This is a genomic window from Telluria sp. RT2P19 (genome assembly GCF_059685725.1).
Window position 1 is genome coordinate 1 of record NZ_JCASIL010000026.1, and the last position, 55,071, is coordinate 55,071.

Consider the following 55,071-nt stretch of genomic DNA (forward strand, 5'->3'; position numbering starts at 1 on the left):
CGCCTGCCGAATTACCTGGGTTGGCTGTGGGCCCTCGATGGTGGGCGAGTTACTTCTGTCGAGCAATTGCTACGCATCGCGATCGGATTCATCCATAGGTAACGGTGACATCGCCAAGAAAAAAGGGCGGCGCCCACCGCCGCGTGGCAAGCCGTTGCATTATCATCTCGCCCATGTCGTCCGCATCCCATCCCGATCCCCTGCTGCCCACCGACGCGCCGCCCCAGCGCGTGCTGCGCCAGTTCCGCATCGTCTTCAATGCCGTCAAGACCCATTTCCGCCAGCTCGAGCGCGAATCGGGTCTGGGCGGCGCCCAGGTCTGGGCCCTGTCGGTGATCGACAGCCAGCCCGGCATCGGCGCCACCAGCCTGGGGCGCGCCATGGATATCCACCAGTCCACCGCCAGCAACCTGGTGCGCGGCCTGGTCGAGCGCGGCTATGTGGCGGCGGCGCGCGAGGGAGCGGACCGGCGCAACGTTGCTCTGCGAATCTTGCCGGCCGGCCAGGAAGTATTGCGACGTGCGCCCGCGCCCCTGGCGGGGGTCTTGCCGAACGCGCTCGCGACGCTGGATGAGGCTACCTTGCTACGTCTGGAAAAAGATCTCGCGACGCTGATCGCCCGCCTCGATGCGGACGAGGACGCGGGCAAGATCCCGTTGGGCCAATCCTCAGCGTCAGACCTCTCCGCGGAATTTCCCCAAGGCTAAATTTACCATCGCCTCGACGCTGCCTTCGTGCTCATGCACGATGCGCAGTTGCTGGGCGTCGCCGACCGCCTTCGTCACCTGGGCCAGGTGGCTCAGGGCGGCGCTGGAACCGAGCTGCTCGGCATGCGGCGCGATGCGCGCCAGGGTGGCCAGGATGTCGTCGCGCAGCAGTACAGGCTGGTGTGCCTGTGGCAGCACGATATTGCCGTCCAGGCCGAAACGGCATGCCTGGAAGCGATTGTAGTTATAGACCAGGTAATCGTCCTCGCGCGGCGCCGGCTCGTTTCCTTCCAACAAGTAGCTGCACAGCGCCTGCAGGTAGGCGGCCAGGGCTGCGGCATGTTCGACCGTCAGCGGTGTGTCGCACACGCGCAGCTCGATGGTGCCGTACTCGGGCTTGGGACGCAGGTCCCAGTAAAAGTCCTTCATGCTGCGCACGATGCCGGTGTCTTCCATGCGCTTGAAATAATCGCGTTCGAAATCATCCCACTTGAGCAGGAACGGCGCCCGCCCCGACAGCGGGAAGGCGAATACCGAATTCAGGCGCGAGGAATGGAACTGGGTGTCGCTGCCCTGCAGGAAGGGCGACGACGCCGACAGCGCGATGAAGTGCGGGATGTAGCGGTTGAGCGCATGCAGCAGGAACAACGCGTTGTCGCCGCTGCCGCAGCCGATGTGCACGTGCTGGCCGAACACGGTGAACTGCTTGGCCAGGTAGCCGTACAGCGCCGAGACTTCGCGAAAGCGCGGTTTTTCATAGATGCGGCGCTCGGTCCACTGCTGGAAGGGATGGGTGCCGCCGCCGGCGACGCCCACGTTCAGGCGGTCGCCCGCGCGCAGCAGGGTGTCGCGGATCAATGTCAACTCTTCGACCAGCGGCCCGTGGCCCGTGTGGATGCTGCTGTTAATTTCGATCATGCTCTCGGTGATCTCGGGCGTCACGGCGCCGGGGAACGGCGCGCGCGCCAGCAGGTCGAGCATGTCCGGCGAGGCCGGTGCGAGGTCGAAATCCGACAGGTTCACGAGCTGCAGCTCCAGCTCGACCCCCATGGTCAGCGGGTCCGAACGGCAAAATTCAGGTAGCGGCATCCTGGTCCTCCTTCTTGTCGATGTTCTTGTATCTGGCAAAACCCGACTCGCGTGCGCCGGTCAGCGCGATCTGGGTCAGGATGGGCGCCAGCACTTCGAGGATCATGGCCATCGCCGCCAATGGCGCCAGCGGGGTCAAGGTATCGAACAGGTCGACGCCCTGGCGCCGGGTCTGCTCGATCAGGATGATGGCGAACACGGTCAAGGGCATGATCGCCACGCCGGTCAGGGCGCCCTTGCGCGCCGAGATGCCCGAGACGTGTGCGGTGGCGGTGCACACCGCGACCTTGACCAGCGCCCGCACCAGCAACAGCAGCAGGCCGAGCATCAGGCCCTCGGCGGTTGGCTGCCAGGCGATGGTGGTGGCGACGAAGAAAAACAGCAGCACCGTCAGCAGGTCGCCCAGCGCGCCGAAATTGCGCTGTGCCGGGCTCAGGGTGACGCGGCGATGACGGGCCACCAGGCCGAAGGTGAGCGCCGCCAGCACCGGCGACAGTTTCAGCACGTGGGTGATCGCCACCAGCAGGAAGACGAACACGGCGAAGGTCAGCGTCGAATTGGCGCGCGCATGGCCGGCGACGCGCTGCCACAGCGGCAACAGGTAGCCGAGCGCCGCGCCCAGGCCGCTCGATGCGGCCAGCACCACCAGCCCGGTCCAGCTGGCGTGGACCACGTCGCCCGAGGTCTGGAATACGCCGAAGCCGACCGTTACGTTGAACACGAACACGGCCAGCACGCAGTTCAGCGCCGTCAGGTGCATGGCGCGCTCGGTGACCTGGCCGCCGCCGCCCTGCTCGTTGACGATGCGCAGCAGGCCGGCCGGGGAGCTGGCCATGGCCAGCGCCGCCAGCAGACAGGCCGGCAGCACGGCAATGCCACAGATGCGCGACACGTAGTACACCGCGGCCCAGGTCAGGCCGGCCTCGAGTAGCGAAGTGAGCAACAGCCATGGGTTGCTGCGCAGCCAGCGCAGGTTGATCCGGTAGCCTAGTTCGAACAGGATCAGGCCAAAGCCCAGGTTGGCCAGCATCATGAAGTTATCGGCCTGGGCCGGCGGCAGGTAGCCGCTCGACAGATTGCCGAAGACAAATCCGCACAGGCCATAGATCGCGATGCGCGGCACATTGGCCCAGCGGTACAGCAGCTCGCCGGCCATCCAGGCCAGTGTCAGCGCCAGCGGCCAGGCCAGCGCATGCGTGAGTGAAAGCAATTCGCTCATCCAGTTCTCCGGTGGGACGCGCCGATCGGCGGCAGGGAGCCGCGCAGGCACGATGATCCGATGTGGCGCGGGGAACGCCAGACGCGGCGGAGGTGGCAAGGCCAGGCCGCGCAGTCGAAAAAAGCCCCCCGACGGATGCGGGGGGAGAAAAGAAACGGGTTGAGCCGCCTCATCGCTGATCGGGCATCCGGATGCAACCGGTTGCCACGCAGCTATACTGCCCGAAAAATATAACCGAGGCAACCCTATTTGTGCGAATGTACAGACTGGCGATCGACTCCCCTACCCGCCTGTCGCGGTGGGAAGCCATGTTCTCAGCGCTTCCGTGCGCACACCGTGAAGTGGAAAATATTAACATGGTTGAAACAAGGGAGGGATAGTGGACGCATTGCCGGGATGGCTGCAGGCAGCATCGTGGGGAATGCTGGCGGGCGCCGCCCTGCTGCTGGGCGCCTTCGTCGGAGTGCGCGTCGATGTGCCGCAGCGGCTGGTGGCGGCCATCATGGCCTTCGGCAGCGGGGTCCTGATCTCGGCGTTGTCATTCGAGTTGATGGACGAAGCGCTCGAGACTGGCGGCTTTGCATCGACCGCTGCCGGCTTCCTGTGCGGGGCCATCGCCTATACGACTGCCAACTGGATGCTGGCACGCCGTGGCGCGCGTCATCGCAAACGCTCGCGCCGACCTGTCGACAAATCCGCGCAGGAAGGCGCCGAACAAGGTGGCGGTGGCGCGGCCATCGCCGTGGGCGCGCTGCTCGACGGGATTCCCGAATCGATCGTGATCGGGCTGTCGCTGCTCGGCGGCCAGGGTGTGAGCCTGGCGGTGGTGGTCGCCGTCTTCCTGTCCAATTTGCCGGAAGGCTTGTCGAGCGCGGCCGGCATGAAACATGGCGGGATCTCGAGTCACGCCATTTACGGCATCTGGGCCGGCATCGCCGTGTCTTCCGGCATGGCGGCCCTCGTCGGCTATACGGTATTTCACCGCTTGCCACCTGAAATCGTGGCGGCGACCACGGCGGTGGCGGCGGGCGGCGTGCTGGCGATGGTGGTCGACACCATGATTCCCGAGGCGTTCGACGAAACCCATGATTTTGCCGGACTGATCGTGGCATTGGGCTTCCTGGCTGCGTTTGCGCTGAGCAAGCTGGGAGCTTGAGTCATCGCTGTCCGCCCTGCCCCCGTTCTTGGTGGCTTGTCTATGTTGTCGACATGGGTCCGTAGTCCGAGGCCTCGGGAGATGCGGTTGGTTTGGCTTATCCGTTGGTTAGTTACGTTTTAAATACATGGAAGCTGGCCTTACGTCGAGGCCGGTCGTTTCAATCCGCAACCTGTCCGGCCCGCCTTGGCGGTTCCATCGTCGGTGCCCCCTGTGTCCCCAGATAGGCCACGATCTCCCTGGCCTGCTGCTCGCTCATGAAATTCAGGAAGCGCATCTTGTTGCCTGGGATAACCTTCTCTGAATCGCGGATGAAGGCGGCCAGGTTCGCCTCGTCCCATACCAGGGTCGACGCTTTCAACGCCGGCGAATAGCCATAGCCGGCCACGCTCCCCGCCTGGCGTCCAAGTACGCCATTGAGCTGTGGGCCGAAGATATGGCCGGCGTTCGGCCCCACTTCGTGGCAACCGGCACAGCGCGCAAACAGCTTGCGCCCCGCCTCGATCCGGGCCGCCGACGGTTCGGCGCCCCCTTCCGCGACGGCGCCGGACTCCATGCGGCCACAACCGCCAAGGCCGAGCAGCGAACCAAACACGATCCCGAGCGTGATTCCGAAACCCCGCATCTACTTCACCCGCTGCTTCTCGAGCTTGCGCGCCAGCGTGCGCCGGTGCATGCCCAGCCTTCGCGCCGCCTCCGAGATATTGAAATCGGTCTCGGCCAGCACGGCATGGATGCGCTCCCACTCCAGGGTCTTGATCGAGGTCGAGCGGTTGGTCACCTCGACCTCGGTGCTGCCGGCCACATGGCCGAAGGCGGTCTCGATGTCGTCGGCATCCGACGGCTTGGCCAGATATTGCACGGCGCCCAGCTTGATCGCCTCGACCGCGGTGGCGATACTGGCGAAGCCCGTCAGCACCACGATCAACATGTCCGGGTCATGCTCGTGCAGCAACTGGACACAGGCCAGGCCGGAGGTGTTGCCCTTCAGCTTGAGGTCGACCACGGCGTAGCCGGGATTGTGGTGCGCCAGCAGCGCCTGGGCCTCGTCCAGGCTGGCGGCCCCGAGCACCCGGTAGCCGCGCCGCTCGAACGAGCGGCTCAGCGTGCGCGCAAATGCTTCGTCGTCTTCGATGATGAGCAGCAGTGGCTCAGGATTCTGCATCGTCTGTGTCCTCTTCCAGTTGGATCGCCGCCAGCGGCAGGCGCACCGTCACTTCCGCCCCGCCGCCCTCGTCCTGGCGGCGGTTGCGGGCCGTCACCGTGCCACCGAGCTTGCGCACGACGTTCACCGCCAGGAACAGCCCGAGGCCGCCGCCGGGTTTGCCCTTGGTCGAATGATACGGCTTGCCGATATGGTCGAGCATGCCAGGCGCGAAGCCCGGCCCGCGGTCGAACACGGTCAGCACCAGGCTGCGCTCGTCGACATGGGCGTCCATATAGACCCAGTCCGGCGAGGCCTCGAGCGCGTTGTCGAGCAGGTTGTCGATGGTCTGGCGCAGCGCCGAGTCGCTCGCCACGGGCACGTCTTCGGCAATGCGGTTATTGTAGATGAAGGTGCGCACGTGACGGCTCGCGTCCCAGCCCTCGGCCAGCCGGTCGAGGAAGCTCCTGATCGTGGTGCGCTGGGCCGACTCGCCGCGCGCCTCGCCAGCCGACAGCAGGATGCCGCTGACGATCGCCTTGCAACGCTTGAGCTGGGTCTGCATCTCGGTCAGCTCTTCCAGCAGTTCCGGATCGTCGCGAAAGGCCGGCATGCGCTTCCAGTCACCCAGGATTACCGAGACCGTCGACAGCGGCGTGCCCAGTTCGTGGGCGGCGCCGCTGGCCAGCAAGCCCATGCGCACGATGTGTTCTTCCTCGGCGGCGCGCTGGCGCAGCGCCGCCAGCTGGGTCGCCTTGTCGCGCACATTGTCGGAGATGCGCGAGATGAACATCACCAGCAGCGCCGCATTGAGCGCAAAGCACACCAGCAGTCCCTGCACGTACAGGCTGCCGATGCCGCGCGCGTGATCGAACGGCAGCGCGAGCGGCTGGGCATAGATGGCGAGCCCGGCCATGCAGGCGATCGTGACCACCACGATGCTCCAGGTCCACAACACGTCGAGCAACACGGCCGAGACGATCACCTGCAGCAGATACAGGAAGGCGAACGGGTTGGTGGTGCCTCCCGACAGGTACAGCAGCACCGTCAGGCTCGACACGTCGACCAGGATCGCCAGGAACATCTCGCCATTCGACACCGGCCGCCGCTCGTGCCAGCGCAGGTGGCTGGCGACATTGAAGGCGATCAGGCAGGCCAGCACCTGCAGCATGTGCACCAGCGGCAGGTCGATCCGGAAGATCAGGATCGCCGAGGCGATGGTGGTGATCTGGCCGATCACGGCGATCCAGCGCAGCTCGATCAGCTGCAGCATGTTCTTGTGGCCGGCCGCGAACTCGACGTTCGCGGCGGCGGCGGACGGCGACGAGCGCGCCGCCCTGGCAAAGAAGTCCAGCGGTGATTGCATGGGAAACCGTTATATCCGGCAAGGCGGCCATCGCCGCTTTGCGCACCGTCTTAATCGTCGGTATCGCTGCCGCGCTTCGCCTCATGCCGGGCGATCCACCACACGGCGGCAGCCACCATGAGGGCGAGAGCATACCAAGTGAGCGCGTAGACGAGGTGATTATTTGGGAAAGAAATGACGGTCAGGCCGCCGACCGCGGTTTCAGGCGCATCCTTCGGGTCCTGGCCCGCGCCAGCGTCGACGAAGAACGGCGCGACCGTGGCGGCCTCGAAACCGCGCGCGGCGGCGATGGCGCCCACTTCGCGCGCATACCAGCGGTTGTTGACGGGATCGTTATCGCGCAGGAAGCCGCTCTTGGGTTCGGCAATGCGCAGCAAGCCGGTAAGCGCCACCTGCGGGCCCTGCGCCGCGGCGCAGGCGTCGGGGCCGGCCTTGCGGGCGGGAAAGCGGGTCGCGATATCGCCGCTCGAGGGGATGAAGCCGCGGTTGACCAGCACGACGTGGCCCTCTTGCGTGCACAAGGGCGTGAGCAGCCAGAAGCCGGCGCCGAGGTTCGACAGGGCCTGAACCGGCGTGGTGAATTCGTACAGATAGCGGCCCGACAGGCGTACGCGGCGGTACTCGTCGGATTCGCGGGAGACTTGCGGCCATTGCGCCACCGCGGGCGGCGCAACGGGATCCGCATGAACGCGCGCGTCGACGCGTTCGATCAGGTCCAGTTTCCATTGCAGGCGAACCACCTGCCAGGTCCCCAGACCCGCAAACAGCACGAACAGCAGCAGGGCCAGCACCGCCAGGAGGCGCCGCACGAAGGCGGAGCGCCGAGGCGATCGGGCGCTACTTTCCGGCCCTGCCGGCTGTTCGTCCACGACCGCCATTTAGGTCATGTCGTGGGTGTTGTTCGGACCCATGCCAGGCATCATATTGGTGTTCATATGATGCATGACCCAGATCGAACCGGCCAGGACAATGACCAGGATGACGACGGTCAGGATCATCGCCATCATGTTCCAGCCGCCTTCCGACTTCGAGTTCAAGTGCAGGAAATAGATCATCTGCACGATCAGCTGCACGCCGGCGAAGGCGAGGATGACCCACTTGGTCGTCTCAGGCGCCAGGACATTGCCCATCACCAGCCAGAACGGGATGATGGTCAGGATGGCCGCCAGCGCGAAGCCGACCAGGTAGTCCTTCTGGCTGTAGTGCGTCACGTAGACGTCGTGGCCATGATGGCCGTGGTCGTGGTGGTCGCTCATGGCAGGACTCCCATCAGGTAGACAAAGGTGAAGACGAAGATCCAGATCAGGTCCAGGAAGTGCCAGAACAGCGACAGGCACGACAGGCGACGGAAGTTTTCCGGGGTCAGGCCGTGTTTGCCCAACTGGAAGAACAGGGTCACCAGCCAGATGATGCCGAAGCTCACGTGCAGGCCGTGGGTGCCGACCAGCGCGAAGAATGCGGTCAGGAAGCCCGAACGCTGGGGCCCGGCGCCCAGGTGGATCAGGTGCTGGAACTCATAGATCTCGACGCACAGGAAGGCCAGGCCCAGGATGCCGGTCACGACCAGCCACATGCGGGTCTTGGCCAGGTTCTTGGCTTGCGCCGCGATCATGGCGAAGCCGAAGGTCAGCGACGACACCAGCAGGAACGCGGTGTTGAGCGCGATCAGCGGCAGCTCGAACAGCTCGGCGCCGGTCGGGCCGCCGGCGTAGCTGCGGCCCTGCACCGCATAGGTGGCGAACAGGGACGCGAAGATGAGGCAGTCGCTCATCAGGTAGAGCCAGAAGCCCAGCAGCGTGCCCTGCTCCGGGTGGTGTTCGCGGACGATGTAACGTCCGCTCACGTCGTCGGCGACGCTGCCGCCGGTTACAGATGCGTTAAGTTCAGACATGGCTTTCCAGCATACGGGTGCGCGCTTCTTCGGTCCGGGCCACTTCTTCGGCCGGGATGTAGTAGTCACGCTTGTAGTTGAAGGTATGGATGATGATCGCGGCCATCATGGCGATGAATGCCGCGATGGTGAACGCCCACATGTGCCAGATGATGCCGAAGCCGACCGCGCACGCGAGCGCGGAGATGATGATGCCGGCGCCGGTGTTCTTTGGCATGTGGATCGCCACGAAGTCCTTCAGCGGACGACGGTAGCCGTTCTTCTTCATGTCGGCGAAGGTGTCGTTGTCGAACACCACGGGCGTGAACGCGAAGTTGTAGTCTGGCGGTGGCGACGAGGTCGACCATTCCAGCGTACGGCCTTCCCATGGGTCGCCGGTGAAGTCGCGCAGGCGGGCGGTGTTGCGGTCGCGGTAGCTGACATAGATCTGCATCAGCAGCGCGCCGATACCGCCGGCGATCATCAGGGTGCCCAGGAACGAGATCTGGAACAGCCACTGCACCGAAGGATCGTCGAAATGGCTCACGCGACGGGTGTAGCCCATGAAACCCAGGATGTACGGCGGGGTGAACGCGACCCAGAAGCCGATCGACCACAGCCAGAACGAGACCAGGCCCCAGAAACGGTCCAGCTTGTAGCCGAAGGCTTTCGGGAACCAGTAGTTCAGGCCCGCGAAGATACCGAACACGACGCCACCGATGATCACGTTGTGGAAGTGGGCGATCAGGAACAGCGAGTTGTGCAGCACGAAGTCGGCCGCCGGGATCGCCAGCATGACGCCGGTCATGCCGCCGATCACGAAGGTCAGCATGAACGACACGGTCCACATCATCGGCAGCTCGAAGCGGATACGGCCACGGTACATGGTGAACAGCCAGTTGAAGATCTTGGCGCCGGTCGGGATCGAGATGATCATCGTCGTGATGCCGAAGAACGCATTGACACTCGCGCCCGAGCCCATGGTGAAGAAGTGGTGCAGCCAGACCAGGTACGACAGCACCATGATGACGCAGGTCGCGTACACCATCGAGGTGTAGCCGAACAGGCGCTTGCCGCAGAAGGTCGAAACGACTTCGGAGAAGATGCCGAAGGCCGGCAGGATCAGGATGTAGACCTCGGGGTGGCCCCAGATCCAGATCAGGTTGACGTACATCATCGGGTTGCCGCCACGGTCGCTCGTGAAGAACGCGGTGTCGAGCAGGCGGTCCATGCCCAGCATGGCCAGCACGGCGGTCAGGATCGGGAAGGTGACCACGATCAGGATGTTGGTGCACAGCGAGGTCCAGGTGAAGACTGGCATCTTCATCAGGTCCATGCCCGGCGCGCGCATCTTGATGATGGTGACGATCAGGTTGACGCCCGACAGGGTCGTGCCGACACCTGCCACCTGCAATGACCATATGTAATAGTCGACGCCGACGCCCGGACTTGCCAGGATGCCCGACAGCGGTGGATACGCCAGCCAGCCGGTACGGCCGAACTCACCCACGAACAGGGAAGCCATCACGAGCACGGCGCCCATGGCGGTCATCCAGAACGAGAAGTTGTTCAGGAACGGAAACGCCACGTCGCGCGCGCCGATCTGCAGCGGCACCACGTAGTTCATCAGGCCCGTCACGAACGGCATCGCCACGAAGAAGATCATGATCACGCCGTGGGCGGTGAAGACCTGGTCGTAGTGGTGCGGCGGCAGGAAGCCGGCGTTGTCGCCGAAGGCGATCGCCTGCTGGGCGCGCATCATGAGGGCATCGGCGAAGCCGCGCAGGAACATGATCAGACCCAGGATCATGTACATGATCCCGATTTTCTTGTGGTCGATACTGGTGATCCAGTCTCTCCACAGGGTGCCCCACACGCGGAAGTAGGAGATCAGGCCGATGAGGGCCAGACCGCCGACGATCACGCCTGCGAAGGTAGCGATCAGAATCGGCTCGTGGAACGGGATCGCGTCCCAGCCCAGCCGACCGAAGATGAACTTCGTCAAGTCGAATGATTCTTGCATGATTACTTCATCAAGGTATTAATAGGAGCCACGCACATTTCCAGCGCTTCCGCCAGCTGTGACTTGCCGCCCTGCGACTGCTGGCGGATAGCCGCGGCCATCTGGTTGCGCTTCATGTCTTCGTGCATCTGCTGGTTCATGCACATCGTACCCTCTGCAACGCAGCGGTTCAGGATGCGGTTGAACAGCGCCGGCTCGACCTGGCCGTAGTGGCGCACGGCCTCCTTGGCGGTCGGCTTTTCCAGCACCAGGTAATCGGCGCGGTCCAGAACGGCGGTATTGCCCTTCATTTCCTGCACCCAGGTGTTGAACTGTTCGTTGGTCACGCCCTTGTAGGCGAACTTCATGTGCGAGAAACCGTCGCCGCTGAAGTTGGCCGACAGGCCCTGGTAGTCGCCGACCTTGTTCAGCACCGCGTTCAGTTCGGTCTGCATGCCGGGCATCGTGTAGATCATGCCGGCCAGCGTCGGAATGTAGAACGTGTTCATCACGGTCGACGAAGTCATCTTGAAGCGGATCGGGGTGTCGATCGGGGTCACCAGCTGGTTGACCGAGGCAATGCCCTGCTCCGGATAGATGAACAGCCATTTCCAGTCGAGCGCCACGACCTGCACCTCGAGCGGCTTGGTCGACGCCGGGATCGGACGGTGTTCGTCCAGGCGGTCGAGCGGCCGGTACGGATCGAGCTTGTGGGTGCTGACCCAGGTGATCAGGCCCAGCACGATGATGATCAGGAGCGGCGCGCCCCAGATGATGAGCTCGAGCTTGGTCGAGTGGTCCCAGTCGGGTTCGTACTTCGCGTTGGCGTTCTTGCGATAGCGCCAGGCGAACAGGACAGTCAGAATCATCACCGGAACGATGATCAACAACATCAGCGCAACCGAAATGATGATCAGATCGGCCTGCTGCTTCGCAATATCGCCGGTGGGATTCATGACGACAGCGTTGCAGCCGGCCAGCGCTGCAAGCGGAAGTAATGGGAGTCCGCGGCGGACAATTTTAGGAATCATGCTAGGTATCTAACGTTACATGGAGGGAGAACATGCTACTGTAATGCCAACGGTCGCCAAAGAACATTGGACACATTGTCCCACCTTTGCCGAGGTGCAATTCTGCATTGCATTCCCAGAATTGCATTCCTATTAACAATGCCGGCGGCCGTCGACTTCTCTGGAGAACACAATATGCAAAGCACGACGACGTACGGCGGCGCAGGGGCCGCTCCAATCACCCACCCCAATAGCGGGGCCCGCAATATCAACGCCAGGGACGAACATGTCAGCCCCGGCGACATCGCCGTCGGCGTGGTCGTGGGCCGTTCGGCGGAATACTTCGAGTTCTTCACGTACGCAATCGCGTCGGCGCTCGTCTTCCCCGCGATCTTCTTCCCGTGGGCGGACCGGCTCGAGGCCACCCTGTATTCGTTCGCCATCTTCGCCCTCGCCTTCGTGGCACGTCCGATCGGCACGGTCGTGTTCATGGCGATCCAGAAGCGCTGGAGCCGCGACATGAAGCTCGGCATCTCGCTGCTCATGATGGGCACCAGCACCGTCGTCATCGCCATGCTCCCAAGTTACAGCGAGATCGGCGCCACTGCCATCATCCTGCTGGCGGGCTTGCGTATCGCACAGGGTTTCGCCCAGGGTGGCTCGTGGGACGGACTGCCTTCGCTGCTGGCCCTGTCCGCACCCGAGAACAAGCGCGGATGGTACGCCATGCTCGGACAATTGAGCGCACCGCTTGGCTTCCTGGTTGCGGCCGGCATCTTCGCCTTCCTGATCGCCTACACGGCCGAAGAAGACTTCTTGACCTGGGGCTGGCGCTTCCCGTTCTTCGTGGCCTTCGCCATCAACGTGGTCGGCACCTTCGCCCGCCTGCGTCTGGCCAGCACGCCCGAATATTCACGCCTGCTCGACTCGCACCACCTCGATCCGGCCCCGGTTGGCGAACTGGTGAGCAAGCAAGGCAGCAATATCGTCATCGGCGCCATGGCCGCCCTGGCCAGCTACGCCCTGTTCCACCTGGTGACCGTGTTCCCGCTGTCGTGGATCCAGCTCTACGACACCCGTCCAATGGATGAGTTCCTGCACATCCAGATGTGGGGCGCCGGCCTCGCCGCCATCGCCATGCTGATTTCTGGCAAGGTCGCCGACAAGCTTGGCCGTCGCACCACGCTCGGCACCGCCGCGGCGCTGATCGCCCTGTACTCGGCGTCGATCCCGTTCCTGATCAATAGCGGCACCGGCGGCCAGAACGCCTTCATCCTGATCGGCTTCACCCTGCTGGGCTTCTCGTATGGCCAGGCCGCGGGTGCAACCACCTCGAACTTCCAGAAGCACCTGCGCTACACCGGTGCTGCGCTGACGTCGGATCTGGCCTGGCTGGTTGGCGCGGCCTTCGCTCCGCTGGTCGCGCTGGGCCTGTCGGCGCACTTCGGCCTTGGCTATGTCAGCCTGTACCTGCTGTCGGGTGCGGTCGCCTCGCTGGCGGCGCTGAGCCTGAACCGCAAGCTGGAGATTCGCGACTGATGCCGGCTGCCTGAACTGAAAAAATGACAACGGCCCTTCGGGGCCGTTGTCCATTGGGGGGCAATGGTGTCAGGCGCACGCCGTGCGCCATTCCTGCGCATTGGCCGGCTGGGCGTGTTCGTGTCCACAGTTCATGATCCGCTGCTTGCCATGCTTGTCGACCATGTCGATGCTGGTGGCGGGCGAGCGCTCGGTGACGCACTAGATGCCGGCGGCGCCCACGATGCCAAAACGGCGCGCGCTGTCGCCGCCGTCGCCGCCGTCGCTTACCCGTTCGACGACCTCCGGCGCCTCGTACCAGCGCTTCGGTCCCAGCGCGGCGGCCTCCCCGATGCCATTGGCCATGCGGGCCTGCGCTGCCGTGCGCGGCGACGATGGCCGGCCTGCCGTCCTCGCGCAGCGCGGTCCGCGGCACCAACGTCTTGCGGTACGGAGACACGCCTGATCAGGAACTACCTCGACGCGCAGCCGGGAGTCGAAGAGGCGCTGACCAACAGCGTCCCGCTTGGGCGCCTGGGGGCACCGGGCGAGGTGGCACGAGCAGTCTTGTTCCTGGTATCGGGTGAGAGCAGCTTTGTCGCCGGACATGAGCGGTTCGTCGATGGCGGTGTCGCCGCGGTATGGGCCGCGGGTGTCTCGCCCTGCGTCATCAACCAGATGACGCAGGGTGCGGCCAAGGCATTTCGGGCTGACGAGGATCAGTCGACGGCGCCGTCTCAGCGGGCGTGGTTCAGGGTGTAGACCCCCGGCGCGGCCGACAACCCGGCCTTCACCGCCTGGGTCAGCTCATCGATCATGACCTCGTCCGCGCCGGCCTCGAGCGCCGCCAGGGCGCGTTCGACCACCATGGCCGGCGCCAGCTTGGGTGAGGCGATATCGCGCGTAAGGTCGGTGTCGATGAAGCCGACGTGCAGGCCCAGCACCTGGGTACCCTGCCCGCGCAAGGCGTTGCGCACCCCATTGGTCAGGCTCCAGGCGGCCGCCTTCGACACGCCATAAGCGGCCAGTGCCGGCGAACTGATCCAGCTCGCCACCGACAATACGTTCAGGAAGGCGCCGCCGCCGTTATGGCCCAGTACGGGCGCGAAGGCGCGGCTCATGGTCAGGATGCCGAACACATTGGTGTCGAGCATCGCCCGCAGCGAGTCTTCGACGCCATCGGCCAGCACTTGCTGGAAATGGGCGATGCCGGCATTGTTCACCACCAGGTCGACGTCGGCCAATGCGCGCGCAGCGGCGACGACGCTCGCCGCATCCGTCACATCCAGCCGCACCGGCGTCACCCCTGCCAACGCGACGCTGGCGGGATCGCGGGCTCCGGCATACACCTTTCCTGCGCCGCGCGCGAGCGCCTGGCGTGCGAATGCGAGACCCAGGCCGCGGTTGGCGCCGGTGACGAGGACAGTGGCGTTGTCGAGTTTCATGGCATATCCCATTGATCGCATCGCGAAATATGATGATCATCATATTTTAATCCGGAATGGCGGACCATGTGGCGACGCGCCCGATTCGGTCGTCAACCAGCGTACTGCGCCAGCAGGGCCTGCCGGCTTGCGGCCAGCACTGCGCTGCCTTCCTCGCCGGAACCGCAGGTCCGCGCGATCTGCAGCGCGCCGACCAGGGCGCCGGTGAGCGCCAGCGCCTGGCCATACGCCGCCTCACCGCCCCGACCCGCCTCTTCCAGGGCCGCCTGGACGCTGTGCACGAGGCGCTCGATGCGGCCGCGCGCGACCTCGCGCAGCGGCGCGCTCTGGCGCGGCATTTCAGAGCCGAGAGCGCCGACCACGCAGCCCAGGCCCGACTGGTAGGCAGCCAGGTGTTCTTCGCACAGGTAGGCCGTGATCAAGGCGCCCACCGGGCTCGCGCCTTCGGCGCGCAGCATGGACGCGCGGCGGTCCAGATTGGAGCCGGACGCCCCATCTGCATGCTCGAGCGCCTCGGCCAGCAAGGCTTCGCGGGAGTCAAAATGGGCGTAGAAGCCGCCATGGGTCAGGCCGGCACCCTTCATGACGTCGGCCACCCCGACGCCGGTGAAACCGTCGCGGCGCAGGGTCCGCGCAGCGACGTCAACGATGCGTGCGTGGGTTTGTTCGCGTTTCGAGGGGACACTCATGCCATACCTGCCAAGGTGGAGATGGGCTTCATGCTACGGCCATCCCCGGGCGTGGTCAACCGCGAGGTCAACCACCAGCTCGACCTCGGCATCGGCGGAATCAGGAAAGCGCCGTGTCGAGCACCGTCATCAGGATGAAACCGAACACCAGCGCGATGCTGGCCTGGGTGCCGTTGCCCGACTGGCGCGACTCGGGGATCACGTCGTTGACGATCACCAGCAGCATGGCGCCGGCGGCGGCGGCCAGCGCATACGGCAACAGGCCGGCCGAGATGCCGATCAGCGCGACGCCGAACACGGCCGCGATCGGCTCGATCAGGCCCGAGGCCACGCCCATGGCGACGGCGGTCAGGCGGCTGTAGCCGACGGCATGCAGCGCCAGCGCCACCACCAGGCCTTCGGGCACATCCTGGATGGAGACGCCGGTGGCGAGCGAGGTGGCTTTCTCGACATCGATGCCGGCGAAAGCCACGCCGATAGCCAGGCCTTCGGGCAGGTTGTGCAGGGCGACGGCCCACACGAACAGCCAGGCGCGGCGCAGCGACACCTGGTCTGGTTCGTTGGGCAGGATGCCCTCGGTGCGCACTGCGCGCCCGAGCAGCAGGATCGCGCCGGCGCCGAACATGATGCCGGCGCCGACCATGAGGCTCGATTCCCAGTTGCCGCTGCCTGCCGCCCTCGCCGCCGACAACGCCGGGATCACGAGCGAGAATGCAGTGGCGCCCAGCATGACGCCGGCCCCGAAGCCGAGGAAGCAGTCATAGGTACGCTTGGTGAAATTCTGTGCGAACAGGACCGGCAGGGTGCCGAGCGCGGTCGCCGCCGCCGCGGTGCCGCCGCCCGCGAGGGCCGCCAGCATCTTGGGGTTGGCGTTCATGATCTGCTCGATCATGCTGCCGAGCAGGACCAGAAAGCCGATGGCGCAGATGCCGAAACCGATGGCGCGGCGTGGGGTCAGCCAGCGCGGAAGTCCACGTGGGTGGGGGCTTTTGTCGGTTTGGATATCCATGCATCTTCCTGTAAAAGGCCGCGCCGGACCGCGCAAGCGCGCACTGCGCCCGCCCGGCTACCGGCGCGGCAAGGGGGTCTTACTTCAGCGGCTTGCCGCTGCCCATCGGATTGCCCACGCCGGTATCGTCGAGTGGACCGCCCTTGGAGCCGACATTGGCGTCGCCCATCGCGTTGCCACCCGATCCACCCATCGTACCACCAGTTGCCGATTGCATCATGCCCAATTCGGACCCGGTCCGCGGCGTAGCCGACGGGTCGGACATGGTGCGCATCGCCATCTGCTTGAGCACGTCGATATCGGCGGTCGGCAGGGCCACTTCGGCCTCGCCCGAGCCGCCGTCGACCGCCATCTGCTTCTCGCGGTCGCTGATGAAGTCCCAGTCGGCGCCCTGGTTCCAGGCGCCGCGCACCTCGCCCGGGCCCTGCGACATATTGTAGTAAACGCTGGCAAAGGCCGGCACCACCGGCATCTTGCCGGGTGGGAAGTTCGGCTCCATCGCGTACAGCGCCTTCTCGAACGACTTCATGTGCGCCACTTCGCGTGTCATCAGGAAGCCCAGCGCCTCTTTCACGCCCGGGTCGTCGGTCAGCGCGATCAGGCGCTCATAGACGATCTTGGCGCGCGCCTCGGCGGCGATGTTCGAGCGCAGGTCGGCGGTCGGCTCGGTGATCGAGTCGATATAGGCGGCCGTCCATGGCACGCCGGCCGAGTTGGTCAGCGGCGCGCCGGCGCCATACAGCACCTGCGTGATGTGGCTGTCGTTGCCGGGGCCGGTGATGGCGCGGTACATGTCGGCCTCGCTGTCGACGGCTTCGGCCAGGCGGCCCTTGGCGCCCTTGTTCAGCATCGCGACGATGTGGCCGATGACCTCCAGGTGGCTCAGCTCCTCGGTCGCGATATCGAACAGCATGTCCTTGCGGCCTGGATCGTCTTCGGCAACGGCCTGGGTGAAGTAGCGCATGGCGGCAGCGAGCTCGCCCTGCGGGCCGCCGAACTGCTCGAGCATGAGGTTCGCCAGCGCCGGATTCGGCTCGTTGACGCGGACTGTATATTGCAAGCGCTTGTTGTGTGCAAACATGACAGGTATCTCCAATTGAAGTGGAAGGTTCGTCATACGCAACAGCGACGCAAGCTGCGTGCGCTGTCATGAACAGGCTACCGCCGGGATCGGTAGCTCGATGTCATCATCATCTCAGGTCGACAGTGGAAAAATCGTCAGGTGCACTCCCGTGCTCTTGTAGGACAAAAGTGACAATCTGTTATTCCAAATAAACAATCTTAGGCGCAAGTATGGTCTTGTTCTGTGTGCCATCTCATGCGTTCGCCGCGCTGCGCGGATGACTGACACCCGACCGGCGCGCGCTCCTACAGCAATGCCCTGCCAGACCGGACTACCATATTGATCAAACAATCACGAACGGGGGTATTACCATGAATCTTAAACAACTGAGCCCAAGCATCACCGACATGATCCGCTTCGATCACTCGCACGTGATGGTCACCTTCCACCAGTATTCCAAGGACAAGAGCCCGACCGTCAAGAAGGCCTTGGCCGATACGATCTGCGACGGCCTCGAAATCCATGCCACGCTCGAGGAAGAGATCTTCTATCCGGTCATGCGCCTGCGCGACGGCAAGGAGCCGTTCATCCACGAGGCCGAGCCGGAACATGACGAGATGCGTCGCCTGATCGCCGAGCTGCGCCGCACCTCCGGCGCCGACCCGCGCCATGACGACCTGGTGATGGAATTGATGCGCGACGTGATGCATCACGTCGCCGAGGAAGAAACCAAGCTGCTGCCGGACGCCGAGGCGATCCTGGGCAAGCAGCGCCTGGCGGAACTGGGCGCCGAGATGACGCGCCGCCGCATGCAACTGGTCGGGCCTAAGGCCGGCAAGCTGGCCAAGGAACACCTGGTGGGCTTCTCGGGCAGCACGGCGGCAATGGCGATCGGCGTGGCCGGCGCCCTGCTGGCGGCGTTCGCACTCACGCCGAAGAAGAATACCTGGAAGACGCAGCCTGCGAATTCCTGAGGCCCGTCAGTAGAGAGGCGTCGCAACGTCGTCCCAGCGCGCGCGGGACGACGTTGTTTCGCGTTGCCTCCACGCAGAAAAGCTACATCTGATCCGGGAAAAACACCGGCATCAAGTCAAGCGTCGACTTCACGCCAAGCATGGGGCCGTGCTCCCCGAGCCAGCGATCCGCCGTCTCGACACCCTGGTCGTGCAGCATCTGCAGGAACGGCATCTCGGCGTTGAACTTGGCCGAGATGCCGTGATCGGTCAGGTAGTGATTGCCGCTGATCAGGTGCAGGTGCATGGTGTTCGGCATCATTCCCGCGCCACGGTTTTCTTCCGGCACCCCGTTGAGGTACTGGAGCGCGCTCACCTCGCGCACGAAGCTGATGTTGAACGCAATCTCGTTCGCACGATTGGAGATATCGGCGATATTACGCGGCACGTCGGTGCGTGCGATCGGGTTATTCTGGATGATGACCAGATCGCTCGCCTTCGAATGCTTCATCAGCGGCGCCAGCGGCGGATTGGCCACATAGCTGCCATCCCAGTACATCTCGCCGTCGACTTCCACCGCGGCGAACACCGTGGGCAGGCAGCTCGACGCCACCAGGCGCTGCACATCCATTTCTTCGCGCCGGAACAGCTTGCCGGTACCGGTACGGACATTGGTCGCCGCGATGTACAGTTGCAGTTCCTCGCAGTCGCGTACGCGGTCGAAGTCGATCATCGCCGACAGAAAATGGCGCAGCGGATTAAGGGTCACCGGTCCCTCGCGCACCGGCCCCATCATGGCCCCCGCCATCTCCAGCAAATGGTAGGCCGGCGAGAATTCCATGGTGAAGGTCGGCGCCATGCGGTCGAGCGGCGTGCGCTGCAGCGGACTCAGGGTGGACGTGGTGCCGAGGGTGCGCCAGAAGCGATCGAGCGCCTTGCGGGCGCCTTCGCGGCCGCCGCCACGTGCATAGCCGTCGGCGAGCACCACCGCGTTGATGGCGCCCGCGCTCGATCCACTGAGCGCATCGATGACCAGGTCTTCTTCTTGCAGCAGCCGATCCAGCACGCCCCAGCCGAAGGCGCCGTAAGTCCCCCCGCCCTGGATCGCGAGGCTGATCGTCTTGTAGGTCGTCAAGGTGTTTGCTCCATCATGATTGATGGCGACAGACTACCCCGGCGGGCGATTGTGCGGCGCAACGTAGCCTTACGTCATCCATCCCATCACGAGCGGCACCAGCACCGGTGCAAGCAGCGCCGTCAACGCCCCGTTCAGGCCCATCGCCAGGCCGGCGAAGGCGCCCATCTCGGCGCTGACCTGGAACGCGCGCGCGGTGCCGATGCCGTGAGCGGCAAGGCCCAGCGCGAAACCGCGCGCGGCGTCCGGGCGCACCCGCAGCAGCTTGAACATCTGTGTGCCGAATACCGCGCCGAAGATGCCGGTGCCGATCACCAGCGCGGCCGTCAATGCCGGGATGCCGCCGAGGCGCTCGGACACCGCCATCGCGATTGGCGAGGTGGCCGATTTCGGGCCCAGCGTTGCAGCCAGCTCCGGCGTGGCGCCGAGCGCCACCGCCACCACGACCGCCGAGACGATCGCGGTGAGGCAGCCGGCCAGCAGCGCCGTGGCCAGCGGCAGCATGGCGCGCCGCAGGCGTGGCAACTGGCGCACCAGCGGCACCGCCAGCGCCACCGTCGCCGGCCCGAGCAGGAAGTGGACGAATTGCGCGCCGGCGAAATAGCGCTCGTACGACATGCCCGACAACCACAGGACGGCCGCGATCAGGGCCACCGTGATCGCCACCGGATTGGCCAGCGGCGAGGCCTTGCACAACACAAAGATGCGCTGCGCCGCCAGGTAGGCGCACAGGGTCATGGTCAAACCCAGCAGCGGCGAAGCGGAAAGATAGACCCAGAAGTGCGTGAACTCGTCGAAATCAGGCATCGCCATCCTTCGCGCCGTGTTTCGTGCCCATCTTCGTGCCGGCCTGTGCGCCGTCCTTCGCGTCGTCGTGCGTTTCCACACCACCCATCCCGCGCAGGATCAAGCCGGTCACGGCCAGCGCCAGCACGGTGCTGACCACGAGCGAGGCCAGGATCGCGAGCCAATGCCCGCTGCCGCTGGCGGCCGCGACGACAATGCCGACGCCGGCCGGGACGAACAGCAGCGACAGGTGGGACAGCAAGGTATTGGCGGCCTGCTCCACCAGTACCTGGAGCCGTGGCAGCACGGTCAAGGCCAGCATCAGGAGCAGCATGCCGGCGACCGGCCCGGGCAAGGGAAGATGAAAGACGAATACGACGCCTTCGCCCAGGCACTGGAACAACAACAGGACCGCGAATGCAGCCAGCATGAATCGACTCCCGACACAACCGGGCGGCCACGCCGGCCGCCAAAAGTGGACAGGATAGCAAATCGCGCGACGCGCCGTGCGCGCGTCGCCCAATCGGGTACTACGCCTCGGCCGTGGCCGCGGAGCCGGTAATCGCGCCGCGCTTGACCTGGTCGCGCTCGATCGACTCGAACAGCGCCTTGAAATTGCCTTCGCCGAAGCCGTCGTCGCCCTTCCTCTGGATGAACTCAAAGAACACCGGGCCCAGTTGCGGCACGCCGAAAATCTGCACCAGTAGGCGCGCGTGGCCCTCCTTGACGGCGCCGTCCAGCAGCAGCCCACGCACCTTCAGCGCATCGGCGTCCTGGCCATGCCCGGGAATGCGCTCGTCGAGCATCTCATAGTACGTATCCGGCGGTGGACTCATCAAAGGCACGCCGGCGGCGCGCAGCTTGTCGACGGTGGCGATCAGGTCGTCGGTCAGCAGGGCGATGTGCTGGATGCCTTCGCCGTTGAACTGCATCAGGAATTCCTCGATCTGGCCGCCGCCGGCCTTGCCTTCCTCGTTCAGTGGAATGCGGATCATGCCGTCCGGCGCGGTCATCGCCTTCGAGGTCAGGCCGGTGTACTCGCCCTTGATGTCGAAGTAGCGGATCTCGCGGAAGTTGAACAGCTTCTCGTAGAAGCCGGCCCAGTAGGACATGCGGCCGCGATAGACGTTGTGGGTCAGGTGGTCGATGATGGCCAGGCCGTGGCCCACCGGGTGCCGGTCGACGCCTTCGATGAATTCAAAGTCGATGTCATAGATCGATTTCCCTTCTTCGAAGCGGTCGATCAGGTACAGCGGCGCACCGCCGATGCCCTTGATCGCCGGCAGGCGCAGCTCCATCGGGCCGGTCGGGATCTCGACCGCCTGGGCGCCCAGCTCCAGCGCGCGCGCATACGCCCGGTGCGCATCCTTGACGCGGAAGGCCATGCCGCAGGCCGACGGACCGTGCTCGGCCGCGAAGTAGGCGGCGTAGCTCTTCGGCTCGTTATTGACGATGAAGTTGATGCCGCCCTGGCGGAACAGCGCCACGTCCTTCGAACGGTGGGTCGCCACCTTGGTAAAGCCCAGCGCCTCGAACACGGGCTCCAGCACGCCCGGCGTGGGCGATGCGAACTCGACGAACTCGAAGCCCATCAGGCCCATCGGGTTTTCAAACAGGTCTGCCATTGTCTCTTCCTTTTGTGTGACTGTTGTTAACGCTCATTCCGCGAACACGTCGGCCAGCAAGCCGCGCAACCACTGGTTGCCCGGATCCTGGTTGAAGCGGCGGTGCCAGAAAATATTCGTCTGCAGCGCCGGCAGGTCGAGCGGCGGCGTCACCCACTCGAGTCCGAACGGCGGGCCGGCGCGCTCGGCCAGCTTGTGCGGCACCGTCACGACCAGGTCGCTGGTGCTCACGATATAGGGCACCGCCGTGAAATGCGGCACCCGGAACCGGGTCGACTGCCCGATGCCGGCCTTGGCCAGCACCGCGTTCACCCGGTCGTACGGGCTGTCGGCGGCGTCCACCAGCAAGTGCTCGGCCGCCGTGAAGCGTGCCAGCGTCAGCTCGCCCTTGCCCAGCGGGTGGCCCTTGCGGAACATCGAGACGAACGGCTGGCGGAACAGGTGGCGCTGGTACAGCGCCTCGGACACGTCCTCGAACGGTCCCACCGCCAGGTCGACCCGGCCGCCTTCCATTGCTTCCTTGAGCGACAGCGTGCCGACGCGCACCGAACTGATCTCGGCATGCGGCGCCAGCTGGCGGCAGCGCTCGATCAGGGCCGGCATGAAATACACTTCGCCGACATCGGTCATGGCCAGCACGAAGCGGCGGTTGCTGGTGGCCGGCTCGAAACGGCTGCGCTGGTTCAAGGCCAGCGCCACCTGGGCCATCGCCGCCCCGATCGGCTCGGCCATCTGGCTCGCCAGGGGCGTCGGCTGCATGCCGCTCGCGGTACGCACGAACAGCTCGTCGCCAAAGCTGCGCCGCAGCCGTGCGAGCGCATTGCTCACGGCCGACTGCGACAGGCCCAGGCGCCGGGCGGCCGACGAGATCTGGCGCTCCCGGTATACCTCCTGGAACACGGAGAGCAGGTTCAGGTCAATATCGTGTGCTTCGATCATGTACCGTGTGCGTCGATCATGGATTTCCCGGGATGCCAGCCAAGCAGGCACTTGAATGCATTGTCCATGCGCGGACCCTGGCCCGAACAGTAATATTTATAGTGTGAATAGTCTACATTTTTCTATTCATCTCGTAAAACAGGGCGGATTATTCTAGAGTGGCGCCATCAAAGCCACCATCTACCGTCCAGGAGACCTCCATGCGCCACGCGCCCAGCCAACCCTCAGCGTATATGAGCGGCTTCGGCAACGAGTTCGCCACCGAAGCCCTGCCCGGCGCCCTGCCCCGGCACCGCAATTCACCGCAGCGCGTCGCCTATGGCCTGTACGCCGAGCAGCTGTCCGGCACCGCCTTCACCGCCCCGCGCAGCCATAACCGGCGTTCGTGGCTGTACCGCATCCGCCCGGCCGCGGTCCACGGCAGCTTCGCGCCGCTGGACGCCCCGCGCCTGGTGGGCCGCTTCGACACGCCGGCGCCGCCGAACCAGCTGCGCTGGAGTCCGCCTTTGATGCCGGACGTGCCGACCGACTTCATCGACGGCTGGACGACGATGGCCGGCAACGGCTCGGCCGAAGCGATGAGCGGTTGCGCCATCCATATGTACGCGGCAAATCGTCCGATGGATGGACGTTATTTTTATAACGCCGATGGCGAGCTGCTGATCGTGCCCCAACTGGGGCGCCTGTCGCTCGCCACCGAACTGGGGTTGCTGGAGGTCGAACCGCAGGAAATCGCGGTCATCCCGCGTGGCGTGCGCTTCCAGGTGTCGCTGCCCGACGGCGCTGCACGCGGCTATATCTGCGAGAACTTCGGCGCCCTGCTGCAGCTGCCCGACATGGGGCCGATCGGCTCGAACGGCCTGGCCAACCCGCGCGACTTCCTCACGCCCGAGGCGCGTTACGAGGACATCGAAGGCGACTTCGAACTCGTGACCAAATTCGGCGGACGCCTGTGGCGCGCCGCGATCGGGCATTCGCCGCTGGACGTCGTGGCCTGGCACGGCAACTACGTCCCGTATAAATACGACCTGCGCCACTTCAACGCCATCGGCTCGATCAGCTACGACCACCCGGACCCGTCGATCTTCCTGGTGCTGCAGTCGCCGTCGGACACCCCGGGCGTGGACACGATCGATTTCGTGATCTTTCCTCCGCGCTGGCTGGCCGCCGAGGACACCTTCCGCCCCCCCTGGTTCCACCGCAACGTGGCCAGCGAATTCATGGGTCTCATCCACGGCGCCTACGACGCCAAGGCCGAAGGTTTCGTGCCGGGCGGCGCGAGCATCCACAACTGCATGAGCGGGCACGGACCGGACGCGGCCACCTTCGACAAGGCCAGCAGCGCCGACACCAGCGCGCCGCACAAGGTCGGCGACACGATGGCCTTCATGTTCGAGACCCGCGCCCCCCTGGTACCGACGCCGCAGGCGCTGGCCTCGCCCCGGCTGCAGGGCGACTACCAGCAGTGCTGGGCCGGCATCCGCAAGCACTTCCGCGCCGAGCCGTAACCGTGCAATGAACCCGCCGCGCACGCTGCGGTGTTCACGTATTTTGTCATTTATGCCATGATTCGCGGGCGGGCCATGGTGGCCTGCCCGGCCACGGCCCGGCACGACCGGTCATGGGGCAAGAGCCCAGCATGTCAGACATATTGATCATCCTCGTTCTGATCCTCCTGAACGGGGTGTTCGCGATGAGCGAACTCGCGCTCGTCTCGGCCAAGCGCATGCGCCTCGAGCGACGCGCCGAAGAGGGCAGCCACGGCGCCCGCGCCGCGATCGCTCTGGCCGACAATCCCAGCCATTTCCTTTCCACCGTCCAGGTGGGCATTACCCTGATCGGCATCTTCACCGGCGCCTTCGGCGAAGCCTCGCTGGTGTCGCGCCTGACGCCGCAGGTCGAGACGATCGGCTTGCTGGCGCCGTACGCCTACGAGATCGCGCTGTTCGTGGTAGTCCTGGGCATCACCTTCGTCTCGATCATCCTGGGCGAACTGGTCCCGAAACGCATCGCGATGCGCCATCCCGAGACGATGGCGACCCTGATCGCGCCGCCGCTGAACATGCTGTCGGTGATCATGTCGCCGTTCGTGAAGGTGCTGTCGCTCACCACCGAGGCGATCGTGCGCCTGCTGGGCATCCATGAAGCCAAGGAAGACGCGCCGACCGAAGAAGACATCGCCGGCATGTTCAAGGAAGGCACCGACGCCGGCCTGTTCGAAAAAACGGAATACGACATCGTCTCGCGCGCGCTGCGCCTGGACGACCGCCACTTGAAGGCCCTCATGACGCCGCGGGTCGACCTCGTCATGATCGACCTCGACGCCGAGCGCCGCAGCATCCTGGAACTCATCAGCTGCCACAGCTACAGCCGCTTCCCCGTCTATCGCGGCGACCGCGCCCAGATCCTGGGCTATGTGAAGGTGCGCGACCTGCTGGCGCAGTCGGTGCGCCACGGCTCGCTGGAAGCCGTCAACATCGAGCACGCCGTGTCCGAGGTCCTGTTCGTGCCCGAGACCGTGAGTGCGATGGTGCTGCTCGAGCTGTTCAAGAAGAATCGCGCCGAGCTGGCCCTGATCGTCGACGAATACGGCGACATCCAGGGCATGGTCACCCTCTCCGACGTGATGAGCGCGCTGGTGGGCGACGTCACCGTGATCGGAGAAGAGCACGACCCCGACGCCGTGCAGCGCCAGGACGGCAGTTGGCTGCTCGACGGCGGCGTGGACCTGGACCGGTTCCGGGACCTGATGAACACGACCGTGCGCTTCCCGGACGAAGATACCGGCGCCTACCATACGCTGGCCGGCTTCGTGCTCTACCAGTTCGGGTATATCCCGACGACCTCCGAGTTCTTCGAATGGGAAGGCTACCGGATCGAGGTGGTCGACATGGACGGCAACCGGATCGACCGCATCCTGGTGGCGCAACCGTCGCCGGAGCCGGCGCCGGATGAGGCCTGACCCTTCGGCCCTTCCTTTCGGGGGATAGCCGCGCCCCGCTGTCACACATCCGGCTCCTGGCTCGTCTGGATGGTAGTGAGGTTCACGCTGATCCGTGAACACTCACGCAATCCAACCAGACAGGAGTCAGCACCATGCAGCACCATAGCGACAAAATCGTCTTGATCACGGGCGGCGCCGCCGGCATCGGCCGCGCCACCGCATTGCAGTTCGCACAGGGCGGCGCGCGCGTCGTCGTCACCGGCCGGCGCGAAGCGCCGCTCCAGGCGCTCGCCGCCGAACAGCCGGGCATCGGCTACGTGGTTGCCGACGCCGGCAAGGCCGCCGACGCGGCGCGCACGGTCGCCGCCGTCATCGATCGCCACGGACGCCTCGACGTTCTGGTCAACAACGCCGGGGCCGGCGCTATCCTGCCGCTGCAGGATGCCGATGAAGAGCGGATCCGCGACATCTTCGAGGTCAACGTCGTCGGCCCGTCGCTGCTGGCGCGCGCCGCGCTGGCGCACCTTGCCGCCACCAGGGGCGTGATCGTCAACCTGTCGTCGACCTTCGGCCACAAGGCGGGCGCGCTGCTATCCCACTACGGGGCGAGCAAGGCCGCGCTCGAGCACCTGACACGCTGCTGGGCGCTCGAACTGGCGCCGCGCGGCATCCGCGTCAATGCGGTCGCCGCCGGGCCGACCGAGACCGACTTCCTGGCCGAGCGGATGGGCCTCACGCCAGAGCAGATCGAGGCCGTGAAGGCCGAGGAAACCGCACGCATCCCACTGGGCCGCCGCGGCGCACCGGGCGATGTCGCCGAAGTCGTGGTGGCGCTGGCCGGGCCGATGGGTGCATGGATCACCGGCCAGGTACTGGCGGTCGACGGCGGCCTCAACATCGCCTGACCGGCAGGGTCGCGCGCGACGACGTATACTTGCGCTTTTGCCAGCGCAGGAAAGGCAGTATGGACGTCGTCAAACTGGGACCCCTGATCATTCCGCTGTCGGCCGTGCTGACGGTGCTTGCCATCGTGGCGGCGACCACCACCGCCGACTGGCTGTACCGTCGGCGCGGCGCCGATGCCGGCGCGGTGCTGTGGCGGATGATCGTGGTCGGCTTCCTGGCCGCGCGCGCCGTGTTCGTGCTCAAGCACCACGATATCTACGGCCAGGCCCCCTGGACCGCGCTCGACATCCGCGACGGCGGCTTCGACCTGACGGCCGGCCTGATCGTCGCCTGCGTGATCGGCGCCGAGCTGACCCGGCGCCGGGCCGCGCTGCGCCGGCCGTTGCTGGCGAGCGTGCTGGCCGGCGCCGTGGTCTGGATCGGCGGCCAGCTGGCCGCCCAGGCCCTGGCGCCGCCGCAACCGCCGATGCCGGACGTGATGGTGCGCCGGCTCGACGGCAGCGAGGTGGCGCTGCGCAGCCTTGCCGACCGACCGCTGGTGGTCAACCTGTGGGCGACCTGGTGCCCGCCGTGCCGGCGCGAGATGCCGGCCATGCAGGCGGCGCAACGCGCCAATCCGGATATCGGCTTCGTGTTCGTCAACCAGGGCGAATCGGCCGCGATCGTGCGCCGCTACCTGTCCACCCAGCAGCTGCAGTTGCAGAACGTCGTGATCGACCCGGCCGGCCAGCTCGCGGCGCGCACCGGCGCGGCCGGCTATCCGACCACCCTGTTCTACAGCGCCGACGGCAAGCTACGGCTGCGCCACGTGGGCGAGCTGTCGGAGGCGACGCTGCGCGACAAGCTGGCGACACTGCGGCCATGAGCGGCCAACAGGCCAGCGCAGGCTTTCGCAGCGCCAGCGACTTGTGGTAAAACATCGCGGCAACCGAGGAGATGCCCATGCAAGTCAGTCCGATCCAGCTGTTCGACGCCGAATCGTCGACTTTTACCTACATCCTGGCCGCGCCAGGCAGTTACGACGCGGTCATCATCGACCCGGTCGACCGCCATTTCACGCGCGACCTGGCCCATATCGAGCGCCTCGGCCTGACCCTGACCCACGTGCTGGAAACGCATGCCCATGCCGACCATGTCACCTCGGCCGGCCGCCTGCGCGAGCATACCGGTGCCACGGCCTGCGTGCCGAGCGGCTGCGACATCCCGCCGGCCGAAGTGCAGCTGCAGGACGGCGACCGGATCCGCTTCGGCCTGGACGAGCACATTGCGGTGATCCACACGCCCGGCCACACGGCGGGCAGCATGTGCTATCTGTGGCGCGGCAACCTGTTCACCGGCGACACCCTCCTGATCGACGGCTGTGGGCGCACCGACTTCCAGAGCGGCAGCGCGCACAGCCTGTACGACAGCGTGACCCACAAGCTGTTTACGCTCGACGACCATGTGCTGGTGTGGCCCGGCCACGACTACAAGGGCCAATCGGTATCGAGCATCGGCTGGGAAAAGCGGCACAACGCGCGGCTCGCCAATCGCAGTCGCGAGGATTTCATCGCCCTGATGGCCGCGCTCGACCTGCCGCGCCCGCGGATGATCGACGTCGCCGTGCCGGCAAACCGCAATCTCGGCCTGCCGCACGGCGTATGACGCTTATCCAGCGCCGGTTCAGTAGCGCCAGGTACGCTTGGGCACCGGCGGACGCTTCAAGACCTTCGTTTGAAACTGTTTCCAGATCAGCCCTGCCAGGGCCATCATGATCATCTTGCGCATGGTTTCTCCTTGATGATGGTCGGCGACATGCCGTCACCGCCAGCATAGCCCGGGACCGCATCTGGCGGCGCAGGTTTGCCTGGCTAACACTATGAAGTAAAATCCCTGTCTTTCTGGCAAGACGAGACCACCATGGCCGACGGGCATAACGAACTCAAGCGCGGGCTGAAGAACCGCCACATCCAGTTGATCGCCCTCGGCGGCGCGATCGGCACCGGCCTGTTCCTCGGCATCGCCTCGACCATCCAGATGGCCGGCCCCTCGGTGCTGCTGGGGTACGCGATCGCCGGCGCAGTCGCCTTCCTGATCATGCGCCAGCTGGGCGAGATGATCGTCGACGAACCGGTGGCCGGCTCCTTCAGCCACTTCGCCGACAAGTACTGCGGGCGCTGGGCCGGCTTCGTCTCGGGCTGGAACTACTGGGTGATGTACGTCCTCGTCAGCCTGGCCGAACTGACCGCGCTCGGCATCTATATGCAGTACTGGTTCCCGGAGCTGCCCACCTGGGTCTCGGCCCTGGGCTTCTTCGTACTGGTCAACTGCATCAGCCTGCTCAACGTGAAGGCCTTCGGCGAACTGGAATTCTGGTTCGCCGTGATCAAGGTGGTGGCCGTGGTCGGCATGATCGTGTTCGGCCTGTATCTATTGATCGGCGGCGGCGCCGGACCCGAGGCCGGGGTGGCCAACCTGTGGCAGCACGGCGGATTCTTCCCGCACGGCGTGGCCGGCCTCGCCATGGCGATGGCGGTAATCATGTTTTCCTTCGGCGGCCTGGAGCTGATCGGCATCACCGCGGCCGAAGCCGACGACCCGGCGCGCACCATCCCGCGCGCGACCAATAATGCGCTGTACCGGATCCTGATCTTCTACATCGGCGCGCTGGCCGTGCTCCTGATGCTGTATCCGTGGCAAAAAGTGGTCACGGGGGGCAGTCCCTTCGTGCTGATCTTCCAGGCGCTCGACAGCGGCTGGGTCGCAAACGTCCTCAACCTGGTCGTGCTGACCGCCGCGCTGTCGGTGTATAACGGCTGCGTCTACGCCAACAGCCGCATGCTGTATGGCCTGGCCGAACAGGGCAACGCGCCGGCATCGCTGAAGTACGCGAACAAGCGCGGCGTGCCGCTGGTCGCCCTGGGGGTGTCGGCGGTGGCGACCGGCTCGGCGATCCTGATCAATTATTTCCTGCCGCGCGAGGCGCTGGGAATGGTGATGACCCTCGCGACCACCGCCCTGGTCCTCAACTGGGCGATGATTTCGTGGAGCCACCTGCGCTTTCGCCGCAGCAAGGATGCGCTCGGCGCCAGCACGGTCTTCCGCAGCCCATGGTTTCCGTGGTCGAATTACGTGTGCCTGGGCTTCGTCGCCCTGCTGCTGCTCGTGATGCTGCTCACGCCGGGCCTGCGCATCTCGGTGTTCCTGATTCCGGTCTGGCTGGGGGCATTGGGCCTTGGCTACTGGCTGCGTCAACGGCGCGCGCAAGCGAAAGCGTAGCCGGTCGACGCTTGCGGTCCCGTGCTGCGCCGCCGCACGGGTTCTCTTCAGTATGTCGCGCGCGATTGCGCGCATCCACCATCCGCTCTCCCCGGTAGGTTATGGTAGCCGACGAGGTCGGCCACCTTCGGGCAGACTGGCGCCCACGTTCCTGGCCCCGTCGATCTTGTGATTTCCGGGCATCCCCGACCTCGTATGTTGCAGAGCAATATGAAAATAGTCATCCGCAGTTGACGTAAACGTCAACTAAGCGGCTATGATGCTCCTTGCTGCAAAACACCTCAAAAGGGAAAGCATACATATGAGCCAGAGCAATCCTCTGTCGCTGCACGTACCGGAGCCTACCGGCCGCCCGGGCTGCAAGACCGATTTTTCGTACCTCCAAGCCAGCGCTGCCGGTTCCGTCCGGCGTCCGCCGGTCGATGTCGCTCCATTGGAGACAAGCGACATCGCCCAACAACTGATCCGCGTGCTCGACGAGCACGGCAACGCCGTCGGCCCCTGGGCCGAGGAACCCGATCGCGACCTGCTGCGCTTTGGCCTGCGCACCATGATGAAGACGCGCGTGTTCGACGCGCGCATGGTGATCGCCCAGCGCCAGAAGAAAATGTCGTTCTACATGATCTCGCTCGGCGAAGAGGCGATCGGCACCGCCCACGCCCTGGCGCTGCAGGACGGCGACATGAATTTCCCGACCTACCGCCAGCAAAGCCTGCTGATGGCGCGCAAGGTGCCGCTGGTCGACATGATCTGCCAGCTGCTGTCGAACGAGCGCGATCCCCTCAAGGGCCGCCAACTGCCGGTGATGTACTCGGTCAAGAGTGCCGGCTTCTTCACCATTTCCGGCAACCTCGCCACCCAGTATCCGCAAGCCGTGGGCTGGGCCATGGCCTCGGCGATCAAGGGCGATACCAAGATCGCCTCGGCCTGGATCGGCGACGGCGCCACCGCGGAATCCGATTTCTCGACCGCCCTCACCTTTGCCCATGTGTACCGCGCGCCGGTCATCCTCAACGTGGTCAATAACCAGTGGGCGATCTCGAGCTTCCAGGCGATCGCCGGCGGCGAGAGCGTGACCTTCGCCACCCGCGGCATCGGCAGCGGCATCGCCTCGCTGCGCGTGGACGGCAACGACTTCCTGGCGGTGCTCTCGGCCTCGCGCTGGGCCGCCGAACGGGCGCGCAGCAATCTTGGGCCGACGCTGATCGAGTGGGTTACCTACCGCGCCGGCCCGCACTCGACCTCGGACGATCCTTCGCGCTACCGACCAGCCGACGATTACTCGCGCTTCCCGCTGGGCGACCCGATCGCCCGCCTGCGCCAGTACCTGACCAACCTTGGCTGGTGGTCGGACGCCGAGCACGAGACCGTGCAGGCCGAACTGGAAGCCGAAGTGCTGGCGGCGCAAAAGGAAGCCGAAAGCTACGGCACCCTGGGCGACGAGCGCGCACCGAGCGCGGCGACCATGTTCGAGGACGTTTATAAAGACATGCCGGAGCACCTGCGCCGTCAGCGTCAGCAGTTGGGAGTATGAAGATGGCACGTGACGATCAACCGAAGGAAACGGCGACCATGCCGATGACCATGATCCAGGCCCTGCGCTCGGCCATGGACGTGATGATGGAACGCGACAACAACGTCGTGGTGTATGGCCAGGACGTCGGCTATTTCGGCGGCGTGTTCCGGGTCACCGACGGCCTGCAGGCCAAGTACGGCAAGTCGCGCGTGTTCGACGCGCCGATCTCGGAAGGCGGCATCGTCGGTACCGCGGTCGGCATGGCCGCCTATGGCCTGCGCCCCGTGGTCGAGATCCAGTTCGCCGATTATTTTTATCCGGCCACCGACCAGATCGTGTCCGAGGCGGCGCGCCTGCGCTACCGCTCGGCCGGCGAATTCACGTCGTCGATGGTGATCCGCATGCCTTGCGGCGGCGGCATCTATGGCGGCCAGACCCACAGCCAGAGCCCCGAGGCCTTCTTCACCCATGTGTGCGGCCTGCGCACCGTGATGCCGTCCAATCCGTATGACGCGAAAGGCCTCTTGATCGCCTCGATCGAGAACGACGATCCGGTCATCTTCCTGGAACCGAAGCGCCTGTACAACGGCCCGTTCGATGGACACCACGACCGTCCGGTCGTGCCATGGTCGGGCCACCCGAAGGGCGAGGTCCCTGCCGGCTATTACACCGTCGACCTCGACAAGGCCGCCATCGTCCGTCCCGGCAACGACGTCACCGTGCTGGCCTACGGCACCATGGTCTGGGTCGCCGAGGCGGCGGCGCGCGAATCCGGCGTCGACGCCGAGGTGATCGACCTACGCAGCATCTGGCCGCTTGACCTCGACACCATCGTCGATTCGGTCAAGAAGACCGGCCGCTGCGTGATCGTGCACGAAGCGACGCAGACCAGCGGCTTCGGCGCCGAACTCGCGGCGCTCGTGCAAGAACACTGCTTCTACCAGCTCGAAGCGCCGATCGGGCGCGTCGCCGGCTGGGACACCCCGTATCCGCATGCGCAGGAATGGGCTTATTTCCCGGGGCCCGACCGTGTCGGCGCGGCCTTGAAACGCGTGATGGAGGGTTGATTCATGGGTATTCACGTCATCAAGATGCCGGATCTCGGCGAAGGCATCGCCGAAGTCGAAGTGGTTGCCTGGCATGTGCAGCCGGGCGACCTTGTAAAAGAAGACCAGGTGCTGGCCGACGTCATGACCGACAAGGCGACGGTCGAGATCCCGTCGCCGGTCGCCGGCACCATCACCAGCCTGGGCGGCGCGATCGGCCAGTCGCTGGCCGTCGGCGCCGAGCTGATTCGGCTCGAAGTCGAAGGCGCCGGCAACCTGAAGGAGAGTGGCGCGGCCAAGGCCGGCCAGGAACCGGTGAAGACCGGCGCCGCGACCGCGCCGGCCGAGGAAGTGGCCGAGCCGCAGCTCGAAGCCGTGGCGGCCATTGAGGCAGGCGCGGCGGCACCTGCGCGCGCAGCGGCTCCGGTTGCGGCCCGGGCCGCCAAGGCGGCTCCGGCAGCGCGTCCCGCGCCAGCGGCAACGGGCGCCCCGCAACTGCGCGCCGAAGGCGAGAAACCATTGGCGCCGCCGGCGGTACGCCAGCGCGCCTGGGACCTGGGCGTGGAACTGCAGTTCGTCGCGGGCAGCGGCCCGGCCGGCCGCATCACCCACGCCGACCTCGACGCCCACGTGGCCGGCCGCCGCGGCGGCGCGGCCAATGGTGGCGCCGACGAACGCTACGCCGAGCAGCATGGCGAACATGCGACCCAGGTCATCGGCCTGCGCCGCAAGATCGCCGAAAAGATGCAGGAAGCCAAGCGCAACATCCCGCACTTCACCTATGTCGAAGAAGTCGACGTCACCGAACTGGAAGCGCTGCGCATCCAGCTCAACGCCCGGTATGGGGCCGAGCGCGGCAAGCTGACCCTGCTGCCGCTGTTGATGCGCGCCGTGGTGCTGGCGCTGCGCAGCTATCCGATGATGAGCGCACGCTACGACGACGAGAACAATCTGTTGACCACCTATGACGCGGCCCATATCGGCATCGCTGCCCAGACCGACAATGGCCTGATGGTGCCGGTGGTGCGCCACGCCGAGTCGCGCGATCCATGGTCGAGCGCCGCCGAGATCGCGCGCCTGGCGGAAGCTGCGCGCTCTGGCCGCGCCACGCGCGACGAATTGACCGGCTCGACCATCACGATCACCAGCCTTGGGGCATTGGGAGGCATCGTCACCACGCCGGTGATCAACCGACCGGAGGTCGCCATCGTCGGCGTCAACCGCATCGTCGACCGGCCGGTGATCCGCGACGGCGCCATGGTGGCGCGCAAGATGATGAACCTGTCGTCGTCGTTCGACCACCGCGTCATCGACGGCATGGTGGCGGCCCAGTTCGTGCAGGCGATCCGCGGCTACCTCGAATTCCCCGCAACCCTGTTCGTGGAGTGAGCCGATGGAGACGATCAACACGACATTGCTCATCATCGGCGGCGGCCCTGGCGGCTACGTGGCCGGCATCCGCGCCGGCCAGCTCGGCATCCCGGCCATCGTGGTCGAAGGCGCGAATCCCGGCGGCACCTGCCTGAATATCGGCTGCATTCCGTCCAAGGCGCTGATCCACGCGGCCGACGAATACCACAAGACGGCGACCTACGCGGCCCAGGAGTCGCCGCTCGGCATCACGGTGGATAGCCCAAGTATCGACCTGGCGCGCACCGTGGCCTGGAAGGACGGCATCGTCAAGCGCCTCACCGGCGGCGTCGGGCAACTCCTCAAGAAACAGGGGGTGCGCGTGGTGCATGGGTGGGCGCGGGTCCTGGACGGAAAGACGGTCGAGGTGGAGGCCGACGGCCAGGAAACGGTGCGCATCCGCTGCGAACACCTGCTGCTGGCCAGCGGGTCGCACGCCGTCGAACTGCCCTTCATGCCCTTCGGCGGCCCGGTGATCTCGTCGACCGAGGCGCTGTCGCAAGACAGCGTGCCGCGCCGGCTGGTGGTGGTCGGCGCCGGTTATATCGGCCTCGAACTCGGCACGGCCTACCGCAAGCTGGGCAGCCAGGTGACGGTGGTCGAGGCGGCGGAGCGCATCCTGCCGGCCTATGACGCCGACCTGGTCAAGCCGGTCGCGAGGTCGCTCGAACGCCTCGGCGTCGAGCTGCGCCTGGCGACGTCGGTGCTGGGGATGGACGACAGCGCCGGCGAACCGCGGGTGAAGGTGCGCGACGCGTCAGGCGTCGAGGCCTACCTGGAAGCCGACAAGGTGCTGGTGGCCGTGGGCCGCAAGCCGGCCACCACCGGCTGGGGCCTGGAAAACCTGATGCTGGACATGGCCGGCCGCGCCGTCAGGGTCGACGAACAGTGCCGCACCTCGATGCGCAATGTGTGGGCCATCGGCGACCTCACCGGCGAGCCGATGCTGGCGCACCGCGCCATGGCCCAGGGCGAGATGGTGGCCGAGATCATCGCCGGCAAGCGCCGCTGGTTCCAGCCGGCGGCGATTCCGGCAGTGTGCTACACCGATCCCGAGATCGTGGTGGCCGGCATGTCGCCGTCCGAGGCGGCTGCGGCGGGCATCGAGGCGATCCAGGCGAGCTTCCCGTTCAGCGCCAATGGCCGCGCGATGACGATCGAGGGCACCGACGGCTTCGTGCGCGTGGTCGCGCGCAAGGACAACCACCTGATCCTGGGCTGGCAGGCGGTCGGCGTCGGCGTGTCCGAACTGGCCGCGGGCTTCACCCAGTCGATCGAGCTGGGCGCCCAGCTGGAAGACGTCGCGCGCACCATCCACGCCCACCCGACCCTGGGCGAGGCGGTGCAGGAAGCCGCGCTGCGCGCGCTCGGCCACGCCTTGCACATCTGAGCCTGCGCCGCCCGGTCCGGGCGGCGATTCCCTGCACGGCCCTACGCCCGCCGCCGCACCCGCGCGGGCCCGGCCAGCGCCGTTCCCAGGCGCAGCGCGGTGCCAACCGCGCTGTCGATCGGCGGCGCGTACCCATCCTCGATCCAGCGCAGCGCGATGTGGATCACGCCTCCTATCACACCCGCCTGCAGCAATGCGTCGTCGACCGCTTCCGATCCCAGCAGGCGCGCGACCTCGCGGCCGATCGTGCGCAGCGACGCGTCGAAGGCCTGGTCCACGGCCCGGCTCACGCCCCGGATCTCGACCAGGAACACGCGCGCCGACCGCGGTTCGCGCTGCAGGGCCGCGAAGTACGCGTGCAGCATGGCGCGCGAACGCGCCACCCGCCCGCGTCCGGCCGCCTCCCCCGCGTGCAGGATCTCGCCCAGCACGGCGTAGGTGACCGCATGATAGGAATCGATGAGTAGCGCCTCGCTATTGGCGAAGGACTCGTAGAAATAGCGCTCGGTCAGGCCGGCCGCCTCGCAGACGGCCTTGACGGTCGCCTGGTGGTAGCCGCGCTCGCCGTAGACGGCGATGGCGCCCGCGATCAGGCGGCTGCGGCGCTCGGTGCGGCGCTGCTCCTGCGACTGGCCACGGTAGGATCGCGTAGGGGAAAGCTCTTGGTTCATTGCCGCATTCTGACACAGACTTGCATTTGGTTATCAGACAACCTTGATTGTCAGTCTGTATGGCATTGCTCCTCGCGTCTTGGGTGCGAAGCTCGGCCGGCGTCCCGGGGGGGCGCATTGCAGCACAGCGCCTGCGCTCGGGGCGGAAGCGGCTTGCCTGCGCCATGGCCAGGAGCATGCGGACCTGGAGGCGATCGCGGCGTACGCGGCGTACGCGGCGCCGTACCAGCTGCGGCGGATGACGAAGTAGCGTGGGATGCGGCCCGTTCCCGATGGCGACTTCGGTCATCCCGCCCTGGCATCCGGCCGGTGCGTGGTGCGCCACGTGCTGTCGCGCCGGGCGCGCACGGTCGACCATGCGCGCCAGGTTCGTCCGGGCAGCTAGCGCTCTTCCTTGCGCGCCGTGCCTTGGTCGTACTGGTCGTCGTCGGTCGCGGACGCGCCCTGCTCATCCTGGCGGCTGCCGCCGGCGCCGGACTGGCCATTGGCACCGCCGGTGCCGGACTGGCGATTGGCGCCGCTGCCCTGGAAGCCCTGATCGGACTGTTCGTCGTTCGTCCCGCCGGCCAGCAGATCATCGGTGCGGCCGGCCGACTGGCCGCCCTGCTGGCTCGAGCCCGCCGGCTCGCGCTGGGCCGGGTCCTTGCGCTCGGCGCTGGCGCCGACGTCGCCGGTCGAACCCGCACCCATGGTCGCGACGCTGGTCGTGCCATCCGTCACCTGGTCCCAGCTGCGTCCCTTGGTATCCTTGCCTTCGTCTTGCGTCGACATGACGTTCTCCTCGTAAGCTGTTTGCGTGGTATCCATCTTAATCCCGCCACACAGCACGCCAATAGGCAACCTCCTCCGTTTGCTGTAGGAGCGCGGCTACCGCCATCGCATGGATCAATTGCAACATTGCAACGCCAGCATGTTGCAGATTTGCCGCATGGCAATGCAATTTCCGGTCTTGCGGGCTATACTGCAGGGATCCGTCATGTCGTGCCGCAGCACTCCCGTCCGGGACATCGTTGCGGCGCGCCATCCCAGTCCGACCGTGTCTCGGTCATCTAAGCAGCCTGGAAACCTTCCGTGAAAACACTTAATATCGGCGCCCGCCTGGCGCTTGGCTTTGCCGTTGTTCTGGCACTTCTCGTGGCCTTGACCGCCACCGCGCTCACCCGCATGCAGTCGGCGGGCGACCTGACGCACCGCCTGGTCAACACCAGCATCAAGAACCAGCGCAGCCTCGCCGAGTGGCGCCGTAATATCGAAATCAACAGCGCCATCAACGAGACCGTCTATTACGCCGCCGATGCCGGCATCTTCGATGTCATCGGCCCGCGCCGCCAGGCGATCACGAGCCGTTCCAACGTGCTGCAACAAGAAATCGAAGCGTCGCTGCGCAACGCCGGCGTACGCGAGCAGTTCAAGTTCGTCAAGGAAGAACGCATCGCCTATATGGCCGCGCGCGACGCCCTGTTCAATGCCAAGCGCGAAGGCAACCAGGCGCAGCTCGACGAGATCTACCGCAATCAGCTGATGCCGCGTTCCTTGTCCTACCTTGCCACCGTGGACAAGCTGGCCACGATGCAGATCACGGCCGCCGACGCCGTGGCCCGGTCGATCCTGGATTCGTATGCCAGCACCCGCGTGATCCTGTTCACGCTGGGCGGCGCCGCCCTGCTGCTGGGCGCGGGTTGCGCCTGGTTCATCGGCCGTTCGATCACGGCGCCGCTGCGCCAGGCGCTAGACGTGGCCGAACGCGTGGCCGGCGGCGACCTGACCAGCCAGTTCGAGCGCAAGGTGCTCGAGCGCGGCGACGAGGTCGGCCAGCTGATGATGGCGCTGTCGCGCATGAACGGCAGCCTGGCGGCGATCGTCGGCCAGGTGCGCGAGGGCACTGCGACCATCTCCACCGCCTCCGCCGAAATCGCGAGCGGCAACCAGGACCTGTCGAGCCGCACCGAGCAGCAAGCCGGCTCGCTGGAAGAAACCGCGGCCTCGATGGAAGAACTGACCTCCACCGTGCGCCAGAATACCGGGCATGCGCACCGCGCCAACCAGCTCGCCGCGCTTGCTGCCGGCGTGGCCGGCGACGGGGGCCGCATGGTGGGCGAGGTAGTGGGTACCATGGGCCGGATCGATGCCGCTTCGCAGCGCATCGTCGACATCATCGGCGTCATCGACGGCATCGCCTTCCAGACCAATATCCTGGCACTGAACGCGGCGGTCGAAGCCGCCCGCGCCGGTGAACAGGGCCGCGGCTTCGCGGTCGTCGCCGGCGAGGTGCGCACCCTGGCCCACCGCTCGGCGGCGGCGGCCAAGGAGATCAAGGGATTGATCGACGATTCCGTCGGCCAGGTCCAGCAAGGCACGCAGCAGGTGGCGCGCGCCGGCGCCACCATGGAACAGATCGTGGCCAGCATCGAGCAGGTCACCATGATCATGGCCGAGATCGCAGCCGCCAGCGCAGAACAGAGCGCCGGCATCGAGCAGGTCAATACCGCGATCGTCGAGATGGACCGCGTGACCCAGCAGAATGCGGCCCTGGTCGAGGAAGCGGCAGCCGCTGCCGATGCGATGCGCGAGCAGGCCAGCCAGCTGGCGGCCGTGGTCGACACCTTCCGCCTCGGGCATGGCGCCGTTGCGCCGGCCCGGGCGCACCTGGCGGCTCGGCCACGACGCGCAGCGCTGGCGCGCTGACGGCATGGTCGGCTCCGTGCCGGAGCCGACCCCCATGATGATTTTGGCGCTGTGCGCGTTAATTCAGTTCTTTCCGACGTCACTTTGCGCACTGGATGATTGCGACCAGCAATTGCGCTGGCGTACGCAAAGCGCCGTCATCCAGGAAGCGCTGCCAGCCTGAATAGTTCACCAGGTAGCGACTGGCGATGCCATTGAAGCGCTTGATCCAGGTCTTGAAGCGGGCATGCCAGCCATTGACGTTATTGAGGTGGATCGCGCCGCGCGCCTTGATCCCGGCGCGCAGATTGACCGCCTCGTGCGCGACCCCGGCATCGGCGGCAAAGGTCCGGTAAGCGGCCGCCGAATCGCTGATCAACACCGCGTCAGGCGCCAGCACCGGCCGCAGGCAGGCGATGAGCTTCACGGCGCTGACCGGCCCGCGGCCAGTATGAAAGTCCAGTGTCCGCCGGCCCCGGTCGCGTGCAACGAGCAGGCACTCGTGTTCGCCGCTGATGCCGCGCCGCCTGGCTGCGCCGCCGCGCCGCCGCGCGGGACGCGTCAGGTGGCGCGAGCCCTTCTGCGATTCGAGCAGATAGGTTTCGTCCGCCTCGACCATGCCTTCAAGGCGATCTGGACGCTTGCGCGCCGCCCCCGGCACGAAACGGTGGCGCCAGCGGAAACTGGTGCTGCGGTGCACGCCGGCGAGCTCGGCTGCTGCGCGGACCGTGCGCGAATCGAGCACGCATTGCAGGTACGCTAGCCAGGCGGCCTTCTTGCGCAGGCGCGCCAGCGGCGTGTTCGTCAGCGCATTGAAGCTGCGCCGGCAAGCCAGGCAGCGCCAGCGCTGCAGGCCGCTGGCCGCACCGCACTGATGGACACGCGAACATTGGCAATGCGGGCAGCATCGTGTGCCCGCCGCCTGGGCGACGAGGTGCAGGCACTCGCCAGGATGGACGCTCGCCTCGATCCAGGCGCGCAACCTGGCTACCTCGTCGGTATGCAGGTGCAGGGAGGTCAGCGCGGCAAATACTTCTTCGAAGACCAAGCCTTGCATCATTGCCACCTGATGAGTTAACTCGACAGTGGCTGAGACCGGCGTGGATCGGAAAGGTTCGCATAACTAACGCGAACAGCGCCATGATTTTGGCAAGCCGTACCGGGGCGATGTATTAGCCGCTTGTTCAGATCTTGATCTGCTTCGTTGCTATCTGAACGCATTTTGTTCAATTACTCTATCCAACGCTATTGCCGACCTCATCCTGCTCGACGTCATGATGCCCGACATGGATGGCTACGAAGTGCTGCGCCGCCTGCGGCTCGACCGGCAGACGGCGCATATCTCGGTGATCTTCATTTCCGGGCTGGACCGCCCCGAGGACGAGGCGAACGGCCTCAAGATGGGCGCCTCGGACTACATCGTCAAGCCCTTCAACCAGACCGTGGTGATGGCGCGCGTGGCCCTGCACCTGCAGGTAGTGCGCCAGCGCCGCATGCTGGAACGGCTCGCCAACATCGACGGCCTGACGGAACTGGCCAACCGGCGCCGCTTCGACGAGATGTACAGTCTCGAATGGCAGCGCGCGCGGCGCTCGGGCCGGTCGCTGTCGCTGGCCTTGCTCGACATCGACGCCTTCAAGCAGTTCAACGACCGCTACGGCCATCCGGCCGGCGACCGTGCTCTGCGCTCGGTGGCGCGGGTCGCCGGCGCCGCCATGCGCCGTCCCGGCGACCTGGCGGCGCGCTACGGCGGCGAGGAATTGCTGCTCTTGATGCCGGAAACCGACGCGCCAGAAGCACGGCGCCTGGCCGAAGGCGTGCGCGAGGCGGTGGCGGCGCTCAATATCGCGCACGAAGCCTCGAACGTGGCGCCGCTGCTGACCGTCAGCATCGGCGGCGCCACTTTCGACACGACGGGCGAAGAACAGCAATTCGAGATGTTCGAGGCGGCCGACGCCCAGCTCTACCGGGCCAAGCAGAGCGGACGCGACCAGGTCTGGTGGCGCGGCGAAGATGCGGCCTGACCGGCTGATTCAGCCAGTCTTGGCGCGCTTCTTGAAGGTGGCCACGCGGTACAGATACCAGCCCAGCAGGCCGATCAGGACCGCTTTCGAGACCGGATCGACGTACTGCGCCACCCGTTCGTACTGGCTCTCGAGCATGTAGCCGGCGCCGGTCAGGATGCCGGTCCAGACCAGCGAGCCGACCGTCGAATACAGCAAGAACTGCCCGATCGGCATGCGGGCCAGGCCGGCCGGCACCGAGATCAGGGTGCGAATGGCCGGGATCAGGCGTCCGAACAGCACGATCTTGCGCCCGTGTTTTTCAAACGATTCCATCGAGTGCTCGATATCGCCGTGGGTCACGGTCAGCCAGCGCGCGTGCTTGTCGGCGAAGGCTTCGAGCCGCTCCTTGCCATACACCCTGCCGGCGTAATACCAGGGCAAGGCGCCGGCCACCGAGCCGGCGGTGCCCGCGATCAATACCCCCACCACGTGCAGGTCGCCGCGCGCGGCGACGAAGCCGGCAAACGGCATGATCAGTTCCGACGGAATCGGCGGAAAGATGTTCTCCAGCGCCATCAAGGCGAACACGGCAAGATAGCCGCCGCTCTGCATGAATTCGGTGATGAAGTCGAACACGTGGCACTCCCACTGGTTAGGCAGCCTCCACCATAGCCAGTTCCAAGGGGCGCTTCTGTTCGCTCGCGTACGGATCGTCCGCGGCGCGCCGCGTATTGAGGCAGCGCCAGACATGCGGCGACAGGCCGATGACCTCGTGGAAGGTGCGCGTGAAATGCGACTGGTCGCAAAAACCGTGCGCATGGGCAATGGTCGTCAGCGGCGTGCTGGAGCTGACCATGGCTTCACAGGCGGCCGCCAGGCGGCGCCGGATCACGTACACGCGCGGCGGCACGCCGACACTGTGCTTGAAGGCGCGCGTGAAATGGCTGACGCTCAGGCCGAGCGTCGCCGCCAGGCTGGCCGTGCGCAGCGTGGCGCCAAGGTTGGCGTCGATATAGTCGGTGACCCGCCTGACCTGCCAGCGAGGCAGGCCGCCGTTGCAAGGCCCGGCGATACGCTGGTCGAGCAGCGCCGGGGATGGAGTCAGGCTCGGGATCGATGGCGCGGTCTGCATGGTGCCCTCCAGGGTGGTCGTGATCGAGACGGTCTGGACAGCATGTTGCCGCCCGCTGGAGGTGTTGCACAGACAAGATAGGGGGCTTGACTACCCCCACGAAAGTGGGGGATCGCGCTTGCGCCAGGGCAGGATGGGGTCGGGCGGGATGGCGCGCAATGCCGCGTCGCTTCATGGTGGCGGCAATGCGAGACGGGGCATGCCGACCAGATTGCGCGCGTACTGCGGCTGGTTCATGCCGCAGAGCTTGTTTCTGCCCTTGCCTGCGCCTGTGGGGCCTTTTGCCTTGCGTCGTCGCTCATGGCGGCGGTCTGCATGCTGGCGTGCCCGCACCTCCACGCGCCGGCGACGGCGACCCGACTGCCGGCGCTCGACAGCGGTAAGCCGGCACCCTCGCATGCATCCTGGCACGGGCCCGGATGCGACGCCCTAGATCTCGAGAAAGCCGCGCTCGATGCCGATGGTCACGGCATGGGTGCGGTTATTGGCCCCCAGCTTGTCCATGATGCTGCGCAGGTGGCCCTTCACCGTGTCCTCGGACAGGTTCAGAGCGGCGCCGATCTGCTTGTTGCCATTGCCGCGCGCTATCAGCTCGAGCACCTGCAGTTCACGCACCGTCAGGCTCTCCTGGCCCAGGTGGCGCGCCAGTTCACCGGCGATTTCCGATGGTATGTAGCGATGGCCGGAGGCCAGCACCCGGATCGCATCGGTCAGCTCCTTGCGCAGGGAACTCTTGAGCAGGTAGCCCTGGGCCCCGCCCTTGATCGCCTGCATGGCGCGCGCGTCGCCGCGGAAGGTCGTCAGGATCGCCAGGCAGGCGCGCGGGAATTCGGCGCGGATCGCCGCGATCGCGTCCATGCCGTTCAAACGCGGCATCTGCAGGTCGACCAGGGTGACGTCCGGCCGCAAGCGGCGATACAGGTCGATCGCGTCCAGGCCGTCGGCGGCCTCGCCCACCACCCGCATATCGGCCTGGCTGCTGATCACGGCGGCGATTCCTTCGCGCATCAGGGGATGGTCGTCGGCGATCAGGACGTCGATGATTCTCGGTTGGCTGTTCACGGTGCTCCTCTTCTTGTTGTCGCGGCCGTCGTCGGGGATGATGCCAGCGCCGGCTAGTTGCGTCCAGTCAGCCCGGCGCGCCCCACCCTGGCCGGCACCAGCCACAGGGCCGCCAGCAGTACGTGGATCACCGCCGCCAGTGCCGGCTGCCACAGTGCGACAAGCACCGCCAGCGCATACATCGCCAGCGACAGCCGGTTCTTGGCGTTCTGCCATGTATGCGCGTGATCCAGGCCGGTCAGGAAACCCAGGCGCCACGACAGCAGCATGAAGGACACCGAGCACAAAAAGAGCACCACGCCATACAGGGCGATCGGCAGCGGCGCCCTCGGGTGCTCGCCCGCCCAGGCGGTCACGAACGGAATCAGCGACATCCAGAACAGCAGGTGCAGGTTGGCCCACAGCACCGCCCAGTCGACCTGTTCCACACGCTCGAGCAAGGCATGGTGGTTGATCCAGTAGATGCCGACATACACGAAGCTGAGCCCATAGCGCAGCCAGCCCGGGGCCACCGCCAGCAGGTCGCCGGCCGAGGTCCCCTGGGGAGGCGCCAGCTCCAGCACCATGATGGTGAGGATGATGGCGATGACGCCGTCGCTGAACGCCTCCAGCCGCCCTTTCTTCATACACCGTCCAGGCTTGGCCGCAACAGGTGCAGGCACAGGATCGCCACCGCCACTGCCAGCGAAGCGAAGCCGAACGCCAGGAACAGGAAGGCGCCCGCCGCGCAGCCGATGGCGAAGCCGCACAGCGGCCAGAAGAACTTGCTGCAGCGCGCCGTGGTGGCCGCGTCGCCGGCACCGCGCAGCTGGTCGACCGTGTCGATCACCAGCTGGGTCACGTTTCCCGTCATCATCGAGGTCGGCGCCAGGTGCGCCAGCAGCAGCTTGCTGGCCGCGCTGTGGGCGCCCATGGCGGCGGTGCCGAGCAGGCCGGCCGCCATCGCCAGGGCCGACATGTCGCGGGCCACCGGTTCGGACAGCATGCCACAGGCCATGAAACCGAGCAGCAGTACCAGCTGCAGCAGGTACGATGGGCGATGCGCGTTACGCCCGCGCCGCTCGCAGGATGCGACCAGGAGGCGCGCCGCGGCGATGCCCAGGATGAAGGCCGGGAAGGCCAGGATCTTCAGCAGCGACGGGATATTGGCCGGATCGGCCAGCGACGCCCCGAGCAGCACGAAGTTGCCGGTGACGTGGGCCGTGAACAGGCCGAACAGGCCGATGAAGCCCAGGGTGTCGACATAGCCTCCGAGGAAACCCATATTGAAGCCCTCAAGGCGCGATGGAGTCGGCGCCGCCATCGTCAGAACGCGAAGCAGCTGCAGCCCAGCGCGCCCCAGAAGCCGCTGTAGTTCGACACCGGCACACTGGAACGGCGCGCCGTGTCGTGGCTGTGGGCGTGCACGCCGCAAGGGCCGCTGCACTGGTGCGCCAGCGCCTTTTGCTGCACTTGCGGTGCGGCTTTCCTCCAGTGGCCCGCGACCTTCTGCACCGGCGACCAGTCGGGCAGCACGGCAATCGGCGGCGGACCGAGGTTGGCAAACTCGGCGCCGCCGTACACGATGCGGCCGCCGACCACGGTCAACACGGATTCGATCGCCTTGATTTCCTCGGCGTCGATGCTGAAGAAATCCTGCGACAGCACGGCCACGTCGGCGAACATGCCCTCGCGGATGCGGCCCTTCTGCGCCTGTTCGTTCGAGAACCAGGCGCTGCCCGCCGTCCACAGTTCGAGCGCGACCTGGCGCGGCAGGTGGCCGGCCGTGCCGTACAGCGCCAGGCCGCCGACGGTGCGCCCCGTCACCAGCCAGTACAGCGCGGTCCACGGGTTGTAGCTGGCCACGCGCGTGGCGTCGGTGCCGGCCCCGACCGGCACGCCGGTCTCGAGCATGCGCTTGATCGGCGGCGTCGATTGCGCGGCGTCGCTGCCGTAGCGCTCTACGAAGTATTCGCCCTGGAAGGCCATGCGGTGCTGGATCGCGATGCCGCCGCCGAGCGCGGCGACGCGGTCGATATTGCGCTGGGTGATGGTCTCGCAGTGGTCGAACATCCAGTGCAGGCCGTCGAACGGGATGTCGCGGTCGACCTTCTCGAACACGTCGAGCATGCGCGAGATCGATTCGTCGTAGGTCGCGTGCAGGCGAAACGGCCAGCGCTGGGCTACCAGGTGGCGCACCACTTTTTCCAGTTCGTCTTCCATGCCGGGGGCGAGGTCGGGACGCGGCTCCAGGAAGTCCTCGAAGTCGGCGGCCGAGAACACCAGCATCTCGCCGGCGCCGTTGTGGCGATAATAGTCGCTGCCCTGCCCCGGCGTGACCATGCCGGTCCAGCGCTGGAAATCCTCGAGCTCCTGGCCCTTGTTCTGGGTGAAGAGGTTGTAAGCGATACGGATGGTGAGCTGGTTGGCGGCGTCGAGTTCCTCGATCACGGCGTAGTCGTCGGGATAGTTCTGGAAGCCGCCGCCGGCGTCGATCGCGCTGGTCAGGCCCAGGCGATTCAGTTCGCGCATGAACTGGCGCGTGGAATTGACCTGCAGTTCGCGCGGCAGGGTCGGCCCCTTGGCCAGCGTGGCGTAAAGGATCATCGCGTTCGGCCGCGCGATCAGCATGCCGGTCGGGTTGCCGGCGCCATCGCGCACGATCTCGCCGCCCGGCGGATCGGGGGTGTCTTTCGTGTAGCCGACGGCGCGCAGGGCTGCGCGGTTGAGCAGTGCGCGGTCGTACAGGTGCAGGATGAAGACCGGCGTATCGGGCGCGGCGGCGTTGATCTCGCCGAGCGTCGGCATGCGGCGCTCGGCGAACTGGAATTCATTCCAGCCGCCCACTACACGCACCCATTGCGGATTCGGCGTGCGCGCGGCCTGTTCCTTGAGCATGCGCAGCGCATCGGCCAGCGATGGCACGCCTTCCCAGCGCAGCTCGAGGTTGTAGTTGAGGCCCCCGCGGATCAGGTGCAGGTGCGAGTCGTTCAGGCCCGGGACCACGGTGCGGCCGTTCAAGTCGATCACCTGGCTGCCATCAGCGCGGTGGCGCATCACGTAGTCGGTGTCGCCCACGGCCAGGAAGCGGCCTCCCTGGATGGCGACGGCGCTGGCCTGCGGCTGTTCACGGTCGGCGGTATGAAAGCAGCCGTTGATGAGGATGAGCGGCGATTCGGCGGCCGGGACTGCGCCTGGGCCCGGGTTTGCGGTGGGCTGTGCTTGGTTCATGCGTATGCTCCAAATGACGCCGGCCAAACATCGCGCGGCGGGTTTGCGGCAGCCGCCGCGCGCTTTGGAGGGCGTGCGACGGCAAGGACGACGAAGCGCTCGGCGCGCCGGATCAGCGCGCCGGCGCCGGGGCCAGCACTTCGTGCGCGCCGCTGGCGCGCGCCGGCGCCTTGTGCACCATGGTGTAGGCATAGTCCACGCCCATGCCATAGGCGCCCGAATGCTCGGTGACGATCTTCATCACCTCGTTATAGGTGTCGCGGTGGGCCCAGTCGCGCTGCCACTCGAGCAGCACCTGCTGCCAGGTCACCGGCACCGCGCCGGCCTGCACCATGCGCAGCATGGCCATGTCGTGCGCTTCCCTGGTGGTGCCGCCGGAGGCGTCCGACACCATGTAGATCTCATAGTCGCCTTCGAGCATCGCGCACAGCGCGAAGGTGGTGTTGCACACCTCGGTCCACAGGCCGGCCACGATGACCTTCTTGCGGCCATTCGCCTTGAGCGAATCGCGTACCTTCTGGTCATCCCACGAGTTCATCGAGGTGCGCTCCAGGATCTGCTGGCCGGGGAAGACGTCCAGCAGCTCGGGGTAGGTATTGCCCGAGAACGATTGGGTTTCGACGGTGGTGATGGTGGTCGGGATGTTGAACACCTTGGCCGCCTTGGCCAGGCCGACCACGTTGTTCTTGAGGGTCTGGCGATCGATCGACTGCACGCCGAACGCCATCTGCGGCTGGTGGTCGATGACGATCAGCTGGGAATTCTGCGGGGTCAGGACTTCGAGTTTTGGATTGCTCATGATTTTCTCCTTGTGGTTGTGGGTGGCCGCGACGCGTACGGCTTGGCAGCCCATGGAAACTCGCGTGATCAGCCCTGGCGCGGGCCATCCGGGTCGTGCACCGCCGGCGGCTTGGCGGCGACGCCGGTGATCTTGGGTTGGCATTCGCTGGCGAACCAGCCGGCGGTGACCGGATGGCCCTCGATCAAGCGCTTGGCGACCGGAACGATCTGCTCGCCGACCAGCATGCCGAGCAGGCCCACCAGGGCGATCGCCGGCGGCGCCGGCGATCGCACGTTGATCAGGCCGTACAACAGGCCGGCCAGGATGCCGGCGCCCAGTGAAATCAGATACATCTTGTACTCCTCCTTGCGGTGCACGCCAGATCGGCGCCAACGCATTCCAGTATCGTCAGACCATCAGCGCGGCGATAGAATCAGATTGCTATTTTCAGGACGCGGGGGCTTGGGCTCGGGCGCTACTTGGCGCTATCATTGCGCTTGACGGCGCGACCGCGCCCAACAGGACACGCAATTGCTCAAGCTCAGCCTCGACGCCCTCCAGATCATCGAAACCATCGCCCGCCGCGGCTCCTTCGCCGGGGCCGCCAAGGAATTGTTCCGCGTGCCCTCAACCATCTCGTACACGGTCTCCAAGCTCGAAGACGACCTGGGCGTGCGCCTGTTCGACCGCTTCGGTCCCAAGGTGACACTCACCGCCGCCGGCCAGGAGTTGCTCAAGGAAGGCCGCTACCTGCTGCGCGCCGCCGGCGACCTCGAATCGCGCGTGCGGCGCGTGGCCTCGGGCTGGGAAACCGAGATCGCGCTGGGCATGGACTCCGTGCTGTCGGCCGGCGCCCTGCGGGCCGACATCGAAGCCTTCTACGAGGTGGCCGACCAGACCCGGCTGCGCATCGTGCGCGAGTCGCTGTCGGGCACCTGGGACGCCCTGCTCGACCGCCGCGTCGACCTGCTGGTCGGCGCGGCCGGCGAAGGCCCATCCGGCGGCGGCTATATCGCCGAACCGCTCGGCACCAGCGCCTTCGTGTTCACCGTGGCGCCCGGCCATCCGCTGGCCGCGCTTGCCCATCCGCTGGACAAGTCCGACCTGCTGCCCTACCGCGCGATCTCGGTAGCGGATTCGGCCCGCGTGCTGGGCGCGCGCACCGTCGGCCTGCTCTTCGGGCAAGAGACGCTGGCGGTGCCCGACATGCGCACCAAGTACGAGTTCCAGCTCCAGGGCCTGGGCTTCGGCTTCCTGCCCGAGCCCTGGGCGCGACCAGCCATCAAGCGTGGGCTGCTGGTCGAAAAACAGGTGGTGGAGCCGAAAGCGGATGAAACCTTCTACCTGGCCTGGCGCAGCGGCGAGGATGGCGCCGCGCTCAAGTGGTGGATCGAGCGGATGCGTTCAAGCGCTGCGTTCGCGCGCATGGTGCTCGATCCCTGCGCGGGCCCGGGGAGCGTCTAGACGACGTCGGTCTGGATGTCGATCGTCCCGGACAAGGTCTTGTGGACCGGGCACTTGTTGGCGATGTCGAGCAGGCGCGCCCGTTCTTCCTCGCCCAGCTGGCCGACGAACTCGATGTGGCGCCGCAGGGCATAGGCGCCGTCCTGCTGGCCATGGTCGATGGCCACCCGCACGTCCTCCAGCCGCATGCCCTTGCGCCTGGCGTACATGGTCACGGTGAGCGCGGTGCAGGCGGCCAGCGCGGCGGCCAGGAGATCGTGCGGCTCGGGGCCGCTGTCGTCGCCGCCCAAGGCTTCGGGGGCGTCGGCAAGCAACTGGTGCCTGCCGATCTGGATCTTGTACTGCAGCTTGTCGTTGCCGCGGGTGGTCGTCACTTGCATGGTCGTCTCCGGTTGTTGTCGTGATCCGGCCGCCGCCCCGCTTTTGGGGGCGGCGCGCCTGTTTATTGCGGCAGGTCGAACAGCAGGACTTCGGCGCCCGCGGCCCGGGCCAGGGTCACGGCTGCTGCGTCGGCGACCGTCAGCGCATCGCCGCCGTCCAGCGCGACGCCGTTGACCGTGACTTGGCCGCGCACCACGTGGACATAGGCCTGGCGTCCGGCGCCCAAGTCATGCCGGACCTGGTCGTCGCCATCGAGGATGGTCGCATACAGGGCGGCGTCCTGGCGGATCGAGACCGAGCCGTCGCGGCCGTCGGGCGAGCCGATCAGCCGCAGCTTGCCGGCCTTGTCGGCGGTGTCGAAGTGCTTTTCCTCGTAGCGCGGTTCGGCGCCGCCCACGTTCGGCATGATCCAGATCTGCAGGAAGTGCACGCCTTCGCTCTTGGAGTGGTTGTACTCGCTGTGTACCACGCCTGAACCTGCGCTCATGATCTGCACGTCGCCATAGCGCAGGACCGAGCCGTTGCCCATGCTGTCCTTGTGCTCCAGTGCACCATCGAGCACGTAAGAAATGATTTCCATGTCGCGGTGGCCGTGCGAATCGAAACCGCGGCCGGGCATCACTTTATCTTCGTTGATGACCCGCAAGGGGCCGACACCCGTATGCTTCGGATCATGGTAATGACCGAAGGAGAAGGTGTGCTTCGAGTCCAGCCAGCCGAAACTTGCGCCGCCGCGTTCATTGCTTTTACGTACGTTCAACATGATGTGCTCCTTTCGAGATTGGATATCATCGAACCTCTCGAATCTTCCGCGCCCGGTCTGGCCGGCTAGTTCGGTCGTCTCGTTCGATGCGATGGAGTCATTATGCGCGCGCCGTGAACGCTTGGAAAACGGATAATACACAGGTCTTCGATCGAAATTTTCGATCATTCGCCAGATGCGCAAACCAGCCGCGCAGCCGCCAGGACCAGCCGCCGCCCACCCGTGTCACGCAGAACTTCAGGCTGGCGCGTGCATGGTAATAGCGCCCTTGATGCCGCAGGGAGAGAAGGCCGGATAGATCGTCACCGCCCCATTATCGAGATTGGCGCGCTGCTGCGCCAGCACCAGCGGATTGACTTCGTCCGGGTATGCGCCCAACAGCTTGGACGCGCGAAGCGACACGGTCCAGGCCCTGCCGAACTGGCAGCTCAACCCGAGGTCGGTCAGGACCTCCGTCTCGATCTTGTTTTCGTGGTACAGCGCAGCGTCGGACGAGAACTGCTCGGACGACTTGCCGTAGAAGTGCTCGCGCAGGTTCACTGTCCACGGCCCGAGCTTCTACAGCGCGCCCAGCTTGACCCTGACCCGTGGCGACGCCGTCTCGAGGTAACGGGTGGGCCTAGGCGAGGACATCGCCGGGGAAGAAGCTGGGCGGCCCCTGCCCGGGTAGCCCGCCCGCAAGCAGGTACCGCGCCGGCAAGGCGACGCCTGGCGCCGGCGCCCTCCAGTCATTTCTGCGCCAGGATCCACCTTGCCAGCGTCTTCGCATCGGCATCGCTGACCTGCGGGTTCGCCGGCATCGGGACCGGGCCCCAGGCGCCACTGCTGCCCTTCTGGATCTTTTGCACCAGGCGGGCTTCGGCGCCGGCGTCTTTTTCGTACTTCGCGGCGACATCCTTGTAGGAAGGGCCGACCAGCTTGCTTCCCACCGCGTGGCAAGCCATGCAGGCCTTGGCCTTGGCCAGGTCGGCGCTGGCCTGGGCGGCGGGGGCGGCGGCAACGGCGGCGGCGAGGCTCGCGGCCAGGATCAAGGTCTTCTTCATGTGGTCTCCTGTGTGGGCTGTAGTGACGATGGGGCGTTGCCATCGGGACCGATAGTCGTGTCCAGATGTGCCCGACATGATAGCCGACAACAGAACGTTGTTGGAATCCAACAACTGGGTAGGCGTCGGTGCGGCAACGGCGCGCCATCGCTCGCGCCACCACCCTGGTCACAAATAAGAATAGGAATGATTCTTATTTGTGTTTAAAATGTTGCCGGTTCGATCTCTTTACATGACTTAACAGCTGTCAATACACGCACTTAACCAAAACGACGGATACACGATGCCTACCCCTGCACTGCACGCACCCCTGCTGCGCCGATCCCTCCTGAGCTTCGCCGTCGGCGCCCTGCCGTTCGCCGCGCACGCGAGCGTCAATGTCATACCGGCCGAGATGCCCACCGTCGTCGTCACCGCCTCCGGTTTCGAGCAGGCCATCCGCGAAGCGCCGGCTTCGATCACCGTGCTGACCCGCGAGCAGCTCGAAAAAGAACGCTTCGGCAACCTGGCCCAGGCCCTGGAAAGCGTGGAAGGGATCGATGTCGGCGCCGCCGGCGACAAAACCGGCGGCATGAACATCAGCATCCGCGGCATGCCGAGCGACTACACCCTGATCCTGATCGACGGCCGCCGACAGAACGCGGCCGGCAATGTGACCCCGAACGGCTTTGGCGGCACGTCGACCAGCTTCATGCCCCCGGTCGGCGCGATCGAGCGCATCGAGATCATCCGCGGCCCGATGTCGACCCTGTACGGTTCGGACGCGATGGGCGGCGTGGTCAACATCATCACGCGCAAGGTCGGCAGGCAGTGGAACGGCACGGTCTCGGCCGATTACACGGTGCAAGAGGAATCGTCGTTCGGCGACGTCAAGGCCGGCAAGTTCTACCTGAGCGGTCCGATCGCCAGCGAGGTACTCGGCCTGGCCCTGCGCGGCAGCGCACAGCGCCGCGACGCCGCCAACATCAGCCACGAGAACCAGGCCAGGGGCCTGACCATGGGCGCCAATCCGGTCGAATCGACCGTGCGCAATCTCGGCGCGCGGCTGGCCTTCACGCCGAACCGCTACCACGAGCTCACGCTGGACGCCGATGCAACGCGCCAGAAATACGACAACGCTAACAGCCAGCTCGGCACCCTGGGCGTGCAAGGCGGCTACGGTCCCGAACAACAATACGAGCGCGACCAGACCACGCTGGCCTACAAGGCGCGCCTGCCGTTCGGCACCTGGGACAGCAGCTATATGGTCAACAAGACCGAAACCATCGGCCGCACCATCCCGCCCGGCACGCCGGGCGCGACCGCCGGCGCCCCACGGACGCTGGAAGTCGAGAGCAAGGTGTTCGACACCAAATTGCTGGTCCCATGGGGCGACCACCTGACCACCATCGGCGCCCAGCACTGGGACGCCGAGATGGTCGACGGCGTGGCGCCGGAAGCCTTCGCCTTCATCCAGAAAGCGCTGTTCGTGGAAGACGAATGGCGATTCCACGAACGCCTGGCGCTGACGCTCGGCGCGCGCTACGACGACCACAGCATCTTTGGCGGCCAGACCAGCCCGCGCGCCTACCTGGTGTGGACCGCGTCGCCGCAATGGACGTTCAAGGGCGGCGTCAGCAAGGGCTACAAGACCCCGCGCGTGGAGCAGCTCTCGCCCGGCATCAACGGCTTCGGTGGCCAGGGGACGATTCCGCTGGTCGGCAGCCCAGGCCTGAAACCCGAGACCAGCGTGACCACCGAACTGGGCGCCTACTTCGACAACGGCGCCGGCTGGACCGCCAACGCGACGGTGTTCAACAATGACTTCAAGGACAAGATCACCAGCGGCGCGGGCCTGCTCAACTGCACGTTCCGTGGCGCGCAAAACCGTCCGGGCTGCGTCAGCTTCGGCAACTGGCCCAATGTCGACGCCTTCGGCCAGTCGACCAACGTCGACGAGGCCGTGACCCGCGGCTTCGAGCTGGCGACCCGCTTCCCGCTCGCCGCCGGCTGGGCCGCGAGCGCCAACTACACGTATACCGACAGCGAGCAAAAGAGCGGTCCGAACGAGGGCAAACCGCTGTCCGACACGCCGGAGCATTCGGTCAATGCGCGCCTGACCTGGGACATCTCGCCGCAGTGGAATTCGTGGCTGCGCGCCGAGTACCGCAGCGAGCGTTTCCGCGACCCTGGCACGTCGGCGTCGACCCGCGCCGCCAAAGCGCAGCTGGGCGACTACAAGGCCTACACCATGTTGCACCTGGGGACCAGCTACCAGGTCACGCCGACGATCTCGATCAATGCCGCGCTCTACAATTTGCTCAACAAGGACTTCATCGACTACCGCCCGTATCGCGATACGCCGAGCGCGGCGCCGACCTATACCAGTGTGTTCGTCAACAATGCGGACGGCCGCCGCCTGTGGCTGTCGATGAACGTCGATTTCTGACCCACGTCCGGCGCAAGACCGTCAGCGCTTCTTCTTGCGCGGCGTCGGGCAGGGGAAGCGCCGGCGCAGCTCGGCCAGCACGAGCGGCGCCGCGTTTTCTTTCAATTCGGCCGGCTTGCGGGACGCCTGCAGGTACCTGACCACGGCCAGGTTCAATTCTGCCGGGAGCACCGGCCTGGCCAGGCACCACTCGCGGCCGTGGGCGCCGTCCTTGATGCCGTTCAGGTAGGCGTCGACTTTCTCGCGATTGATGTGGTCGAGCTGGGTCTTCGGCTCCATGAGCCGGTGTTCGACGACTTCTTCGCCGGTCATCGCATTGAACGGGTACACATAGGGGATTGCCGCCTGCACCCAGAGCGGAAGGCAGGCCGCGATCCCGATCAAGGCGCTGGGTTTCATCGCCGCTCCTGTGTGGCAATCGGGCGTTCCATCGTGCTGCGCCGGACACGGTTGGCGCTTGCGACCGCTCAATCGTGCGCCAGGCACAGGTCGGGATCGTCGGCGAACACCTGCGCCAGCCACTGTGCGAACGCCTGCAGCCGCGGATTGGCGATGCGGCCCCGCGGGTACAGCAGCGACACCGGCATCGGCGTCGGACGCACGCCCGGCAGCACCTCCCGCAACACCCCGACACGATCGCGCACCTGGTAACGCGCCAGCTGCGCCAGGCCGAGCCCCTGCAGGGCCAGAATCAGGTTTGCCTCGGCGTCGTTGACGCCGATCCCGCCTTTCAGCGCGACCTTGCGCACGGCGTCACCCTCCTGCAGCTCCCAGTCGAAGGCCCGTGCGCTGCGGCCCGAGAAATGCACGACGCCCTCGTGTCCCGCCAGGTCGTCGATCGAGGCCGGTACGCCGCGCCGCGCCAGGTACTCGGGCGTCGCCGCGATCACGAAGCGCATCAAGCCGATGCGGCGCGCCACCAGGCTCGAATCCTCCAGGCTACCCACCCGCAGCGCGCCATCGATCCCTTCGCCGGTCAGGTCGACCAGGCGGTCGCTCATGCCGATGCTCAGCTCGATCCCTGGACAGGCGCGGCAAAATTCGCCGATGCGGGGCAGCACGATGGCGCGGCCAAGGGCGCCCGGAAGATCGATCCGCAGCCGCCCGTGCATGCGGCCCGCATCCGGCCCCAGGAAGCCGGCTTCGGCGTTCTCGATGGCAGCCAGGATGGCCGCGCACTGTTCGTAGTAGCGCTCACCGTCGGGCGTCAGCGACAGCCGGCGGGTGGTGCGCTGCAAGAGCTGGGCGCCGAGATGGCGCTCCAGGTTTTGCATGGTCGCCGTCAGCGAGGCGCGCGGCAGGTTGAGCGATTCGGCGGCCTTCGTGAAGCTGCCCGCCTCGACGATCCGCACGAAGGTCTGCATTGCCTTCACCTTGTCCATCATTGTTCACATCAGATGAATTGTATGTGAGCATTATGCCCTAATTATCTCTGCTGCAATCCTGCCTAGAATGGCGCAATCCATCCCCCATCAGGAGCGCAGCATGCCTTCATCTACCCAACATCCCCTGTCCAGCGGCATGACGCTGCTGCTGGCCGCCGCGGCCGGCATCATCGTCGCCAACCTGTACTACGCCCAGCCGCTGGTCGGCCCGATCGGGGCCGCCCTGGGCATGCCGCCGGCGGCCGCCGGCCTGGTGGTCACGCTGACCCAGATCGGCTACTGCCTTGGTCTCTTGTTCATCGTGCCGCTGGGCGACCTGCTCGAGAACCGGCGCCTGATCGTGAGCGGCCTGGCCGCCACCGGCGCCGCCCTGGCGCTGGCCGCGAGCGCCGACACGGCATGGCAGTTCCTGCTGGCGGCGCTGGCGATCGGCCTGGGCGCCGTGGTGGCGCAAGTACTGGTGCCATTCGCCGCCCACCTGGCGCCCGAGGCCACGCGCGGCCAGACCGTGGGCAAGGTCGTCAGCGGCCTGCTGCTCGGGATCATGGTGGCGCGCCCCGTTGCCAGCGTGCTGGCGGGTTTTGGCGGCTGGCAGGCGGTGTTCGGCATCGCCGCCGCCATGGTGCTGCTGCTGGCCGTGGTGCTGCATTTCACGCTGCCGCAGCGCCGCCCACGCGCTACCGAACGCTATGCAAGCCTGATTGCCTCGCTGTGGCCGGTGCTGGCCAGCACCGTCGTGCTGCGCCGCCGCGCGTTGTACCACGCCGGGCTGTTCGGCGCCTTCAGCCTGTTCTGGACCGTCGTGCCGCAAGCCTTGTCCGGCCCCGATTTCGGCCTGAGCCAGAACGGCATCGCGCTGTTCGCCCTGGTCGGCATGGCCGGCGCC

General features: G+C 66.1%; 58 protein-coding genes and 1 pseudogene (1 of these 59 only partly in view). 22 read left to right on the top strand and 37 right to left on the bottom strand.

Annotation, left to right across the window (positions count from 1 at the left end):
• Both AC56KW_RS23580 and AC56KW_RS23585 read left to right on the top strand, forming a co-directional pair.
• A pseudogene (locus AC56KW_RS23580) lies at positions 1-102 on the top strand (IS1595 family transposase); the annotation flags it as partial.
• Positions 103-173: 71 nt separating this feature from the next.
• Positions 174-707: a MarR family winged helix-turn-helix transcriptional regulator gene (locus tag AC56KW_RS23585; RefSeq protein ID WP_497173063.1), complete on the top strand. Its 534-nt coding sequence runs from the start codon at positions 174-176 to the stop codon at positions 705-707.
• On the opposite strand, the gene AC56KW_RS23590 is transcribed toward AC56KW_RS23585, so the two are convergent.
• Entirely contained in the window at positions 675-1,796 is a 1,122-nt protein-coding gene (locus tag AC56KW_RS23590; RefSeq protein ID WP_497173064.1) for a YbdK family carboxylate-amine ligase, read from the bottom strand. The genes AC56KW_RS23585 and AC56KW_RS23590 overlap by 33 nt on opposite strands.
• Positions 1,783-3,015, bottom strand: coding sequence for a cation:proton antiporter (locus AC56KW_RS23595; RefSeq protein ID WP_497173065.1), 1,233 nt, complete (start codon positions 3,013-3,015; stop codon positions 1,783-1,785). Before AC56KW_RS23595 ends, AC56KW_RS23590 begins: the two co-directional genes overlap by 14 nt.
• Before the next feature lie 379 nt (positions 3,016-3,394).
• Between AC56KW_RS23595 and AC56KW_RS23600 the strand changes: the two genes are divergently transcribed.
• Complete coding sequence (locus tag AC56KW_RS23600) at positions 3,395-4,171, top strand: ZIP family metal transporter (RefSeq protein WP_497173066.1); 777 nt, start codon at positions 3,395-3,397, stop codon at positions 4,169-4,171.
• A gap of 160 nt (positions 4,172-4,331) precedes the next feature.
• Here AC56KW_RS23600 and AC56KW_RS23605 read toward each other — a convergent pair whose 3' ends face one another.
• From AC56KW_RS23605 to cyoA, 8 genes are all read right to left on the bottom strand, one after another.
• The gene (locus AC56KW_RS23605; RefSeq protein WP_497173067.1) at positions 4,332-4,796 is read right to left on the bottom strand and encodes a c-type cytochrome; all 465 of its coding nucleotides are present in this window, start codon (positions 4,794-4,796) and stop codon (positions 4,332-4,334) included.
• Positions 4,797-5,336, bottom strand: coding sequence for a response regulator transcription factor (locus tag AC56KW_RS23610; RefSeq protein ID WP_497173068.1), 540 nt, complete (start codon positions 5,334-5,336; stop codon positions 4,797-4,799).
• The gene (locus AC56KW_RS23615; protein WP_497173069.1) at positions 5,323-6,681 is read right to left on the bottom strand and encodes an ATP-binding protein; all 1,359 of its coding nucleotides are present in this window, start codon (positions 6,679-6,681) and stop codon (positions 5,323-5,325) included. The genes AC56KW_RS23610 and AC56KW_RS23615 overlap by 14 nt, the downstream gene beginning before the upstream one ends.
• Positions 6,682-6,731: 50 nt before the next feature.
• Complete coding sequence (locus tag AC56KW_RS23620) at positions 6,732-7,490, bottom strand: SURF1 family protein (RefSeq protein WP_497173070.1); 759 nt, start codon at positions 7,488-7,490, stop codon at positions 6,732-6,734.
• Between the two features lie 69 nt (positions 7,491-7,559).
• The gene (cyoD, locus tag AC56KW_RS23625; protein WP_497173071.1) at positions 7,560-7,937 is read right to left on the bottom strand and encodes a cytochrome o ubiquinol oxidase subunit IV; all 378 of its coding nucleotides are present in this window, start codon (positions 7,935-7,937) and stop codon (positions 7,560-7,562) included.
• Positions 7,934-8,572 (bottom strand): cytochrome o ubiquinol oxidase subunit III, encoded by a 639-nt coding sequence (cyoC, locus tag AC56KW_RS23630; protein WP_497173072.1) that lies wholly within the window; start codon positions 8,570-8,572, stop codon positions 7,934-7,936. Before cyoC ends, cyoD begins: the two co-directional genes overlap by 4 nt.
• Positions 8,565-10,574, bottom strand: coding sequence for a cytochrome o ubiquinol oxidase subunit I (gene cyoB / locus AC56KW_RS23635; RefSeq protein ID WP_497173073.1), 2,010 nt, complete (start codon positions 10,572-10,574; stop codon positions 8,565-8,567). Before cyoB ends, cyoC begins: the two co-directional genes overlap by 8 nt.
• 2 nt (positions 10,575-10,576) lie before the next feature.
• Positions 10,577-11,584 carry a ubiquinol oxidase subunit II gene (gene cyoA, locus AC56KW_RS23640; protein ID WP_497173074.1) on the bottom strand — a complete coding sequence of 336 codons (1,008 nt, stop codon included), beginning with the start codon at positions 11,582-11,584 and terminating at the stop codon, positions 10,577-10,579.
• Positions 11,585-11,758: 174 nt separating this feature from the next.
• Here cyoA and AC56KW_RS23645 point away from each other — a divergent pair, with 174 nt between their 5' ends.
• Entirely contained in the window at positions 11,759-13,102 is a 1,344-nt protein-coding gene (locus AC56KW_RS23645) for an MFS transporter (RefSeq protein ID WP_497173075.1), read from the top strand.
• Between the two features lie 201 nt (positions 13,103-13,303).
• On the opposite strand, the gene AC56KW_RS23650 is transcribed toward AC56KW_RS23645, so the two are convergent.
• Complete coding sequence (locus AC56KW_RS23650) at positions 13,304-13,447, bottom strand: hypothetical protein (protein WP_497173146.1); 144 nt, start codon at positions 13,445-13,447, stop codon at positions 13,304-13,306.
• 99 nt (positions 13,448-13,546) lie between these two features.
• Here AC56KW_RS23650 and AC56KW_RS23655 point away from each other — a divergent pair, with 99 nt between their 5' ends.
• Complete coding sequence (locus AC56KW_RS23655) at positions 13,547-13,843, top strand: SDR family oxidoreductase (protein WP_497173142.1); 297 nt, start codon at positions 13,547-13,549, stop codon at positions 13,841-13,843.
• Here AC56KW_RS23655 and AC56KW_RS23660 read toward each other — a convergent pair.
• The 4 genes from AC56KW_RS23660 to AC56KW_RS23675 all read right to left on the bottom strand — a co-directional run bounded on the left by AC56KW_RS23660 (position 13,819) and on the right by AC56KW_RS23675 (position 17,305).
• Positions 13,819-14,526 carry an SDR family oxidoreductase gene (locus AC56KW_RS23660; protein ID WP_497173076.1) on the bottom strand — a complete coding sequence of 236 codons (708 nt, stop codon included), beginning with the start codon at positions 14,524-14,526 and terminating at the stop codon, positions 13,819-13,821. The two genes, AC56KW_RS23655 and AC56KW_RS23660, sit on opposite strands and share 25 nt — an antisense overlap.
• A gap of 92 nt (positions 14,527-14,618) precedes the next feature.
• The gene (locus AC56KW_RS23665; protein WP_497173077.1) at positions 14,619-15,215 is read right to left on the bottom strand and encodes a TetR/AcrR family transcriptional regulator; all 597 of its coding nucleotides are present in this window, start codon (positions 15,213-15,215) and stop codon (positions 14,619-14,621) included.
• Positions 15,216-15,315: 100 nt separating this feature from the next.
• On the bottom strand, positions 15,316-16,224 hold the full coding sequence (locus tag AC56KW_RS23670) for a ZIP family metal transporter (protein WP_497173078.1): 909 nt from the start codon (positions 16,222-16,224) through the stop codon (positions 15,316-15,318).
• A 79-nt stretch (positions 16,225-16,303) separates the two neighbouring features.
• The gene (locus AC56KW_RS23675; RefSeq protein ID WP_497173079.1) at positions 16,304-17,305 is read right to left on the bottom strand and encodes a manganese catalase family protein; all 1,002 of its coding nucleotides are present in this window, start codon (positions 17,303-17,305) and stop codon (positions 16,304-16,306) included.
• A 353-nt stretch (positions 17,306-17,658) separates the two neighbouring features.
• Between AC56KW_RS23675 and AC56KW_RS23680 the strand changes: the two genes are divergently transcribed.
• Positions 17,659-18,261 carry a hemerythrin domain-containing protein gene (locus tag AC56KW_RS23680; RefSeq protein WP_497173080.1) on the top strand — a complete coding sequence of 201 codons (603 nt, stop codon included), beginning with the start codon at positions 17,659-17,661 and terminating at the stop codon, positions 18,259-18,261.
• Between the two features lie 82 nt (positions 18,262-18,343).
• Here the strand turns inward: AC56KW_RS23680 and AC56KW_RS23685 are convergent, their stop codons facing one another.
• The 5 genes from AC56KW_RS23685 to AC56KW_RS23705 form a co-directional block, all read right to left on the bottom strand.
• Positions 18,344-19,375, bottom strand: coding sequence for a patatin-like phospholipase family protein (locus AC56KW_RS23685; RefSeq protein ID WP_497173081.1), 1,032 nt, complete (start codon positions 19,373-19,375; stop codon positions 18,344-18,346).
• 69 nt (positions 19,376-19,444) lie between these two features.
• Positions 19,445-20,182 carry an LrgB family protein gene (locus tag AC56KW_RS23690; protein ID WP_497173082.1) on the bottom strand — a complete coding sequence of 246 codons (738 nt, stop codon included), beginning with the start codon at positions 20,180-20,182 and terminating at the stop codon, positions 19,445-19,447.
• On the bottom strand, positions 20,175-20,591 hold the full coding sequence (locus AC56KW_RS23695; protein WP_497173083.1) for a CidA/LrgA family protein: 417 nt from the start codon (positions 20,589-20,591) through the stop codon (positions 20,175-20,177). Before AC56KW_RS23695 ends, AC56KW_RS23690 begins: the two co-directional genes overlap by 8 nt.
• A 100-nt stretch (positions 20,592-20,691) precedes the next feature.
• A complete protein-coding gene (hppD, locus tag AC56KW_RS23700; RefSeq protein ID WP_497173084.1) occupies positions 20,692-21,786 on the bottom strand; it encodes a 4-hydroxyphenylpyruvate dioxygenase in 1,095 nt (364 codons plus the stop codon).
• 33 nt (positions 21,787-21,819) lie between these two features.
• Entirely contained in the window at positions 21,820-22,725 is a 906-nt protein-coding gene (locus AC56KW_RS23705) for a LysR family transcriptional regulator (RefSeq protein ID WP_497173085.1), read from the bottom strand.
• A gap of 200 nt (positions 22,726-22,925) precedes the next feature.
• On the opposite strand from AC56KW_RS23705, the gene hmgA reads away from it, so the two are divergent.
• From hmgA to lpdA, 10 genes are all read left to right on the top strand, one after another.
• Complete coding sequence (hmgA, locus tag AC56KW_RS23710) at positions 22,926-24,233, top strand: homogentisate 1,2-dioxygenase (RefSeq protein WP_497173086.1); 1,308 nt, start codon at positions 22,926-22,928, stop codon at positions 24,231-24,233.
• A 131-nt stretch (positions 24,234-24,364) separates the two neighbouring features.
• Entirely contained in the window at positions 24,365-25,687 is a 1,323-nt protein-coding gene (locus tag AC56KW_RS23715; protein ID WP_497173087.1) for a hemolysin family protein, read from the top strand.
• A 134-nt stretch (positions 25,688-25,821) separates the two neighbouring features.
• Positions 25,822-26,574: an SDR family NAD(P)-dependent oxidoreductase gene (locus AC56KW_RS23720; protein ID WP_497173088.1), complete on the top strand. Its 753-nt coding sequence runs from the start codon at positions 25,822-25,824 to the stop codon at positions 26,572-26,574.
• 59 nt (positions 26,575-26,633) lie between these two features.
• The gene (locus AC56KW_RS23725; protein ID WP_497173089.1) at positions 26,634-27,440 is read left to right on the top strand and encodes a prolipoprotein diacylglyceryl transferase family protein; all 807 of its coding nucleotides are present in this window, start codon (positions 26,634-26,636) and stop codon (positions 27,438-27,440) included.
• Between the two features lie 77 nt (positions 27,441-27,517).
• Entirely contained in the window at positions 27,518-28,219 is a 702-nt protein-coding gene (locus tag AC56KW_RS23730) for an MBL fold metallo-hydrolase (protein WP_497173090.1), read from the top strand.
• 255 nt (positions 28,220-28,474) lie between these two features.
• Positions 28,475-29,833, top strand: a complete 1,359-nt coding sequence (locus AC56KW_RS23735; protein WP_497173091.1) for an amino acid permease — start codon at positions 28,475-28,477, stop codon at positions 29,831-29,833.
• A gap of 301 nt (positions 29,834-30,134) precedes the next feature.
• The gene (locus AC56KW_RS23740; RefSeq protein ID WP_497173092.1) at positions 30,135-31,367 is read left to right on the top strand and encodes a 3-methyl-2-oxobutanoate dehydrogenase (2-methylpropanoyl-transferring) subunit alpha; all 1,233 of its coding nucleotides are present in this window, start codon (positions 30,135-30,137) and stop codon (positions 31,365-31,367) included.
• A 38-nt stretch (positions 31,368-31,405) separates the two neighbouring features.
• On the top strand, positions 31,406-32,416 hold the full coding sequence (locus AC56KW_RS23745) for an alpha-ketoacid dehydrogenase subunit beta (RefSeq protein WP_497173143.1): 1,011 nt from the start codon (positions 31,406-31,408) through the stop codon (positions 32,414-32,416).
• A 3-nt stretch (positions 32,417-32,419) separates the two neighbouring features.
• Positions 32,420-33,784, top strand: a complete 1,365-nt coding sequence (locus AC56KW_RS23750; RefSeq protein ID WP_497173093.1) for a dihydrolipoamide acetyltransferase family protein — start codon at positions 32,420-32,422, stop codon at positions 33,782-33,784.
• A gap of 4 nt (positions 33,785-33,788) precedes the next feature.
• Positions 33,789-35,195, top strand: coding sequence for a dihydrolipoyl dehydrogenase (gene lpdA / locus AC56KW_RS23755; RefSeq protein ID WP_497173094.1), 1,407 nt, complete (start codon positions 33,789-33,791; stop codon positions 35,193-35,195).
• Between the two features lie 41 nt (positions 35,196-35,236).
• Here the strand turns inward: lpdA and AC56KW_RS23760 are convergent, their stop codons facing one another.
• Positions 35,237-35,866: a TetR/AcrR family transcriptional regulator gene (locus AC56KW_RS23760; RefSeq protein WP_497173095.1), complete on the bottom strand. Its 630-nt coding sequence runs from the start codon at positions 35,864-35,866 to the stop codon at positions 35,237-35,239.
• Positions 35,867-36,122: 256 nt separating this feature from the next.
• On the opposite strand from AC56KW_RS23760, the gene AC56KW_RS23765 reads away from it, so the two are divergent.
• Positions 36,123-36,251, top strand: coding sequence for a hypothetical protein (locus AC56KW_RS23765; protein ID WP_497173096.1), 129 nt, complete (start codon positions 36,123-36,125; stop codon positions 36,249-36,251).
• On the opposite strand, the gene AC56KW_RS23770 is transcribed toward AC56KW_RS23765, so the two are convergent.
• Positions 36,248-36,637 carry a hypothetical protein gene (locus AC56KW_RS23770; RefSeq protein ID WP_497173097.1) on the bottom strand — a complete coding sequence of 130 codons (390 nt, stop codon included), beginning with the start codon at positions 36,635-36,637 and terminating at the stop codon, positions 36,248-36,250. The genes AC56KW_RS23765 and AC56KW_RS23770 overlap by 4 nt on opposite strands.
• A gap of 300 nt (positions 36,638-36,937) precedes the next feature.
• On the opposite strand from AC56KW_RS23770, the gene AC56KW_RS23775 reads away from it, so the two are divergent.
• The gene (locus tag AC56KW_RS23775; protein WP_497173098.1) at positions 36,938-38,551 is read left to right on the top strand and encodes a methyl-accepting chemotaxis protein; all 1,614 of its coding nucleotides are present in this window, start codon (positions 36,938-36,940) and stop codon (positions 38,549-38,551) included.
• Positions 38,552-38,630: 79 nt separating this feature from the next.
• Here AC56KW_RS23775 and AC56KW_RS23780 read toward each other — a convergent pair whose 3' ends face one another.
• Positions 38,631-39,587, bottom strand: a complete 957-nt coding sequence (locus AC56KW_RS23780) for an IS1595 family transposase (protein WP_497173144.1) — start codon at positions 39,585-39,587, stop codon at positions 38,631-38,633.
• A 202-nt stretch (positions 39,588-39,789) separates the two neighbouring features.
• On the opposite strand from AC56KW_RS23780, the gene AC56KW_RS23785 reads away from it, so the two are divergent.
• Positions 39,790-40,554 carry a GGDEF domain-containing protein gene (locus AC56KW_RS23785; RefSeq protein WP_497173145.1) on the top strand — a complete coding sequence of 255 codons (765 nt, stop codon included), beginning with the start codon at positions 39,790-39,792 and terminating at the stop codon, positions 40,552-40,554.
• Positions 40,555-40,563: 9 nt separating this feature from the next.
• Here the strand turns inward: AC56KW_RS23785 and AC56KW_RS23790 are convergent, their stop codons facing one another.
• The 8 genes from AC56KW_RS23790 to AC56KW_RS23825 all read right to left on the bottom strand — a co-directional run bounded on the left by AC56KW_RS23790 (position 40,564) and on the right by AC56KW_RS23825 (position 47,074).
• The gene (locus AC56KW_RS23790; RefSeq protein ID WP_497173099.1) at positions 40,564-41,172 is read right to left on the bottom strand and encodes a DedA family protein; all 609 of its coding nucleotides are present in this window, start codon (positions 41,170-41,172) and stop codon (positions 40,564-40,566) included.
• A gap of 16 nt (positions 41,173-41,188) precedes the next feature.
• Positions 41,189-41,668 carry a helix-turn-helix domain-containing protein gene (locus tag AC56KW_RS23795; RefSeq protein WP_497173100.1) on the bottom strand — a complete coding sequence of 160 codons (480 nt, stop codon included), beginning with the start codon at positions 41,666-41,668 and terminating at the stop codon, positions 41,189-41,191.
• 429 nt (positions 41,669-42,097) lie between these two features.
• Positions 42,098-42,730, bottom strand: coding sequence for a response regulator transcription factor (locus AC56KW_RS23800; RefSeq protein ID WP_497173101.1), 633 nt, complete (start codon positions 42,728-42,730; stop codon positions 42,098-42,100).
• 53 nt (positions 42,731-42,783) lie between these two features.
• A complete protein-coding gene (locus AC56KW_RS23805; RefSeq protein ID WP_497173102.1) occupies positions 42,784-43,356 on the bottom strand; it encodes a TMEM175 family protein in 573 nt (190 codons plus the stop codon).
• On the bottom strand, positions 43,353-43,994 hold the full coding sequence (locus AC56KW_RS23810) for a YoaK family protein (RefSeq protein ID WP_497173103.1): 642 nt from the start codon (positions 43,992-43,994) through the stop codon (positions 43,353-43,355). Before AC56KW_RS23810 ends, AC56KW_RS23805 begins: the two co-directional genes overlap by 4 nt.
• A 41-nt stretch (positions 43,995-44,035) precedes the next feature.
• Positions 44,036-45,940 (bottom strand): amidohydrolase, encoded by a 1,905-nt coding sequence (locus AC56KW_RS23815; RefSeq protein ID WP_497173104.1) that lies wholly within the window; start codon positions 45,938-45,940, stop codon positions 44,036-44,038.
• Between the two features lie 112 nt (positions 45,941-46,052).
• The gene (locus AC56KW_RS23820; RefSeq protein ID WP_497173105.1) at positions 46,053-46,739 is read right to left on the bottom strand and encodes a hydrolase; all 687 of its coding nucleotides are present in this window, start codon (positions 46,737-46,739) and stop codon (positions 46,053-46,055) included.
• A 68-nt stretch (positions 46,740-46,807) separates the two neighbouring features.
• Positions 46,808-47,074, bottom strand: a complete 267-nt coding sequence (locus AC56KW_RS23825) for a XapX domain-containing protein (RefSeq protein WP_497173106.1) — start codon at positions 47,072-47,074, stop codon at positions 46,808-46,810.
• A gap of 178 nt (positions 47,075-47,252) precedes the next feature.
• On the opposite strand from AC56KW_RS23825, the gene AC56KW_RS23830 reads away from it, so the two are divergent.
• Positions 47,253-48,185 carry a LysR substrate-binding domain-containing protein gene (locus AC56KW_RS23830; protein WP_497173107.1) on the top strand — a complete coding sequence of 311 codons (933 nt, stop codon included), beginning with the start codon at positions 47,253-47,255 and terminating at the stop codon, positions 48,183-48,185.
• Here the strand turns inward: AC56KW_RS23830 and AC56KW_RS23835 are convergent.
• From AC56KW_RS23835 to AC56KW_RS23850, 4 genes are all read right to left on the bottom strand, one after another.
• The gene (locus AC56KW_RS23835; RefSeq protein ID WP_497173108.1) at positions 48,182-48,565 is read right to left on the bottom strand and encodes an OsmC family protein; all 384 of its coding nucleotides are present in this window, start codon (positions 48,563-48,565) and stop codon (positions 48,182-48,184) included. The genes AC56KW_RS23830 and AC56KW_RS23835 overlap by 4 nt on opposite strands.
• 62 nt (positions 48,566-48,627) lie before the next feature.
• On the bottom strand, positions 48,628-49,329 hold the full coding sequence (locus AC56KW_RS23840) for a pirin family protein (protein WP_497173109.1): 702 nt from the start codon (positions 49,327-49,329) through the stop codon (positions 48,628-48,630).
• A 237-nt stretch (positions 49,330-49,566) separates the two neighbouring features.
• Entirely contained in the window at positions 49,567-49,869 is a 303-nt protein-coding gene (locus AC56KW_RS23845) for a hypothetical protein (RefSeq protein ID WP_497173110.1), read from the bottom strand.
• Between the two features lie 188 nt (positions 49,870-50,057).
• Positions 50,058-50,372: a c-type cytochrome gene (locus AC56KW_RS23850; RefSeq protein WP_497173111.1), complete on the bottom strand. Its 315-nt coding sequence runs from the start codon at positions 50,370-50,372 to the stop codon at positions 50,058-50,060.
• Between the two features lie 283 nt (positions 50,373-50,655).
• Between AC56KW_RS23850 and AC56KW_RS23855 the strand changes: the two genes are divergently transcribed.
• Positions 50,656-52,800, top strand: coding sequence for a TonB-dependent receptor domain-containing protein (locus AC56KW_RS23855; RefSeq protein ID WP_497173112.1), 2,145 nt, complete (start codon positions 50,656-50,658; stop codon positions 52,798-52,800).
• A 21-nt stretch (positions 52,801-52,821) separates the two neighbouring features.
• Here the strand turns inward: AC56KW_RS23855 and AC56KW_RS23860 are convergent, their stop codons facing one another.
• Together AC56KW_RS23860 and AC56KW_RS23865 are read right to left on the bottom strand one after the other, a co-directional pair.
• Positions 52,822-53,199: a Rap1a/Tai family immunity protein gene (locus AC56KW_RS23860; RefSeq protein ID WP_497173113.1), complete on the bottom strand. Its 378-nt coding sequence runs from the start codon at positions 53,197-53,199 to the stop codon at positions 52,822-52,824.
• Positions 53,200-53,267: 68 nt separating this feature from the next.
• Positions 53,268-54,164, bottom strand: a complete 897-nt coding sequence (locus AC56KW_RS23865; RefSeq protein WP_497173114.1) for a LysR family transcriptional regulator — start codon at positions 54,162-54,164, stop codon at positions 53,268-53,270.
• Between the two features lie 121 nt (positions 54,165-54,285).
• Between AC56KW_RS23865 and AC56KW_RS23870 the strand changes: the two genes are divergently transcribed.
• On the top strand, positions 54,286-55,071 hold the 5' portion of the coding sequence (locus AC56KW_RS23870; protein ID WP_497173115.1) for an MFS transporter. It continues 435 nt past the right edge of the window; only the first 786 of its 1,221 coding nucleotides appear in the window; it begins with the start codon at positions 54,286-54,288; the stop codon falls past the right edge of the window.

Bases quoted from the DNA above. Each gene is read 5' to 3' on its own strand.
- AC56KW_RS23585 (WP_497173063.1), top strand. From the start codon at position 174: ATGTCGTCCGCATCCCATCCCGATCCCCTGCTGCCCACCGACGCGCCG.
- AC56KW_RS23590 (WP_497173064.1), bottom strand. From the start codon at position 1,796: ATGCCGCTACCTGAATTTTGCCGTTCGGACCCGCTGACCATGGGGGTC.
- AC56KW_RS23595 (WP_497173065.1), bottom strand. From the start codon at position 3,015: ATGAGCGAATTGCTTTCACTCACGCATGCGCTGGCCTGGCCGCTGGCG.
- AC56KW_RS23605 (WP_497173067.1), bottom strand. From the start codon at position 4,796: ATGCGGGGTTTCGGAATCACGCTCGGGATCGTGTTTGGTTCGCTGCTC.
- AC56KW_RS23610 (WP_497173068.1), bottom strand. From the start codon at position 5,336: ATGCAGAATCCTGAGCCACTGCTGCTCATCATCGAAGACGACGAAGCA.
- AC56KW_RS23615 (WP_497173069.1), bottom strand. From the start codon at position 6,681: ATGCAATCACCGCTGGACTTCTTTGCCAGGGCGGCGCGCTCGTCGCCG.
- cyoD (WP_497173071.1), bottom strand. From the start codon at position 7,937: ATGAGCGACCACCACGACCACGGCCATCATGGCCACGACGTCTACGTG.
- cyoC (WP_497173072.1), bottom strand. From the start codon at position 8,572: ATGTCTGAACTTAACGCATCTGTAACCGGCGGCAGCGTCGCCGACGAC.
- cyoB (WP_497173073.1), bottom strand. From the start codon at position 10,574: ATGCAAGAATCATTCGACTTGACGAAGTTCATCTTCGGTCGGCTGGGC.
- cyoA (WP_497173074.1), bottom strand. From the start codon at position 11,584: ATGATTCCTAAAATTGTCCGCCGCGGACTCCCATTACTTCCGCTTGCA.
- AC56KW_RS23645 (WP_497173075.1), top strand. From the start codon at position 11,759: ATGCAAAGCACGACGACGTACGGCGGCGCAGGGGCCGCTCCAATCACC.
- AC56KW_RS23650 (WP_497173146.1), bottom strand. From the start codon at position 13,447: ATGGCCAATGGCATCGGGGAGGCCGCCGCGCTGGGACCGAAGCGCTGG.
- AC56KW_RS23660 (WP_497173076.1), bottom strand. From the start codon at position 14,526: ATGAAACTCGACAACGCCACTGTCCTCGTCACCGGCGCCAACCGCGGC.
- AC56KW_RS23665 (WP_497173077.1), bottom strand. From the start codon at position 15,215: ATGAGTGTCCCCTCGAAACGCGAACAAACCCACGCACGCATCGTTGAC.
- AC56KW_RS23670 (WP_497173078.1), bottom strand. From the start codon at position 16,224: ATGGATATCCAAACCGACAAAAGCCCCCACCCACGTGGACTTCCGCGC.
- AC56KW_RS23675 (WP_497173079.1), bottom strand. From the start codon at position 17,305: ATGTTTGCACACAACAAGCGCTTGCAATATACAGTCCGCGTCAACGAG.
- AC56KW_RS23680 (WP_497173080.1), top strand. From the start codon at position 17,659: ATGAATCTTAAACAACTGAGCCCAAGCATCACCGACATGATCCGCTTC.
- AC56KW_RS23690 (WP_497173082.1), bottom strand. From the start codon at position 20,182: ATGCCTGATTTCGACGAGTTCACGCACTTCTGGGTCTATCTTTCCGCT.
- AC56KW_RS23695 (WP_497173083.1), bottom strand. From the start codon at position 20,591: ATGCTGGCTGCATTCGCGGTCCTGTTGTTGTTCCAGTGCCTGGGCGAA.
- hppD (WP_497173084.1), bottom strand. From the start codon at position 21,786: ATGGCAGACCTGTTTGAAAACCCGATGGGCCTGATGGGCTTCGAGTTC.
- AC56KW_RS23705 (WP_497173085.1), bottom strand. From the start codon at position 22,725: ATGATCGAAGCACACGATATTGACCTGAACCTGCTCTCCGTGTTCCAG.
- hmgA (WP_497173086.1), top strand. From the start codon at position 22,926: ATGCGCCACGCGCCCAGCCAACCCTCAGCGTATATGAGCGGCTTCGGC.
- AC56KW_RS23715 (WP_497173087.1), top strand. From the start codon at position 24,365: ATGTCAGACATATTGATCATCCTCGTTCTGATCCTCCTGAACGGGGTG.
- AC56KW_RS23720 (WP_497173088.1), top strand. From the start codon at position 25,822: ATGCAGCACCATAGCGACAAAATCGTCTTGATCACGGGCGGCGCCGCC.
- AC56KW_RS23725 (WP_497173089.1), top strand. From the start codon at position 26,634: ATGGACGTCGTCAAACTGGGACCCCTGATCATTCCGCTGTCGGCCGTG.
- AC56KW_RS23730 (WP_497173090.1), top strand. From the start codon at position 27,518: ATGCAAGTCAGTCCGATCCAGCTGTTCGACGCCGAATCGTCGACTTTT.
- AC56KW_RS23735 (WP_497173091.1), top strand. From the start codon at position 28,475: ATGGCCGACGGGCATAACGAACTCAAGCGCGGGCTGAAGAACCGCCAC.
- AC56KW_RS23740 (WP_497173092.1), top strand. From the start codon at position 30,135: ATGAGCCAGAGCAATCCTCTGTCGCTGCACGTACCGGAGCCTACCGGC.
- AC56KW_RS23745 (WP_497173143.1), top strand. From the start codon at position 31,406: ATGCCGATGACCATGATCCAGGCCCTGCGCTCGGCCATGGACGTGATG.
- AC56KW_RS23750 (WP_497173093.1), top strand. From the start codon at position 32,420: ATGGGTATTCACGTCATCAAGATGCCGGATCTCGGCGAAGGCATCGCC.
- lpdA (WP_497173094.1), top strand. From the start codon at position 33,789: ATGGAGACGATCAACACGACATTGCTCATCATCGGCGGCGGCCCTGGC.
- AC56KW_RS23760 (WP_497173095.1), bottom strand. From the start codon at position 35,866: ATGAACCAAGAGCTTTCCCCTACGCGATCCTACCGTGGCCAGTCGCAG.
- AC56KW_RS23765 (WP_497173096.1), top strand. From the start codon at position 36,123: ATGCGGCCCGTTCCCGATGGCGACTTCGGTCATCCCGCCCTGGCATCC.
- AC56KW_RS23770 (WP_497173097.1), bottom strand. From the start codon at position 36,637: ATGTCGACGCAAGACGAAGGCAAGGATACCAAGGGACGCAGCTGGGAC.
- AC56KW_RS23780 (WP_497173144.1), bottom strand. From the start codon at position 39,587: ATGCAAGGCTTGGTCTTCGAAGAAGTATTTGCCGCGCTGACCTCCCTG.
- AC56KW_RS23795 (WP_497173100.1), bottom strand. From the start codon at position 41,668: ATGCAGACCGCGCCATCGATCCCGAGCCTGACTCCATCCCCGGCGCTG.
- AC56KW_RS23805 (WP_497173102.1), bottom strand. From the start codon at position 43,356: ATGAAGAAAGGGCGGCTGGAGGCGTTCAGCGACGGCGTCATCGCCATC.
- AC56KW_RS23810 (WP_497173103.1), bottom strand. From the start codon at position 43,994: ATGGGTTTCCTCGGAGGCTATGTCGACACCCTGGGCTTCATCGGCCTG.
- AC56KW_RS23815 (WP_497173104.1), bottom strand. From the start codon at position 45,940: ATGAACCAAGCACAGCCCACCGCAAACCCGGGCCCAGGCGCAGTCCCG.
- AC56KW_RS23820 (WP_497173105.1), bottom strand. From the start codon at position 46,739: ATGAGCAATCCAAAACTCGAAGTCCTGACCCCGCAGAATTCCCAGCTG.
- AC56KW_RS23825 (WP_497173106.1), bottom strand. From the start codon at position 47,074: ATGTATCTGATTTCACTGGGCGCCGGCATCCTGGCCGGCCTGTTGTAC.
- AC56KW_RS23835 (WP_497173108.1), bottom strand. From the start codon at position 48,565: ATGCAAGTGACGACCACCCGCGGCAACGACAAGCTGCAGTACAAGATC.
- AC56KW_RS23840 (WP_497173109.1), bottom strand. From the start codon at position 49,329: ATGTTGAACGTACGTAAAAGCAATGAACGCGGCGGCGCAAGTTTCGGC.
- AC56KW_RS23850 (WP_497173111.1), bottom strand. From the start codon at position 50,372: ATGAAGAAGACCTTGATCCTGGCCGCGAGCCTCGCCGCCGCCGTTGCC.
- AC56KW_RS23855 (WP_497173112.1), top strand. From the start codon at position 50,656: ATGCCTACCCCTGCACTGCACGCACCCCTGCTGCGCCGATCCCTCCTG.
- AC56KW_RS23860 (WP_497173113.1), bottom strand. From the start codon at position 53,199: ATGAAACCCAGCGCCTTGATCGGGATCGCGGCCTGCCTTCCGCTCTGG.
- AC56KW_RS23865 (WP_497173114.1), bottom strand. From the start codon at position 54,164: ATGCAGACCTTCGTGCGGATCGTCGAGGCGGGCAGCTTCACGAAGGCC.